Genomic DNA, 57,671 nt, shown 5'->3' on the forward strand with positions numbered 1-57,671 from the left:
CGCTTATTGAAGCAACGCTGTCTGGCTCCCATAACCTCGCCGAAGTGAAGCTGCGTGAAGAGAAAGCGCAGTCGCAGACTGAACTGCTGGAAGGGCGTTCTCAGCTCCAGATGGCAGCGCTGGGCATGATTAACCGCCAGCGAGCGTCTGCCAACGGCTTCCTCGGCCCCTACGCGCTGGATGCGCCACGATTAGGGATGGACGGCCCCTACTACACTGAAGCGACGATTGGTCTGGTCGCCGGACTGGATCTCGACCTGTGGGGCGAGCATCGTTCCGCTGTCGCGGCAGCTATTGGCGCACAAAATGCCGTGATTGCCGAAACCGCAGCAGTGGAACTCTCCCTGACGACCGGCGTCGCGCAGCTGTATTACAGTATGCAAGCCAGCTACCAGATGCTTGATTTGTTGCAGCAGACCCACGATGTTATTGATTATGCCGTGAAGGCCCACCAGAGTAAGGTCGCTCACGGGCTGGAAGCAAAAGTACCGTACCATGGCGCACGTGCGCAATTGCTGGCAGTGGACAAGCAAATCGTCGCGGTTGAAGGACAAATCAAAGAAACTCGGGAATCACTCCGGGCGCTGATCGGTGCCGGCGCAAAAGATCTGCCTGAAATCAAACCGGTCGCACTGCCAACTGTCGATACAGGAATACCCGCAACGCTCTCCTACGACCTGCTTGCCAGGCGTCCGGACTTGCAGGCTATGCGCTGGTATGTGCAGGCTTCGCTGAACCAGGTCGAGGCCGCTCGCGCCCTGTTTTATCCGAGCTTTGATATCAAAGTCTTCTTCGGTTTAGACGCTATCCATATCGATCAACTGTTCAAAAGCACCAGCAGGCAGATCAACTTCATCCCCGGCCTGCGTTTACCGCTGTTTGACGGAGGTCGTCTGAATGCCAATCTGGAAGGCGCCCGCGCAACCAGCAATATGATGATAGAGCGCTACAACCAGTCGGTGCTCAATGCAGTGCGCGATGTCGCGATTAACGGAACACGTCTGCAAACGCTCAATGAACAACGGGTAATGCAGATGGAACGCGTAGATGCCACGCATTACACGCAAGCAGCAGCAGACGCGGCTTACCAGCGAGGCCTGAGCAGTCGCCTGCTGGCAACAGAGGCCAAATTACCCGTGATCGCAGAAGATATGTCGCTCCTGGTCATAGATACCCAACGACTCATGCAGAATATTCAACTCATCAAAGCGCTTGGCGGAGGTTATCAAGCCCCTGCTAACAAGAAGTAGCGTTCTCCGACCTCGCCGCGTGATATCCGTCACGCGGCATTTTCTTTCGTCACGTCAAATATGACGACAGCCTGTTTTTCGTCAGGGTTTTGCGCAAAATTCGCCCGTAATATCGATGAATGCCCCTGATAAAAACATGGCATAAAAGATGCATAACTAAAGCGACAGCGCGTATGCGCGATTTGATTAACTGGAGCGAGACCGATGAAAAAAGTCGTCACGGTTTGCCCATATTGCGCATCAGGTTGCAAAATCAACCTGGTGGTCGATAACGGCAAAATCGTCCGGGCTGAAGCGGCGCAGGGGAAAACCAACCAGGGTACTCTGTGTCTGAAGGGCTACTATGGCTGGGATTTTATCAACGATACCCAGATCCTGACCCCTCGTCTGAAAACCCCAATGATCCGTCGCCAGCGTGGCGGCAAACTGGAATCTGTTTCCTGGGATGAAGCGCTTGATTACGTCGCCACTCGTCTGAGCGCCATCAAAGCGAAGTATGGCCCGGACGCTATTCAGACGACCGGTTCATCTCGCGGTACGGGTAACGAAACCAACTATGTAATGCAAAAATTCGCGCGCGCCGTTATTGGTACCAATAACGTTGACTGCTGCGCTCGCGTCTGACACGGCCCATCGGTTGCAGGTCTGCACCAATCGGTCGGTAACGGCGCAATGAGTAATGCTATCAATGAAATTGATAACACAGATTTAGTGTTCATCTTCGGGTATAACCCGGCGGATTCCCACCCGATCGTGGCGAATCACGTGATTAACGCTAAACGTAACGGGGCGAAAATCATCGTATGCGATCCGCGCAAAATTGAAACCGCGCGTATTGCCGACATGCACATCGCGTTGAAAAACGGCTCGAACATCGCGCTGCTCAACGCCATGGGTCATGTCATCATCGAAGAAAAACTGTACGACCAGGCGTTCGTCGCCTCCCGTACGGAAGGATTCGAAGAGTACAGCAAGATTGTCGAAGGTTACACGCCGGAGTCCGTCGAAGATATCACTGGCGTTAGCGCGCAGGATATTCGTCAGGCTGCACGTATGTATGCCACGGCAAAAAGCGCGGCTATCCTGTGGGGTATGGGTGTTACCCAGTTCTATCAGGGCGTGGAAACCGTGCGTTCACTGACCAGCCTCGCAATGCTGACCGGCAACCTCGGTAAGCCAAGCGTGGGCGTTAACCCGGTTCGTGGTCAGAACAACGTTCAGGGCGCATGCGATATGGGCGCGCTGCCGGATACCTATCCGGGCTATCAGTACGTTAAGTTCCCGGAAAACCGCGAGAAATTCGCTAAAGCCTGGGGCGTGGAAAGTCTTCCTGCACATACCGGTTATCGCATCAGCGAACTGCCGCACCGTGCTGCGCATGGCGAAGTCCGCGCGGCGTACATCATGGGTGAAGATCCATTACAGACCGATGCTGAACTCTCCGCAGTGCGCAAAGGCTTTGAGGATCTGGAACTGGTCATCGTGCAGGATATCTTCATGACCAAAACCGCCGCTGCCGCAGACGTTATTTTACCGTCTACGTCATGGGGTGAGCATGAAGGCGTATTCTCCGCGGCTGACCGTGGCTTCCAGCGCTTCTTTAAAGCCGTTGAGCCGAAGTGGGATCTGAAAACGGACTGGCAGATTATCAGTGAAATCGCCACCCGTATGGGCTATCCGATGCACTACAACAACACCCAGGAAATCTGGGACGAGTTGCGTCATCTGTGCCCGGATTTCTACGGTGCCACTTACGAGAAAATGGGCGAACTGGGTTATATCCAGTGGCCTTGCCGCGACACCTCAGAAGCCGATCAGGGGACGTCTTATCTCTTTAAAGAGAAGTTCGACACCCCGAACGGCCTGGCGCAGTTCTTCACCTGCGACTGGGTAGCGCCAATCGACAAACTCACCCCAGAGTACCCAATGGTACTGTCTACGGTGCGTGAAGTCGGCCACTACTCTTGCCGTTCGATGACCGGTAACTGTGCGGCGCTGGCCGCGCTGGCAGATGAACCGGGCTATGCCCAGATCAACACCGCCGACGCAGAACGCCTGGGCATCCAGGACGAAGAACTGGTGTGGGTTAACTCGCGTAAAGGTCGGGTCATTACCCGTGCGGCAGTCAGCGATCGTCCAAACAAAGGCGCGATTTACATGACCTACCAGTGGTGGATTGGCGCATGTAATGAGCTGGTAACCGAGAACTTAAGCCCGATTACCAAAACGCCAGAGTATAAGTACTGTGCCGTTAACGTTGAACGCATTGCCGATCAGCGCGCTGCCGAGCAGTATGTTATTGATGAGTACAACAAGCTGAAAGCCAGTCTGCGCGAAAGCGCGATGGGTTAGTCCGTTTACGTACCTGTTCTGCAACAGCCTCCGCCCGGAGGCTGTTTTTTTATCCATACGATCTCTTTATACTGTTCATTCCGTACCCTAAATAAAACTCAAAATGAAACAACTCATTGCATTGATGTTCTTTATGACATTCTTTGCCCATGCCAGTGATACTGAGCCAGGAAGCCAGTACTTACAGGCCGCTGAGGCAGGGGACCGTCGCGCACAGTACTTTCTTGCCGATACCTGGTTCAGTTCGGGCGATTTGAGCAAAGCCGAGTATTGGGCGCAAAAAGCCGCCGACAATGGCGATGCCGACGCCTGCGCGCTCCTGGCGCAAATCAAAATTACGAATCCGGTCAGTCTGGATTACCCCCAAGCCAAAACGCTGGCGGAAAAGGCAGCCAAAGCGGGCAGTAAAGCGGGAGAACTGACCCTGGCGCGGATTCTGGTCAACACCCAGGCAGGACACACAGATTACCCCAAAGCCATTACCTTGCTGCAAAACGCCTCTGAAGATCTGGAAAATGACTCCGCCGTCGACGCGCAAATGCTGCTCGGGCTGATTTACGCCAACGGCGTGGGGATCCCCGCAGACGATGAAAAAGCGACATGGTATTTCAAACGCAGCTCCGCCATCTCCCGCACCGGTTATTCCGAGTACTGGGCCGGAATGATGTTCTTAAACGGCGAGCAGGGTTTTATCGTGAAGAATAAACAGAAGGCGCTACACTGGCTGAATCTGAGCTGTATGGAAGGGTTCGATACCGGCTGTGAAGAGTTTGAAAAGTTAACAAACGGGTAATGGTTTGCATTGCCGGATGGCGGCATAAACGCCTTATCCGGCCTACAGTTCACCGTCTTCCGTAGGCCGGATAAGCGCAGCGCCATCCGGCAATCTTTCATTAATTAATGATTAGCGGTCTTATCAAATTTACCCAGCATCTCGCGCTCGTAAGCCAGCGCCTTCTTGCGGTCAAATTTGTGCTCCCACTTGGCGATAACCAGCACCGCCAGCGCATTCCCCACCACATTCAGCGCGGTACGCGCCATGTCGAGGATACGGTCAACACCGGCAATAAACGCCAGGCCTTCCAGCGGGATCCCCACGCTGCCAAGCGTAGCCAGCAGTACCACGAAGGAGACGCCCGGCACGCCCGCAATCCCTTTCGAGGTCACCATCAACGTCAACACCAGCACGATTTCCTGCCACAGCGACAGGTCGATACCATACAGCTGCGCAATAAAGATCGCGGCAATACTCTGGTACAGCGTTGAACCATCAAGGTTGAATGAGTAGCCGGTCGGCACCACAAAGCTGGTGATTGAAGCCGGTGCGCCATAGGCTTCCATCTTCTCGATAATACGCGGCAGTACGCTCTCGGAACTGGCGGTAGAGTAAGCCAGAATCAGCTCATCTTTCAAAATGCGGATCAGGATCCAGATGCTCAGACCGCAGATACGCGCCACAATCCCCAGCACCACCAGCGCGAAGAACAGGATGGCAAAATGTACCAACAGCACCAGTTTCGCCAGCGGCCACAGTGAGGCAAAACCGAAGTTCGCGACGGTCACAGCAATCAGCGCAAAAACACCGACTGGCGCATAACGCATCACCATGTGGGTCACTTTAAACATGGTTTCTGAAATCGAGCGGAACACAGTCACCAGCGGCTCGCGGTGGGTTGCTGGTAGTGAAGACAAGCCTAAACCAAACAGCACCGAGAAGAAGATAATCGGCAACATATCGCCTTTCGCCATCGACGCGACGATATTAGTCGGCACCAGCGACACAATCGTGCCCATCAGGCCATGCGCGTGGCTCTGCACTTCTGCGGTGGTATTTTGATATTTCGAAATATCCACGGTCGCCAGTTGCGACATATCAATCCCGGAACCCGGCTGGAAAACATTCGCCAGCGTGATGCCAAGAATAATCGCTACGGTGGTGATCACTTCGAAATAGAGAATGGTTTTGGCGCCAATACGGCCCAGCTGTTTTGCATCACCCACCCCGGCAATACCAACCACCAGCGTGGAGATAACAATCGGCACGACGATCATTTTGATCAGATGGATAAAGATATCGCCCGCCGGAGACAGCAGGTTGACCACCAGCCATTCGCGGCTGTCGCTATGGTAATGCAGGTAACTCCCTAGCAGAATGCCCAGCACCATGGCGATTAGAATCTGCCATGCCAGGCTGACTTTCAAATTTTTCATAACAACGGACTTCCTCGATGGAGCGCTATTCCACATGCGGTGTGTGGGAATAGTACATACTGAAAGGGTATGAATTGTGTTGCGTTCGTTTATGGAGTTTTTTAACGCTTATTATCATTATCATCTGCATGGCATTCCGCGCAACCCTCTAAGAACAGGGCTTTTGGCTGAATTTATGCATAAAAATGCAATTTTATCGCGGTATTGATGAATAACTTTTTGTTATAAAAGAATTTTAATATGTTCAAAAATGAAGAAGTCATAGCGTGAGTTTTTTTCGCCCACCTGTTCGTTTGCCTGTTTTTTAAACAGGCAAAATGATACAAATCACAAATAAAACAAATTTATTTTTGCCGATTCTGCAACAACTTCGCCATATTAATAGAGTCAACGAGCTGTGCCCGGTTCACCCTCGGCGAGTTTAAATCCATAACTTTTTGCCAAACTGAAATAGCCTGGGCGTAGTCTGCCTGCATAAACGCATCTGAGGCTAACAACATCAGCGCGGTGACCTCTGCCGGGTCCAGCGCCAAGGCCTTATCAATCATCTCGCGAGTGGGCGGCGCCATATGTTGTCCGGCCTGGTAATACAATACCGTTGCCATCGCTGAATAGATCTCAGCATTTTCACCGCCGACACGCAGCGCCTGCTCGTAGGCCAGCAGCGCATTATGATACGCGTTTTGCCAAAGATAGTACTCCCCGAGTTGCGCCCATTTCACGCCGTCCCGTGGATTGGCTCGAATCTGCGATTGCAGCAAAAGCAACTGTTTTTCCTGAATATTTTCATCAGAGAAAGCATGTAAAGGGTCCGCCAGTCGCGTCTGCTCCTGACGAACCGCCTGCCATTTTGGCGTCAACAGGTAGCCTCCAATGCAGGCCACAACCATCAGTACCACCGCAGCGGTCAACCGCTTCACGGGCATTGGGCGTAACAGCGGCTCGCACTGGCTCATTATTCACCTTCCTCCGTATGCTGACGTCTTCTCACTCGCCAGACCACTACACCTACCAGCAACAACAACAGGCACGGCAACGCCCACAGCAGCAGCGTTTGCTCATTCAGCGGCGGATTATAACGAACGAAATCACCGTAACGCTCGGTCATCCAGGTGGTTATCTCGGCTTCACTTTTCCCTTCCGCCACCATGCTGTAAACCTGATGGCGCATACTGACCGCTACCGGCGCATTGGATTCCAGCAAATTTTGGTTTTGGCACTGTGGACAACGCAGTTGGCTGGCAATAGACAGCGCTTGTTCCTGCTGCTGCGGGTTGGCAAACGTCCATGTGTCCACAACCTGGGCATGCGTAGCGAAAGTAATGAAAAACAGGACGAGCGTTAAGAGTAATAACTTTCTGCCGGATGGCGCTGCGCTTATCCGGCCTACGGTTTGCGCACCTTGTAGGCCGGATAAGGCGTTTACGCCGCCATCCGGCAACGCTGTGATTAATTTACGCATCGCGTTTCCTTCCTCGCCATCCGCTCAGCAGCGCGCCAAAGACCATTAATAGTCCCCCACCCCAAATCCAGCGCACGCCGGTCTGCACGTACAAGCGCATGGCATAACGGTCTGGTCCGGTTTTTTCACCCATTACCGCATACCAGTCATGCATCAGGTTCCAGCGGATCCCCGGCTCCATCATCTGTTGACGACGCGCGGCATAGAAGCGCCTTTCAGGTTGCAGGCTGCCAATGCGTTTCTCATTGTGCCACAGCGTGATCTGCGCTTTTTCACTGGTGTAGTTACCTTTGGCTTCCAGGTCGAGACGCTCAAAACGGAAAATGTAACCCGCCAGTTCAACCTGCTGCCCAGGGCTCAGGTTCAGGCTTATCTCCTGACGACTCCCGCTGGAAAAGACGATCCCCGCCGCAAACACCAGCACTCCGGCATGCGCCAGCAGTGCCGGAAGTTGGATGCGGAAAGACACTTTGCGGCTTCTGACCATTGCCAGCACAATAACCAGCAGCATCAGTAGGCCAAAGGGCAGCGTAGCGCGGTTAAAGTACGGTGCACCCACGGAAAGCCGCCCCCAGCCGAACAGCCCGTAAATCATCGGGTAGAGCGTGCCAATCAGCACAATCAGCAGCACCGCACTAAAGAGCAGCAGCGCAACCAGAATCAGCATCTCGCGTGACCAACCGCCAAAACGAGCATTCTGCCGGACTTGCTGGCCCCGCCAGGCGTACAGCCCGAGCGACGCCAGACTCAACACGGTAAACAGCGCAAACAGCGGCGCGGCACGAACGTTATCCAGCGCGAAAGCATGCACCGAAACGAGAATGCCGGAACGCACAATCAGCGTCCCCAGCAGCGATAAAATCAGCGTGACGATCGCCAGCAGCAGCGACCAGTGGCGGAAGATCCCGCGCTGGCGCGTGATATACAGGCTATGTAGCAGCGCGCTGGCGGAAAGCCAGGGTAATAAGGAAGCGTTTTCTACCGGGTCCCAGAACCACCAGCCGCCCCAGCCCAGCTCGCAGTAGGCCCACCAGGAGCCGAGGATAATCCCCAGTGTCAGCGCGCACCAGCCGGGCAAGGCCCAGCGCCAGCACACCCAGGCGCTCTGCGCATTAAAGTCACTACGTAGCAGCGAGGCCAGCGCCACGCCTGCCGCCACCATCAAACCACCGTAACCCAGGTACAGCAGCGGTGGATGGAGGATTAACCCGAGATGTTGCAGCATCGGGTTAAGGTCGCGCCCTTCAATGGCTGGCGGAAAGATACGCACGAACGGATCGGACCATACCACCACAAACAGCAGCAGCAGGGCCGTTATCATTGAAAGGACACTGAGCGTCAGCGGAAACAGCGCGTTGGTATTACGCCGATAGCGAAGAGCAAACAGCGCGCTCCAGGCGGAAAGAAACAGCACCCACAGCAGCAGCGATCCTTCATGACCGCCCCACACCGCCGCCAGTTTTAATCCCCACGGCAGCAGGCTGTAGCTGTGCTGGGCAACGTAGACCACCGAAAAATCGCTGGTCAAAAAGCAGAATACCAGAATGGTAAAGGCCAGTAGCAGCAGGGCAAATTGCGTCCACACGCCCACGCTTGCCAGGCGCATCACCCCCTGCCAACGCTGGCGGACACCTACAAACACGGCAAGCGGGGTCAACACGTTGACCCCGAGGCTTAATAACAGCGCCAGAAAACCGGCTTCAGGAAGGAGAACGTCCAGATATCACCTTACGCAACGGTTAGCTGACCCGCATAGAGGATAAAAAAGCGCAGCAGCAGTACGCCGGTCAGGCTGGCGCCGCACACTGCCAGCACGCCATGAAACGTCGAACTGCGGTTGGCCCAGGGTTTTAGCAGCATCGGCAGTATCAACCCAAGCCCGGCCACGCCAAGCCAGAACCACCAGGTCCAGAATCCGCCGCCCAGTGCCGCCGCCAGCGCACGCATTTTGCCGTCATCGCCCAGCGCCAGGCCGACGAAGAACGCCGCCAGCAGGAAGATCTCCAGCCATACGACCGGGACTTCCATGCGATGCACAAAGTGCGCTTCCGTACTGTGCGGGTTGCTACGATGACGTAACGCCATGGCGATCAGTGCCACCGCCGCACCGGAGGAGATCCCGGAGAACAGAAACAGCACCGGCAGGATCGGGTTATTCAGGAACGGGTAGGATTTCAGCGCCGACAGCAGGAACCCGGTATACGCCCCGAGCAGAACCGCCAGCACCAGCATCAGCGTCTCAAGCGCGCGATGGAACGGCGTGATTAGCGTCAGGAGTTTTGACACAATCGTCAGTCGCGGCACGAACCGCTGTTGCAGGGCAATCACCTCTTTTTCAAAGATTTTTGCCAGCCACAGCACTAACACCACCATGTACAACTGGAACAGCATGACCCCCATCGACATCACCGAGGTGAAGCTGTAGTGGAACATCAGTTTCCAGAAAGTCCATGGACGCGTCAGGTGGAACACCAGAATCAGCAAACCGAGGATAATTGCCCCCGGCCCTAACACCAGCGTGGTGCGCAGCAGCGTGCTGTCTGAACCGCCCGCCTCCGGATGGAAGCGACGCAGCAGAATCGCCAACGTGACCAGTCCGGCAGAGATACCTATCAGGAACAGATAGATGGCAATGGGCCAGTCCCACACCAGTGATTCAAAATGAAATGCAGAAGCGGATGTCATTGGCTCACCTCCCCAAATTTAAAGGGAACGCGGTAGACCTTCGGTTTTGTACCCAACGCCAGTTTGTAACGGTAGGTAGTTTTCTGCTGCAACAAACGGGATATATCACTGTTGGGATCGTCCAGATTACCAAACGTCAGCGCCTTCGTCGGGCATGACTCAACGCAGGCGGGCTGTTTGCCCGCTTTCAGGTTGGTTTTCCGGCAAAAATCGCATTTATCCGCCGTTTTGCTCACCGGATGGATAAACCGCACGCGATAAGGACACGCGGCGATACAGTACTGGCAGCCAACGCAAAGGTCCGGGTTCACATCCACAATACCGCTGGCGGCATCGCGATACGATGCCCCCGTCGGGCAGACGTCAACGCAGGGAGCGTGGTCGCAATGCTGGCACGAGTGACGGAAGAAGCGATACTTCACATCAGGAAATGTCCCTTGCGGCTCGCTGCGAATAATCGTCAGACGCGATACGCCTTCCGGCACGTTGTTAACTTCCCGACAAGCATCCATGCAGGCCGTACAGCCAATGCATAAAGACTCATCATGAACCATACCGTAACGCACGCCATTGATGTTCAGCGTCTTCGCCACAACGCGCCCCGCCGTCCCGCTCACTGCCACCAGCGCGCCGACGCCGGTGATAAACTGGCGACGAGAGCAACTCATGGATGCTCCTTAAGCAACGGAACCGACGCCGGATTAAAGTTCGGATTGTTACGCTGATCGCTGTGGCAATCGACGCAAATCTTGATCCGTCCTTTATCGCTCAGCGTCTGCATCGTGTCTTGCTTCGGATGCAGTGAGTGACAGCTGGCACACGCCACTTTGGTTACGTGGACATCGTGCGGCCAGAACGCTTTTTGCAACTGCTCAGGCAGGTGACAGGACATACAGACGCTGTTCTGCTGCTCCACGTTGTACATCGGCTCATTAAAGCGCATCACATCTTTCACCCCTTCGCGGTGGTTCGGTGACGGCTGGCCGTGACAATTGGTGCAGGTGACAGGCAGTTTGTTATTCGGGTTGATGGCTTCCGCATGCTTACCATGCATACCTTCGGTATCCGGCTTGTGACAGTCCAGACAGGCGGCATCCGGATTACGCTGTTGGGTAACCGTCCAGCGTTGATCCGACTCCTGCGGCGTTGGCGTGGCAGTGATTCCACTCAGGCTCCATAACAAGCCTGACGCCAGCACCCCAGCAGTTAATAACGAACGTAATACGCTCATATTCACTCCGTTGAGTTATCCGCCCCTTGCGGGGCGAAATGGGGTTATTGGCTTAACAGACCGTTTTTACGCGCCTGCTCTTCCCACTGCGGAATCACCGTTTTGATGAAGTCCTGCTTCTCAGCATTGATTTGCTGCATGTTCAGACCAATCGCCGCCTGGGCTTTCTCTTTGGTAGAGATATCCGGTAACGGGATTTCATGCGTGATGCCTTTGGTCGCCAGCAGACGGACCAGTTTGGTACGTGCGTCAGCGGCTTTATCCATTGCGCTACCCAGCATCCGCAGACCTTCTTCCGGGGCGTGCATGTGAATACCGTGTGAGGCGATAGACAGGTCCCAACGCCATTGCGCGTGACGGATATCTTCCAGAATCGGCTTCATTTCCGCTTCGGTCGCACCCGCATCCCATGCGGCTTTCGCTTCGAAGTGCGCACGAACAAGCTGGTCTTCAACTTTGATTTTCAGGTCATGAATGGCCTGTTTACGCTCGGCGACCACTTTTTGCAGGGACGCTTTGTCCTGGGTGTGGCAGTTCGCACAGGTCTGAGCGAAGTTATCGAACGGATTACCAATCTTATGGTCGGTGTAAATCTTGCCTTCCGCGTTCTGCACTTTCGGCATGTGGCAGTCGATACAGGTCACGTTGTTCTTGCCATGAATGCCTGCGCTCCAGGTTTCATACTCCGGGTGCTGCGCTTTCAGCATCGGGGTTTTAGACAGGGAGTTGGTCCAGTCAGAGAAGGCGATGGTGTCGTAGTACTTCTCCATGTTCTCGACTTTCATGCCGTCGTCCCACGGGAACTTAACGGCTTTGTTTTTACCGTCGAAGTAATATTCCACGTGGCACTGGCCGCAGACCATGGATTGCTGGTCAAAGCGACCGGCTTTCTCAAACGGTTTGCCGATTGTTTCCATCGCGCGTTCAGCATAAGGACGCGACAGCGTCAGTTCTGGCTTGCCTTTGGCAAAGTCTGGTGACGCGGTGTTATGGCAATCGCCGCAGCCAAGATTATTAACAATTTCAGGACCGCCGCGCGCCCATTTACCGTGGAAGTAGCCATCTTCACCGTCTTTCTGGATCAGACGCGCCACATCCGGGCTTTTACAGCTCCAGCAGGCCATCGGCAATGGACCATCTTCTGCCGTTTTGGGTGCGCCAGTACGTAAGGTTTCACGAACATCGGTCACTGCATACGCGTGCCCGCGCGGTTTGTTGTAATCGCGCGAGAAGGGATATCCCGCCCACAGGATCACCAGACGAGGATCTTCTGCCAGCGCATCTTCACGGGCTGATTGCTCAGACGTGGCTTTCCAGGAGAGATATTGATCGGGATGCTGAGGGGCGAAGACTTCATTCTTCGCTTCAACGGTGACGGTTTTTGCGGGTACGGGGGTTTGTTCAGCGTGAACTGCAGTGATAAATAATAAAGGTACTAACAGGCTGAAGAAACGGCGTACGCGTGATTTTATCCTTGCCATAGGGGTCTCATCCAGATGACGCCATTATCTGCAATGGCGGTTCTTTTATTGTTTTCCATAACAGCAACCACACGAATACTGTCATGACATTGCTCCACCCTATTTGTAACAAGAAACCACACTGAAAATGTTGTCTTTAATCAATTGTAAGTGTATGTAAAATACCACTTTAGAGTTAGTAACACCCTTTAATTGCTCCCTCTTTTGTCTAATTCAGATACAGATCACCTTTTCAACAATCCTTTAGATAACTACATGTTATCGCGAGATTTAGTCAATTTTGCTAGCTCCCTTCAAAATTCAGTTTGTCGCTAATTTGCACAATTCGTTTATTGCGTGATCTGCCGCGCAAATACTAAACAAAACTCTCAAAGCCCCTACATTTAACGTTTATGAGACATATTATTAACATCCTACAAGGAGAACAAAAGCCATGAGCCAAATACATAAACACGCTATTCCCGCAAACATTGCGGATCGTTGCCTGATAAATCCGGAGCAGTACGCAGAGAAATACCAGCAATCCGTTAACGAACCCGACACATTTTGGGGCGAACAGGGAAAAATTCTTGATTGGATCAAGCCGTACAGCCAGGTGAAGAACACTTCCTTCGCACCAGGCAACGTGTCGATTAAATGGTACGAAGACGGCACTCTGAATCTGGCCGCAAACTGTCTTGACCGCCACCTGCAGGCAAACGGCGATCGTACCGCCATCATCTGGGAAGGCGATGACGCAACCCAAAGCAAAAACATTACCTATCGCGAGTTGCATCGCGATGTCTGCCGTTTCGCCAATACGCTACTGGATTTAGGCATTAAAAAAGGTGACGTGGTGGCCATTTATATGCCGATGGTGCCGGAAGCTGCGGTCGCCATGCTAGCCTGTGCCCGTATTGGCGCGGTGCATTCGGTCATCTTCGGTGGTTTCTCACCGGAAGCCGTCGCCGGACGTATTATCGACTCCAATTCACGCCTGGTGATCACCGCCGACGAAGGCGTACGCGCCGGGCGCGCTATCCCACTGAAAAAGAACGTCGATGATGCGCTGAAAAATCCAAATGTGAAAACCGTTGAACATGTGATCGTTCTCAAACGTACCGGTGGAAAAACGGAATGGCAGGAAGGTCGCGACCTGTGGTGGTCCGATCTTATCGAGAAGGCCAGCTCAGAACACCAGCCGGAAGAGATGAACGCGGAAGATCCGCTGTTTATCCTGTATACCTCTGGCTCAACCGGTAAGCCGAAAGGCGTACTGCACACTACCGGCGGGTATCTGGTCTACGCCGCCACCACCTTTAAGTATGTGTTTGATTACCATCAGGGCGATATTTATTGGTGTACCGCTGACGTAGGCTGGGTAACCGGGCACAGCTATCTGCTGTACGGTCCGCTGGCCTGCGGCGCAACCACGCTGATGTTCGAAGGCGTGCCAAACTGGCCTACCCCGGCGCGTATGTCTCAGGTTGTGGACAAGCATCAGGTCAATATTCTGTATACCGCACCGACCGCCATTCGCGCCCTGATGGCGGAAGGCGATAAAGCGATTGAAGGCACTGACCGTTCGTCGCTGCGTATCCTGGGTTCAGTTGGCGAGCCGATCAACCCGGAAGCATGGGAGTGGTACTGGAAGAAGATAGGCAACGAAAAATGCCCGGTCGTCGATACCTGGTGGCAGACTGAAACCGGTGGATTCATGATTACCCCGCTGCCCGGCGCCACCGAACTGAAAGCCGGTTCTGCAACCCGTCCATTCTTTGGCGTACAGCCTGCGATTGTCGATAACGAAGGTAATCCGCTGGAAGGCGCGACCGAAGGCAATCTGGTGATTACCGACTCGTGGCCGGGCCAGGCGAGAACGCTGTTTGGCGATCACGAACGCTTTGAGCAAACCTACTTCTCTACCTTCAAGAATATGTACTTCAGCGGCGACGGCGCGCGCCGTGACGAAGATGGCTATTACTGGATCACCGGACGTGTGGACGATGTGCTGAACGTCTCCGGCCACCGTCTGGGAACGGCTGAAATCGAATCGGCGCTGGTGTCGCATCCGAAGATTGCCGAAGCCGCGGTGGTGGGGATTCCGCATAATATTAAAGGCCAGGCGATCTACGCTTACGTCACGCTGAATCACGGTGAAGAGCCGTCACCTGAGTTGTACGCCGAGGTTCGCAACTGGGTGCGTAAAGAAATTGGCCCGCTGGCAACGCCAGACGTGCTGCACTGGACCGACTCACTGCCGAAAACCCGCTCCGGCAAAATTATGCGCCGTATTCTGCGTAAAATCGCGGCGGGCGATACCAGCAATCTGGGCGATACCTCTACCCTCGCCGATCCTGGCGTCGTGGAGAAACTGCTCGAAGAGAAGCAGGCCATCGCGATGCCATCATAACCATAACTGTGAAATGCCCGATGGGCGCAGCTTATCGGGCCTACAAATCCTATCCCTACCCCTCCCCTGACCGGGAGGGAAATATAAAAACCCTCCCCCAAAGGATTTCGCGTTGCAGGAAGGCGGCAAGCGAGCACATCCCCAGGAGCATAGTTCACTATGTGACTGGGGTGGGCGAGTGCGGCCAACGCACCTGCGGCCTGAAAGACGAAGGGGGCCTCTGGAGAACTCTGTGATGAATGACCAAATTTATCAGCGGATAGAAGACAGTGCGCGTTTCAGGGAGTTAGTAGAAAAACGGCAACGGTTTGCCACCATTCTGTCCATCATCATGCTGGCAGTTTATATCAGCTTTATTTTATTGATTGCCTTTGCGCCAGGCTGGCTGGGTACTCCGCTACACGCAGGAACCAGCGTCACCCGCGGTATTCCGATTGGGGTCGGAGTGATCCTCATCTCCTTCATCCTGACCGGGATCTACATCTGGCGGGCAAACGGTGAATTCGATCGCCTGAACAATGCGGTTCTGCACGAGGTTAAAGCATCATGAAGAGAGTTCTGACGGCGCTTGCCGCCACGCTGCCCTTCGCCGCAAACGCGGCGGATGCTATTAGCGGTGCAGTCCAACGCCAACCAACCAACTGGCAGGCGATTGTCATGTTCCTGATTTTCGTCATCTTTACGCTCGGCATTACCTACTGGGCGTCTAAGCGCGTACGTTCGCGTAATGACTACTACACCGCCGGCGGTAATATCACCGGTTTCCAGAACGGGCTGGCGATTGCGGGCGACTATATGTCGGCGGCATCGTTCCTTGGAATTTCCGCGCTGGTATTTACCTCCGGTTATGACGGGCTGATTTACTCACTCGGCTTCCTGGTCGGCTGGCCAATTATCCTGTTCCTGATTGCTGAGCGTTTGCGTAACCTCGGTCGTTACACCTTTGCTGACGTTGCTTCTTATCGTCTGAAGCAGGGTCCAATCCGTATTCTGTCGGCCTGTGGTTCCCTGGTGGTGGTCGCGCTGTATCTGATCGCCCAGATGGTCGGCGCAGGTAAACTGATTGAGCTGCTGTTTGGTCTGAACTATCACATCGCCGTCGTGCTGGTTGGCGTACTGATGATGATGTACGTTCTGTTTGGCGGCATGCTGGCAACCACCTGGGTACAGATCATTAAAGCTGTTCTGCTGCTGTTCGGCGCCAGCTTTATGGCCTTCATGGTAATGAAGCACGTCGGCTTCAGCTTCAACAACCTGTTCACCGAAGCGATGGCAGTACACCCGAAAGGCTCTGCGATTATGAGCCCGGGCGGTCTGGTAAAAGATCCGATATCCGCTCTGTCGTTAGGTCTTGGATTGATGTTCGGTACAGCAGGTTTGCCGCATATTCTGATGCGTTTCTTCACGGTCAGCGATGCCCGCGAAGCGCGTAAGAGCGTATTCTATGCCACCGGTTTTATGGGTTATTTCTACATCCTGACCTTTATCATCGGCTTTGGCGCGATCATGCTGGTAGGTGCTAATCCAGAGTACAAAGATGCTGCAGGCGCACTGATCGGTGGTAACAACATGGCGGCGGTTCACCTGGCGAATGCGGTGGGCGGTAACCTGTTCCTCGGCTTCATCTCTGCAGTGGCGTTTGCCACCATCCTGGCGGTGGTTGCCGGGCTGACGCTGGCTGGCGCTTCGGCAGTTTCTCACGACCTGTACGCCAACGTATTCCGCAAAGGCGCAACCGAACGTGAAGAGCTGAAGGTGTCAAAAATCACCGTACTGGTACTGGGTGTGATAGCCATCCTGCTCGGCGTGCTGTTTGAGAACCAGAACATCGCCTTCATGGTGGGTCTGGCGTTCGCCATCGCGGCCAGCTGCAACTTCCCGATCATCCTGCTTTCCATGTACTGGTCGCGTCTGACCACCCGTGGCGCAATGCTGGGTGGCTGGTTAGGTCTGTTAACAGCGGTAGTATTGATGATTCTCGGCCCAACCATTTGGGTCCAGATCCTCGGTCACGAAAAAGCCATTTTCCCGTATGAATATCCAGCGCTGTTCTCCATCAGCATAGCGTTCCTCGGGATCTGGTTCTTCTCTGCTACCGACAACTCAGAAGAAGGCAACCGCGAACGCGAGCAGTTCCGTGCTCAATTCATCCGCTCCCAGACCGGGTACGGCGTAGAACAAGGTCGCGCGCACTAACCTCCCCTCTCCTCCGGCTTTCAGGCCGGAGGATTACATCCTTTCTTAGAACATCAGCCTCGCGACCAGCGGCGCCACCAATACCATCACCACACCGGAAAGCATCATCACCAGGCTGGCAACTACGCCCTCTTGCTGACCAAGCTCATAAGAGCGCGCCGTGCCTGCCCCGTGCGATGCGGCGCCAAATCCTGCGCCTTTCGCCATTCCTTCACGAATGGAAAGGCGTAAAAACAGCACATCGCCGACCGCCATGCCGAATACGCCGGTCACCACCACGAACAAGGCCACCAGGTCCGGCTGCCCGCCCAATGGCTCTGCCGCTGCCAGCGCAAATGGCGTGGTGACGGAACGCACCGCCAGACTGCGTTGGATCTCATCAGGCAACATAAACAGACGCGCCAGCCACACGGAACTGGTGACGGCCACCAGCGTTGCCGTTACCACGCCCGCCGTCAGCGACATCCAGTGACGCTTAATCACCGCAAGGTTGTCATACACCGGAACGGCAAAGGCGATGGTCGCCGGTCCTAACAACCACAGCAACCAGTGCGATTCACCAATATAGTTTTGCCAGGAGATATGGCCGAAGACTAGCATCAGCACCAGCAGGGCTGGGGTGAGAACTAATGGCATCAGCGGTAATTTACGAAAACGGCGATACAAACGCTTATTAGCAAAGTAGATACCCAGCGTAATCACCAGACACAACACGCTTAGCTGGAAATTACTCACGGTTTAACCTGCTCATTTCATAGCGATACACTTTATCCACCACCCACGCCGTGGCGCCGAGCACCATCAGCGTACTGATCGCAATGACGGCAAATATACGCCAGCCATCAACCAGCAACAGCTGCGTGTAGTTCACAACGGCGACCACCGCCGGGACAAAAAACAGCAGCATTTCAGCCAGTAACCAGCGAGCACCTGCGCGAATCCAGTTCAGCGGGATAACCCGGCAGACAATTAACGCCAGCATCAGCACCATCCCTACCAGGTTGGCAGGAAGCGGCAGATGCAGCCAGGAGACAAGATATTGAGCTAATACAAAGAGACCTGCGTACAACAGAACCTGAACGGGGATCTGGAGTCGATGAATAACAGCAGGCGTCACGCGGCTTATCGCCACAGCCATGAGGGTATGTCCTTAAAAAATAGAGAGCGCCAGTATAGAGAGCCCCCGTCCAGGACTGAAATGAATTAAACTCATTGCAGGCATAGTCTTAAGGAATAATCATGGATATCAGAACGCTGCGATATTTTGTTGAGGTGGTTCGTCAGCAGAGCTTTACTCGCGCAGCGGAGAAGCTTTTTGTCACCCAGCCCACCATCAGCAAGATGTTGAAGAACCTTGAAGACGAGCTTAATTGCACGTTGCTCATCCGCGACGGGCGGCGGTTGTTGTTAACCGACACCGGGCAGGTCGTTTTCGAACGCGGCCTGGCGATCCTCGCTGAGTTTCGCCAGCTTGAAGCCGAACTTAGCGACATTAATCACCTCAACAGGGGTGTGCTGCGCCTCGGTATCCCGCCGATGGTCGGTATGTTGATGGCCGGGCCTATCAGCCTGTTTCGCCAGCGCTATCCCGGCGTTGAGCTGAAGGTCTCTGAATTTGGCGGCTTAACCGTCCAGCAGGCGGTGATGAACGGCGATCTGGATGTCGCGATGACCGCGCTGCCGGTTGAAGAAGAGAGTGGTCTGGCGACCTTACCGCTTTTCAGTCATCCGCTCTGTGTGCTGGTCCCCCGCTCCGGTCAGTGGACAACATGCGAATCCATTTCCCCCGAGGCACTGGCGGAACATCCGCTACTGATCTACAACGAAGATTTCGCGTTGAGCCGCCAATTGCTTGAGCTGTTTAGCCAACACAACGTCAAGCCCCGCATCGCGGTGCGCAGCGGGCAGTGGGATTTTCTGGCTGCGATGGTACAAGCCGGAGTCGGGATTGCCATTTTACCGGAGCCGATCTGCCAGCGCCTGGATAAGCAAACATTGCGCTGGATCCCTCTGGAGAGTGATTTACGCTGGCAATTGGGCATGATTTGGCGCGAAGGCGTGTATCTGTCGCACAGCGCCCAGGCGTGGCTCAAATGCTGTGAAGGGTTTTGGCTACCGCAAGCGTCGTAAAATGCCGGATGCGGCGCAAACGCCTTATCCGGCCTACATCGGTTTTGTAGGCCTGATAAGCGTAGCGCATCAGGCACTCTCGTTTATTGATTCTCGATCAACAGCGCTTCCAGCAAGTCCAGATCGTGCAGCAGCTTTTGCAGCGTTTCATTGCTGATTTCCCGCGTCGCGCGCAGATGATAAAGCTCTGCGCGTTCTGAACGCAACGCTGCCAGGCGGAAACGTCGCTCGAGGTTTTCTTCCTGCATCGAGCTTTCCACATCGTTGCGTCCGTCGGCGCGACGACGCAGGTTACCAATCACGCGGGAACTCACCTCGGTGAGTAACTGGTTATCGATGTTCTCTTCGGTGTCCGCGGCCAGTCGCTCCTCCATTTTCTGGATCGCGACAATCGCCACTTCTGCCGTAGCAGCGCGAGCAATACGTTCCTCTTTCTGCTGCTGCGAGTGGTCTGCCACTTCCAGATGTTGTAGCAGAATCGGCAACATCACCACGCCAACAAACAGCGAGAACAGAATCACGCCTGCGGCAAGGAAGATCAGCTCATATCGCGCCGGAAATCCGCTACCATCCGGTAACAACAGTGGAATGGAGAGCACACCGGCGAGGGTAATTGCTCCGCGTACACCGGCAAAGGAGGCGATCAGGATTTCACGCGTTGTCCAGGATCCGAATTCCATCGGTTTTTTCTTCAGGAAGCGCAGACTGAATTTTTTCATCGTCCACAGCCAGCCAAAACGTACCAGCATCAGCGCCACGTAAATCAGCACGATATCGGTAAACAGCATCCAGATTTCAACGTTCGGATCGACCTCTGCCGCCGCTAAGGAAGACTCCAGAATCCCCGGTAACTGTAGCCCTAACAGCAAGAAGACCATGCCGTTAAACACAAACTCCAGCATTGCCCAGGTACTGTTAGCACGTAAACGCATCGCCAGCGGTGCGCGGCGCATCACCCCGGAACGGGTGATCGTCATCCCGGCAGCGACCGCCGCGAGGATACCAGAAACGCCGATGTGTTCCGCAATCAGGTAAGACGCAAACGGCAGCAGGAACAGCAGGACGATTTGCGTTGCCGGCTCGTCACCGCCCCAGCGGCTGAGGAAGCGCAGGGAGCGCCCGTACAGCCAACTGACGACAAAACCAGCCAGGATGCCGCCAATCGCCACTTTGAAGAACTCAAGCGTTGCGCCACCAACGGTAAATACCATCGTCCCCATCGCCACGGCGACGGCAAACTTCAGAGAGACCAGACCGGAGGCGTCGTTCATCAACGCTTCGCCCTGCAGGATGCCCATGATTTTCTTCGGTATGCGCCCCTCCCCCACAATGCCGGAAAGGGCAACAGCATCGGTTGGCGAAAGGACGGCGGCCAGCGCAAAAGCTGGGATAAGCGGTATCCCCGGCACCAGCCAGTAAATCATAAATCCAATGCCGACCACCGTGACCAGCACCAGCGCCAGCGCAAGGCCGAAGATCTCTCGCCCATGCTCGAGAAACTCACGCGTTGGCGTCTTCCAGCCATCGGCAAAGAGCAGCGGCGGGATGAACAGCACCAAAAACAGCTCAGGATCGAATTCCACATGCAAACCAAACGTCGGCCACGCCAGCAAGGCGCCGATGGCGATCTGCATTAGGGGTAAAGGGAGTTGAAAGGGCAATACGCGAGTAAATACCCCCGACAGCGAGACCACAAGGGTCATGATGAGTATGGTGAAAAAGATTTCCATGCGTTCCCTGTTTGCGATGTTTCTTATGATTGGTGATGAGAGGCGTCGTGCCTCAATTCTATCTAATTGAGAGTAACGCAAAAGACAACGAGTGTGTTCTGAAAATAAAAACGGGCGGCCAAAGCCACCCGTTTTGAGGATCTTTATCGAATAAAAATCAGATAGCCCAGCCGCCCGCGTAGAAGGCCACCAGCGCGATAGCGATAACCACCGTGCCGATGTTCAGCTTGCGCCATTCGCCAGAGACAAGACGGCCAATCACCAGGGTAGCAAAGCCAATCATAATGCCGGTAACGATGTTACAGGTCAGCACGATAAATACGGCCGTTACCAGACCCGCCATTGCGTCGACAAAGTCAGCAAAGTCGATTTTCGCAACGTTGCTCAGCATCAACAGGCCCACATACATCAGTGCAGGCGCCGTTGCGTATACCGGTACAAGATACGAGAGCGGAGAGAGGAACAGGATCAGCAGGAACAGGACGCCAACGGTGATCGCCGTCAGGCCAGTTTTACCGCCTGCCGCCGTACCCGCTGCGGACTCAATGTATACCGCCGCAGGAGCAGCGCCCACCAGACCAGAGAACACGCTGCTCAGGGAGTCGGTGGTCAGCGCTTTGCCGCCGTCGATAATCTGTCCGTCTTTATCCAGCAAATTCGCCTGTCCGGCTACGGCACGAATGGTGCCGGTCGCATCGAAGACGGCGGTCATAACAAGCGCCAGCACGCTCGGCAGAACGATAGGATTCAGTGCGCCCATAATATCCAGGCTGCCGATCAGCGAGTTGCCGTTTTCGTCGCTCAGAGACGGCATGGCAAAAATACCGGAGAAATGCACGGCCGGGTCGAAAATCAGGCCAACAATGGAAATACCGATAATAGTCAGCAGGATGCCGCCCGGTACTTTCAGTTTTTCGAGGCCAATAATCACCGCCAGACCAACCAGCGACATAATCACCGGGAAGGTATCGAAGTCGCCCAGCGCAACCGGCAAACCGTCCAGCGGATTCTTAATCACCAGACCAACGCCGTTTGCCGCAATCAGCAGCAGGAACAGGCCGATACCAATTCCCGTACCGTGCGCAACGCCCTGCGGCAGATTGCGCAGGATCCAGCTACGAATACCCGTCGCGGAAATGATGGTAAACAGGACCCCCATCAGGAACACCGCGCCCAGCGCAACGGGCACGCTGATATGTTGCCCCAATACCAGGCTGAATGCGGTAAACGCCGTCAGAGAAATGGCGCAACCAATCGCCAGCGGCAGATTTGCCCACAGGCCCATGACAATAGAACCGACGCCCGCGACCAGGCAGGTTGCCACAAATACAGCGGCAGGCGGGAATCCGGCTTTACCCAGCATCCCTGGAACCACAATAACGGAGTAAACCATGGCGAGGAACGTCGTTAATCCGGCAACGACTTCCTGACGAACGGTACTGCCGCGAAGCGAAATTTTAAACCAGGCGTCGAGTGAACCGCCGGTACGCGCTGAAGGCGTAGACATAGAAAACATCCCCTGAGAGTTTATTTTTTCGTCATTATGCGTGCTGGACAATCCACTGCCTGCTAAACGTTTTCTCCATGTGCCAGGTTTGCGTCATTAGGGGTGTCGCAAAAAAGCAAACGTTTAGCTCCGCGCATAAAAAACGGGTGGTAAAAAAAAGCAAACGATTATCCAGCGATCATACGCCGGTTTTCAACTGAACTTTGCCGCTTTTTACTCATTTCTTCTTATAACGCACAATAAACAACCAGTCGATGCGCAAACGTTATCGTCAATGCGCAATCTGGTAACAAATTTCGCCAGATTGTCGCAACAATCGTTCTTATTTTTCGCGCAAACTCGCGCAAGAAAACCGGTGAAGATGCGGTAAATTTTTTGGCTAAAAAATCATCGTTTCACTGGCAAATGGAGGGAGGTAGCTTACACTTACATTATCAACACAGACCGGAACCTCCCCTAATGTGCTCGACTGAGGGGTGTTGATGTCGGGGGAAACCCTCCCGTGAACCAGCGGGATAGAGTGAAAGACGAAGACCGGAACCAAACTAAAGCGCCCTCTGTGGCGCTTTAGTTTTATACCCGTCATACTTCACGTTGCAGGTGTGTTGGCTGCGTTTACTCACCCGAATCACTTAGTTTACTAAGCTCATCGGGATTCGTGCTCTTGCCGCCTTCCCACAACGCGAATTATTTAGGGTATATATCCGTCATATATTTAAACCAATCAATCATCCTCCAGCAGACGCGCCCCGGTTCCTTGCTCGCCCAGTTGATCGCCTGGGTTACGCAACGGGCAATCGCTGCGCGACAAGCAGCCGCAACCAATACATCCATCCAGCTCATCGCGTAGCGACACCAAAGTATGAATGCGTCGGTCCAGCTCTTCACGCCATTGCGAAGAGAGCTGTTTCCACTCTTTAGCGCTAAGTGAATGTCCTTCAGGTAATACGCCCAGCGCGTCGCCAATCGTTGCCAGCGGGATCCCAATACGTTGAGCAATCTTGATAATCGCCACGTAACGCAACACATCACGTTTGTAGCGACGCTGATTACCGCTGTTGCGCATGCTGCTGATTAACCCTTTGCTTTCATAGAAATGCAGGGTCGAAACTGCCACGCCGCTACGCTTTGCAACTTCACCTGGCGTGAGCAGCGCTTTTATCCGGGGTAATTTCTTTTCCATAAATCGCTTTACCTCAAGTTAACTTGAGGAATTATACTCGCCCACAGACAAAACGACGAATCGAATACTGAGAAAGAGGCAGCCCTATGTCCCATCAGCAGATTATTCAGACCCTTATTGAATGGATTGATGAACATATCGATCAGCCGCTGAACATTGAGGCGGTTGCGAAAAAATCAGGTTACTCGAAGTGGTATTTACAGAGAATGTTCCGCACAGTGACGCGCCAGACGCTGGGTGACTACATCCGCCAGCGACGACTTCTGCTGGCGGCGGTTGAACTGAGGACGACTGAGCGACCTATTTTCGATATCGCGATGGATCTTGGTTATGTATCGCAACAAACCTTCTCGCGCGTGTTTCGCCGCGAGTTTGATCGTACCCCCAGCGATTACCGCCACCGCCTGTAAGCTTATTGCCCGCTCTGCGTCAGTATGGCGGGCGACCGTTGTATCCAGTGCATGAACTCCTGCGACGGCAGCGCCTTCGCAAAATACCAGCCCTGACAATACTGTACGCCGCGTTCAAGCAGCCATTCGATTTGTTCCTTCGTTTCCACCCCTTCCGCAATCGTCTTCAGGTGTAAGCTTTGCGCCATCTCAATAATATGTTCGGCAATCAAGTGACTGGTGCTGTTAGTGGACAACGTGCTAATAAACGATTTGTCGATCTTCAGGATATCGACATTCAGCGCTGATAAATTATGCAGATTGGAATATCCCGTGCCAAAATCATCAAACGCCACTTCATAACCCGCCTTGCGGAACGCCTGGATTACTGGGGTCATTTTATGTACATCTATGAACCCCCGCTCCGTCACTTCGACTTTAATTTGCTGGGCCGCCACGGAGTACTCACGATTTTTGTCGTTAATCAGAGCAATCAATCGGGATGAATGAAAGTCAGAAGCGGAAAGGTTAATCGAGATATAAAGCTGAGGATGCGCCGAAAGAAAATACCCCAAATCGTTGAATACCTCTTCAACGACATAATCCGTGATCCGCTCAATCATTCCCTCTTTTTCAGCCAACGGAATAAACTCCGTCGGGCTCATCACCTCACCTTTACAACCCGGCCAGCGCAGCAGAGCTTCAGCACCAACACATTGTCCATTCTTAATATCAATGATCGGCTGGTAATGCAGGCAAAGCTGACGTTTTTTGATCGCGCGTTTTAGTAAGCGCCGGGGAGATAAGTATTCCTGGCGCGTGCGCCACCACATTAGCAGTATCAGGATGCTGCAGATAATCCCGAAGGGAATGGTTAACGCCGCCTCGTGATAAAAAATCTGACTTACGCGGTTGTCTGAGGTCGACACAATGATCGCAATTGGGCGTTTTTCTGAATGCACGATGGTGTAAAAGCGATCGTCTTGTTGAAAGGTCGAGGCTTCACCGCGTACGAGAGGCGCGAATTGCGCAATATTTGCCGCTTCGCTGGCGGAGAAAAACGTATCTGTTACTGTGTCATATACGCCCCAGGACAGATCCGGATCATCTGACATGACTTCGCTGTAGGATAATGGATTTATGACTGCGACGTAGTTCCCACGTTGCATGTACGTCATTCTGTAGCCAGCGAAAAAAGGGGTATCGCGGTAGTAATAGATGGCGATATCCGGCGTACGTTTATAGTCTGCGGTCGGCATAATATAGGTAACGGGTGGCACCATCGACGTAGAGCACAAAAAATGATCGCCCTGCGCATAAATTAGCTCGCTGATATATAAACGACCGCGAATAATATTCAGCATACTTTTCTGATGTGCCGGGGTACACATCTTACCCTGATACAACTGGGCCATATCACGCGCCAAATCGGCTTGCAGGATTACCAATTCTGTTTTATTTAACACCAGTTGAGCAAATGAGCGGAGTTGATTACGGGTTTCGGACATAGCCCGAATTTGAGCAAACCATAATGCCAGCACCACGGGGAGCAATACCACCATGAATGTTCCCAGCAACTTCAGCAGCTTGCGTCGCGCACTGTGATTCATGTCAGCCTTATGTCCCTGTTTTGTCTATGCCAGTACCTGTCACGGCAGGATGCTATAAACACCAGCTAGTTAACTTGCATGAATCTATCAGTATTAGCAACAGACGTCTCTATGTAAAAGTCTGATAATAGTTGATGATGATATTATTTTTCCGTAAGGCAAACTTAAAGTTACGCTTATTTCACAACGTTATTATCCCTAAAACGTAAATTTTTTATGAGCACTATCCTGGTTGCATTTAAGAAATTCATTAAATTTTTTTAACACAAAATTTAGGATAAATTAAACCGGTGGTCTAAATGCACCTTTAAGATTGATTATTTAGTGTCAAAAACCTTTTTGAATATAACCACACATTTAGAGTGGTTATGATCCTGTAAAAATAACGTCCAGCACTGGTGAACAAACGAGCACTTGTGATATAGTTCACAAAAATCATGTAACAGAAACAATGTTTCATTCATGTTATTGCCCGTCGATAGCCAGAGTACTACACCCTCGGTGAACACCCCCGCGCTGTCCTGGGCATCCAGACTTTCTGAGGACGTTTTTCATGGCAACGATAACAACTGGCGTGGTTCTTCTGCGGTGGCAATTACTCAGTGCAGTGCTGATGTTTTTAGCCAGTACGCTCAATATCCGTTTTCGTAAATCAGATTATATTGGCCTGGCCGTCATTAGCAGCGGTTTGGGGCTGGTTTTTGCCTGCTGGTTTGCGACTGGATTGCTCGGCATAACCCTGGTGGATATGTCTACTATCTGGAAGAACATTGAAACCGTGATGGTCGAAGTGATGAGCCACACACCGCCAGAATGGCCGATGGTGTTGAACTGATAACAACAGTGTGTCCGACCAGAATATACCCGGTCGGACACGGTTTTAAGCAATAACGATTCTACTGACGTTCCGGTAACCGTTTACCACTCCATACGGAACCCTGCGTTCACCTGCCAGTTCATATCAATGTCGCCTCCAGCCGATCTTTCCAGGTCAACATACAGTCGGGAGTTATTGTTCTGAGTGAGGTGGATATTGGTACCAATACCGTAGTTAATCCACGAGTCACTTCCTCCCTCGCGAACCGTCATGGACGCGTCTTTACCCCACACAGTGACATCACGATCGCCGGCAAACTCATGCAGCAGATCCAGCTTCACATAAATGTCGCTGTCCGGGCGTTCTTCAAATCGATAACCTCCTCGCAATCCGACACGACCGATCACGCTATCGATATCATTCTGACGAACCCGTAGTCCGCTGCTGGTGGTATAACGAGCCTCATCCAACCGGGTATACACGAGCTGCGCTTGCGGTTCGATGAAAGAGGATTCTCCCAGACTAAACTCACGACCGTATTCTGCGCTGGCGCTAATTGACCACGTACTGCTATCCGCCACCCCCATATTGCCGTACACATTTCGGTAGTTAAAATCACTCTCATGGCGGCTATATTTCAGCACCAGATCCAGGTAGTCCTGTTTCTCCGGACGGTTCCATGCAGCATAAAGTGAACCACCGTAGCTCTTGTTATCACCCGTGCCATAAGTAAAGTCAGCGTTACCTCTCATGTAATGCGCCGCAATGCCTCGCGTCCAGACTGATTGTTCACCTTCTTCTTTATTGTCATAACCAAGTTGCCAGAAGCTGTACAGGTTTTTGAAGTAGCTGCCATTATCGCTTTCCATTTCGCCGCCTTTATAGCGTATCCACAGACCATTTTGCTGTTGGTTCTGGCGTAATTCCCCTAAACGCTTATTCAGGCTGTCGATTTCGAGACGGGCGGTGGCCGCAGCGTAGTTTAACCCAGCATTGGCAATTGCGGTGTTGCTACCCGCACTGGCTTTCGTTGAAACCCCCGTGATATACCAGTTTGTGCCATACTGGCTTACCGGATCGCCTTCCCGAATATCAGAACGCAGTAGCGGTTTATAGTCGTATACATACTCGTTAGTGATATCGATTTTATCGTACGCTGCGAACGTCACATTGCTGGCGGCATCGGCAACCCAGATATCTTCTTGCAGATTGCTGAGCTTATTAATATTTAACGCCTCAATGGCATGAGTTCCCCCCGTGCTACTCTTAACGACCTCGATAAAGTCGCTCCCATTACGCCGCTGCTCATCGGTTTTATTTGTATTTACATCAATCAGGAAAATACCGTTGTTGCCTTTCAGATCGTGAATCTTCACGGTTTCGTTGATACTCTGATTGGTATGCAGGTTAAAACCATGCAGGTTTATCGTCCCGCCGTCTTGCAAGGTAATGGCGCTGATCTGAGCGTCTTTGCCATCCGGGATCCAGTAAGCATTATTCATCAGCGTCAGATTCAAATCTCCCGCCCATTTACCGCTGGCAGTTTCCAGGAAGTTCGCTTCATGCCCATGCCAGAATGACTCTGCACCATTGAGAGTAATATTCATCTGGCTGGTATTAGCATATATTTTATCGCCGAAGTCGATATTTCCTAACAAATTAACCTTGTGCTCACCTGACTGATTAATATTTACGACACCACCATCTTTAGCACTAACTGCATCACTTTTTGATGAGCCATCAGGATAACCACTATTGTTCTCCAGCAGTTCTTTGAAATTACTGGCGTATGTATTAATGTAAACATCGCCACCGTTAGCTGTAATAGTTGAACCTGCACCGCGCGCATAGACTCCATTATTTGCCAGCGTGGCGTCTTTCCCCTCGTTGCTGTGTTCAACCTCTGAACGAATGTACACATTACCGTTTACAGTGATATCCGCACCGCTTCCCGCATACAACGCAGTATTGTTATGTGTATACTTAGAGCCAATTAAGAAAGTGTTTTTCAGGCTAAAGTTATCGACGGTGACGTTGGTGTCCTGACCTTCGGCGGATAAGCCAAAAAAGGCCAGACCGGCGCGGTGTTCCTGTTGCGTAGTTCCGCTAATATTCACGTTGTAATTGCCAATTTGATAATCTCCCGCCTGGGCTTTGGTGATACTGCCAATCTTCACCTCAAGGCCATTACCTTCACCTCGCACAGGGTTATCAATATTTACCGTGATATCATAGCTTTTATCATCTGCAATCGTATCCTGAATGATGATCCCTTCCTGACCACCATTAACATCTATATAATTTAGTTCATAGTTTTTTGCACTCGCAAATCCGGCGCAAACCAACTGCGCTGCGGTAAATGATAGTGTAAAAGGTATTATTGCTTTCGGGTTTATCTTCCTGTGATACATAGTAAGCTCCATAACAAATAGTTTACCAACGCACTTATTAACACCCCACCAATAAAAAGCAGCCAATAATAAATATATTTTCATTGATGAAGAATTGATAAGCTAAAAGCATTATTTAAAGCCATGCATTAATTTGTCAATATTTACCACGCAGCAAATTACATTTTTTTCTTTAAATTAATTTAATATTGCTCTCCAAAAACTATCTCAAACTAAAAAAATCAAAAGTGCAATATAAATCCATTAGTTATTATCGTCATTTTTAATGTTATCATTCGGTAATACCTACATTGATTTTCATTCCCTGTAACAATCAATAAATATTATCGAATATTAGCGTAAATCAGTTCGTATTAAATGAATAATAAAGCTGCGATGATAAACCAGAAAATACCGAATAATTAATTCTGAATAAGAGATGTAAAAAAACCCCGTCGCAACGGGGTTTTTTTACATTAGAACGTTAATGCGTTCAGCTATCTTAGAACGGAATATCGTCGTCGAAATCCATCGGCGGTTCGTTAGACGGCGCTGCCGGAGCGGACTGCTGCGGACGAGACTGCGCGCCGCCGCTGAACTGATTGCCGCCCTGCGGCTGCTGAGGCTGACCCCAACCACCCTGCTGCTGGCCGCCACCTGCCGGAGCACCACCGCCCTGACGACCGCCCAGCATTTGCATGGTGCCGCCAACGTTAACAACAACCTCAGTGGTGTACTTTTCTACGCCGGACTGATCGGTCCATTTGCGGGTACGCAGCTGACCTTCGATATAGACCTGGGAACCTTTACGCAGATATTCACTGGCCACTTCCGCCAGTTTGCCAAACAGCACAACGCGGTGCCATTCAGTCTGCTCTTTCATTTCACCGGTCGCTTTATCACGCCAGGATTCGGAAGTAGCCAGCGTAATGTTGGCAACTGCGCCACCATTCGGCATATAGCGTACTTCCGGGTCCTGGCCCAGATTACCGACGAGAATCACCTTGTTTACGCCTCTGCTGGCCATGATCGTGTCTCCTGAAAAACGTTACTGAATAAGTGTAAGCGCGGGATTGTAGCATTTCCAATAGCGCTTTTACTACGTTGCGAAGTTGATTCCAGTAAACAACCCCCGCCAGACATTGTTGCACAGGAACATGCGTTTTGCATTCCAATACTGTATATCCATTCAGGTCAGGTTGTGTCATAATTAACCGTTTGTGATCGCCGGTAGCACCATGCAGCCAGGCAAAAAAGCGTTTAATCCGGGAAAGATGAATGGATAAGATCGAAGTTCGGGGCGCCCGCACCCATAATCTCAAAAACATCAACCTCGTCATCCCGCGCGACAAGCTGATTGTCGTCACCGGGCTTTCGGGCTCAGGCAAATCTTCGCTCGCTTTCGACACCTTATATGCCGAAGGGCAGCGTCGTTACGTTGAATCCCTTTCCGCGTACGCGCGTCAATTTCTGTCGCTGATGGAAAAACCGGACGTCGACCACATTGAGGGGCTCTCTCCTGCCATCTCAATTGAACAAAAATCGACGTCCCATAACCCGCGATCCACGGTAGGTACAATTACCGAAATTCACGACTATCTGCGTCTGCTGTTTGCCCGCGTTGGCGAGCCGCGCTGTCCGGATCACGACGTTCCCCTGGCAGCCCAGACCGTTAGCCAGATGGTGGACAACGTCCTGTCCCAGCCGGAAGGCAAACGTCTGATGCTGCTGGCACCGGTAATTAAGGAGCGTAAAGGCGAGCACACCAAAACGCTGGAAAACCTGGCGGGCCAGGGCTATATCCGCGCCCGTATCGACGGCGAAGTGTGTGACCTTTCCGATCCGCCCAAGCTTGAGCTGCAAAAGAAACACACTATTGAAGTGGTGATTGACCGCTTTAAGGTACGCGACGACCTCACTCAGCGACTGGCTGAATCCTTTGAAACCGCGCTGGAACTGTCCGGTGGTACGGCGGTGGTCGCCGATATGGACGACCCGAAAGCGGAAGAGCTTCTGTTCTCCGCCAACTTCGCCTGCCCTATCTGCGGCTATAGCATGCGCGAACTGGAACCCCGCCTGTTCTCGTTTAACAACCCAGCGGGCGCGTGTCCAACCTGTGACGGTCTCGGCGTGCAGCAGTATTTCGATCCTGACCGGGTGATTCAAAACCCGGAACTGTCGCTGGCCGGTGGTGCTATTCGTGGTTGGGATCGCCGTAACTTCTATTATTTCCAGATGCTTAAGTCTCTGGCTGAACACTATAAATTCGACGTTGAAGCCCCATGGGCCAGCCTGAGCCCTACCGTGCATAAAGTGGTGCTGTACGGTTCGGGTAAAGAAAATATCGAATTCAAATACATGAACGATCGCGGCGATACGTCCGTACGTCGTCACCCGTTTGAAGGTGTGCTGCACAATATGGAGCGCCGTTATAAAGAGACGGAATCCAGTGCAGTACGCGAAGAATTAGCCAAATTCATCAGTAACCGACCGTGCGCCAGCTGTGAAGGGACGCGTTTACGTCGCGAGGCCCGCCACGTATTTGTTGAAAATACGCCGCTGCCCGCGATTTCCGACATGAGCATCGGTCATGCAATGGATTTCTTCAACAATCTGAAGCTTGCGGGTCAGCGGGCGAAGATTGCTGAGAAAATTCTTAAAGAGATTGGCGATCGTCTGAAGTTCCTGGTCAACGTCGGCCTCAACTACCTGACGCTATCGCGGTCGGCGGAAACGCTATCCGGCGGTGAGGCCCAGCGTATTCGTCTGGCAAGCCAGATCGGCGCGGGTCTGGTCGGTGTAATGTACGTGCTGGATGAACCGTCTATCGGTTTGCATCAGCGCGATAACGAGCGTCTGCTGGGTACGCTTATCCACCTGCGTAATCTGGGTAATACCGTCATTGTAGTCGAGCACGATGAAGATGCGATTCGCGCCGCTGACCACGTTATCGATATCGGCCCCGGCGCGGGTGTTCACGGTGGTCAGGTCGTCGCCGAAGGGACGCTCGACGACATCATGGCAGTGCCTGAGTCGCTGACCGGCCAGTACATGAGCGGTAAGCGCAAGATTGAAGTGCCTAAACAGCGCGTTGCGGCTGACCCAGAGAAAGTGCTGAAGCTCACCGGCGCACGCGGCAACAACCTGAAAGATGTCACCCTGACGCTGCCGGTAGGTTTATTTACCTGCATTACCGGGGTTTCCGGTTCGGGTAAATCGACGCTGATTAACGATACTCTGTTCCCAATTGCGCAGACGGCGCTGAACGGTGCGACGCTGGCGGAACCTGCGCCGTATCGCGATGTTCAGGGTCTGGAACATTTCGACAAAGTCATCGATATTGACCAAAGCCCGATTGGCCGTACGCCGCGTTCTAACCCTGCGACCTACACCGGGGTATTTACGCCGGTGCGCGAACTGTTTGCCGGCGTGCCGGAGTCACGTGCACGCGGTTACACCCCAGGGCGTTTCAGCTTTAACGTCCGCGGCGGACGCTGTGAAGCCTGTCAGGGCGACGGCGTGATCAAAGTCGAAATGCACTTCCTGCCGGATATCTACGTGCCGTGCGATCAATGTAAAGGCAAGCGCTATAACCGCGAAACGCTGGAAATTAAGTACAAAGGCAAGACTATCCACGAAGTGTTGGATATGACGATTGAAGAAGCACGCGAGTTCTTCGATGCCGTTCCGGCGCTGGCGCGTAAGCTGCAAACACTAATGGACGTTGGCCTGACGTACATCCGACTGGGTCAGTCCGCTACCACACTCTCGGGCGGCGAGGCGCAGCGCGTGAAGCTGGCGCGCGAACTGTCAAAACGCGGTACTGGGCAAACGCTGTATATTCTCGATGAGCCGACCACCGGTCTGCATTTTGCGGATATTCAGCAACTGTTGGACGTGCTGCATCAGCTCCGGGATCAGGGCAACACCATCGTGGTGATTGAGCACAATCTGGACGTGATTAAGACCGCTGACTGGATTGTCGATCTCGGTCCGGAAGGCGGCAGCGGCGGCGGCGAAATTCTTGTCTCCGGCACACCAGAAACAGTCGCTGAGTGTGAAGCCTCACACACGGCACGTTTCCTCAAACCACTGTTGTAATTACGCAACACTTATCAGGCCCACAGAACAGGCGTAAAGCTTGTAGGCCTGATAAGGCGCTTGCGCCGCATCAGGCAACGGTTGTACCTGATGGCACTACGCTTAACAAGACCGTTCAGGGCTGCGTCAGTATCCGCCGTTTATCAGCAGGCAGCGTGTTCACAGCCTGCTGATAAGAGGCGTCAACCAGATAATAAATCTGTGAATCCGGTAGCGAGCCGTCCAGATACACCGTACTCCAGTGCGCCTTATTGAGATGCCTGCTTGGCCGAACATCGCTATGCTGCTGGCGCAACAACTCTGCCAGTTCTGGGCTGGTTTTCAGAGACACCGCCGGGCGTTCTTCCACCTCTTTTACCATGGCAAAAAGCACATCTTCGACTTTGATTTGCGTGGCCTTCCAGTCACTGTGAACGCTCTGCTCCGCGCCCATTTTTGCCATGCAGTATTGCAGCAACTCCGAATTAGTCATCTTTATTCCCCTTACCAGCATATTGCCTAATGAGAACATCATTTATTCAGTGTGCAGCAAGTCCGCAAAAGGTAAAAGCCAGCAATGTAAATTTGTTTAAAAAAACAGCAACCCGCAGCCAGTGTCCTCAATATTCCGAGTTGACGATCACCTCTTCACCAAACGTACCGGCCTGTGGCAGCGGCTTATAAGTGGAGTTAGAGGCGCGCAAAATGCGAATACCACGAATGCCCACGTCGCGAGCGGCAGTGATGTCATTATCGGAGTCACCGTAGAACATGCGGATATTTTTATCCTGTAACCACTGCGTTTTGGTGTTCTGGCCCGGCTTATCGCCGGCAAAAATGACCGGATTCATATTGCCTGCCGGGATGTGAAAGTTATCAGACAACGTTTTCGACACCGTTTCAGTCTTCGTCTGGCTACGCCCGGTCACGAAAAAGATGCTGTCACCACGACGCACATGCATATCAATTAGCTGGCGCGCCACTTCTTTTGGAATACTGAACTCGTCCCAGCCGTTATTCATTTTTTCCCAGAAGGCCGGATTCTTCAGGTAATCCTCACTGTCCGGAGAATACGTTTTTTTACCGCGCCAGAAGCCTGGGCTGGAAAAGAGGACAGTGTCATCGATATCAAACCCGACCGCCATCGGCGGACGTCCGGTCAGGCTGTTTTCAATTTGTGCCACGGAGACCCAGTGAATGGGAGCCTGCTCAGCGAGCTTTGCAACATTGGTGCCTGGATTGAGCTGAGAGGGAGAAGACACGAGTGCCTGGGCTGGCTGATTTAGCGTGAACAATAAACAAACGGCACTCAGTGCCAACGTAAACTTGCGCATATTTTTCCCTAAGTAGTCAGTTAGTTATCATTTTTTTATTAACAACTGGTCAAAAAACTATCTGACCTTACCCCTTAGGGGGAGGGAAAGGAAGGATTTTCTCTGGTTTTGCTCTGGAAAAGGAGCACGATCACACAGGAAAACGTGCCTGATGGCACGACGCTTATCAGGCCTCCAAACGAAAATCTATATACCTTTGTAGGCCGGATAAGGCATTTCGCCGCCATCCGGCAACATTCAAAGCCGGTTACATGACGGCGGCAAATGCCTTTGCCACGCGCTGCACGTTACCGTGATTCAACCCAGCTACGCACATGCGACCGCTGGCGATCAGGTACACACCGAACTCATCGCGCAGGCGATCAACCTGGGCTGCGCTAAGCCCGGTATAGCTGAACATACCGCGCTGTTGCAACAGGTAGTCAAAGTTACGGCCCGGGATCTCTGCATTCAATACGTTAACCAGCTCCTGACGCATCGCCAGAATGCGGGTACGCATCTCTTCGACTTCTGCCAGCCAGCTGGCTTTCAGCGCGTCATCACCCAGTACCGCGGCAACTACCTGCGCACCAAAGTTTGGCGGGCTGGAGTAGTTACGACGCACCGTCGCTTTTAGCTGCCCCAGAACGCGGCTGGCAGTATCACCATCTTCACATACTACAGACAGTCCGCCGACACGCTCGCCGTACAAGGAGAAAATCTTCGAGAATGAGTTACTGACCAGAGCGGGCAATCCGGCGCTGGCAATGGCGCGAATCGCATAGGCGTCGTCTTCTATTCCACCACCGAAGCCCTGGTAAGCAATGTCCAGGAACGGAATCAAATCGCGTGCTTTCAGGATCTCAATAACGCTATCCCACTGCGCAGGAGTTAAATCCGCACCCGTCGGGTTATGGCAGCACGGATGCAGCAGCACGATGCTGCGCGCCGGTAAAGTATTCAGCGTTGCCAGCAGGTCGTTGAAACGCACGCCGTTAGTCGTGTCGTCATACCATGGGTAAGTGCTTACTTCGAATCCAGCCCCCTCAAAAATCGCGATATGGTTTTCCCAGGTCGGATCGCTGACCCATACGCCAGAATCAGGGAAATAGCGTTTCAGGAAGTCTGCGCCAACCTTTAACGCACCGGAGCCGCCCAGCGTCTGAATAGTTGCGACGCGCTGCTGCTGGAGAACCGGATGATCTGCGCCAAACAGCAGCGGCGCAATAGTATGACGATACGTGTTCAGACCTTCCATCGGCAGATACAGCGAAGCACCATGCGGTTTGGCATTAAGTCGAGCTTCCGCTTTCGCCACCGCTTTAAGCTGAGGAATAATTCCGTCTTCGTTGTAATACAGGCCGATGCTGAGGTTCACTTTGTCGCTACGTGAATCTTCTTTGAAGCGCTCCATGAGCGATAAAATCGGGTCGCCGGCGTAGGCGTCAACTTTTTGAAACACGTGTGGTTCTCCAGGTTTACAGACAAGGGTTAAGAACACAATAAACCGGAAGCGGGAGAAGATCGAGAGGATGTTGAGGGTAATATTGCCGGAAGGCGGCGTAACCGCCTGTCCAGCACATCATTCTGCTAATCGATATACTTCATCGCCACCCTTGAGGTCAGGCGCGTAATAAGTTCGTAAGCACTTACTTTCGTCATTTCAGCAATGCGTTCAACGGGCAGTCCCTCACCCCACAGAATCACCGAATCGCCGGCTTTATCCTGCGCTTCGGGGCCTAAATCGACGCAGATCATATCCATCGCAACGCGACCGACGATCGGCACTTCACGGCCATTGACCAGTACCGGCGTCCCAGACGGCGCCGCGCGCGGATAACCATCACCATAGCCCATTGCCACCACGCCCAGACGCGTGTCGCGCTCGCTCAACCAGGTACCACCATAACCAACCGGCTCGCCCGCTTTGTGCTCACGCACCGCAATCAGGCTGGAGGTCAGCGACATCACCGGCTGGCAGCCAAAATCAGCACCGATGGAGTGATTTTCCAGTGGCGACACACCATACAGAATCAGTCCCGGACGCGCCCAGTCGAAGTGAGACTGTGGCCACAGCAGAATACCGCCCGATGCGGCAATCGAACGCTGCCCAGGTTTGCCCTCGCAAAAGCTGTTGAAGATATCGAGCTGTTTTTCGGTCGCGCCGCATTCAGGTTCGTCTGCGCGCGCAAAATGGCTGACGATATTGACCGGCTGGCGCACATTTTCACATTGAGTTAGGCGCTGATAAAACGCCTCGGCCTGCTCAGGGCGTACGCCCAGGCGGTGCATACCGGTGTCGAGCTTCATCCAGACGGTAACGGGTTCAACCAGATTAGCGGCTTCCAGGGCTTCGAGCTGCTCCTGGTTATGGACGGCTGTATGCAGACGCTGCGCGGAAATAGTCGGCAGATCGGAGGCATCAAAAAATCCCTCCAGCAGCAGGATGGGCTGCGTGATCCCTCCCGCTCGCAACCGCAGGGCTTCTTCAAGACGAGCGACACCAAAAGCGTCCGCATCGGGGAGCGTTCGCGCGGTCTCTAACAGACCATGGCCGTAGGCGTTCGCTTTCACGACCGCAACCAGTTTACTGGCAGGAGCCAGTTCACGCAGACGTTGCAGGTTGTGTCGCAGAGCGCGGCGGTTAATGACTACAGTTGCCGCTTGCATTTGTATTCCTTAGAAATTACTCATCATCATATTGAGGACCGGCATAGTTGTCGAAGCGGGACCACTGTCCGTTAAACGTCAGGCGCACCGTACCGATCGGACCGTTACGCTGCTTACCAATAATAATTTCGGCGATGCCTTTTAAGTCACTGTTTTCGTGATAAACCTCATCACGATAGATAAACATGATTAAGTCGGCATCCTGTTCGATGGAGCCGGATTCACGCAGATCCGAGTTAACCGGACGCTTGTCGGCGCGTTGTTCCAGAGAGCGGTTAAGCTGCGACAGCGCCACCACCGGCACATGCAATTCTTTCGCTAACGCTTTCAGCGAGCGGGAGATTTCTGCAATTTCCAGCGTACGGTTGTCGGAGAGCGACGGCACGCGCATCAGCTGCAGGTAGTCGATCATGATAAGTCCGATACCGCCATGTTCACGGGCGATACGACGGGCACGCGAGCGCACTTCCGTTGGCGTCAGGCCGGAGGAGTCATCAATATAGATGTTTCGTTTCTCCAGCAAAATACCCATTGTTCCGGAAATTCGTGCCCAGTCCTCATCATCCAGTTGACCGGTACGGATTTTGGTTTGGTCTACGCGTGAGAGCGAGGCCAGGGAACGCATCATGATCTGTTCCGAGGGCATTTCAAGACTAAAGATAAGAACCGGCTTATCCTGCAACATCGCTGCATTTTCGACGAGGTTCATCGCAAATGTTGTTTTACCCATCGACGGACGCGCGGCGACGATAATTAAGTCTGACGGCTGCAAACCAGCCGTCTTTTTATTGAGGTCGTCATAACCGGTGTTCACCCCGGTGACGCCGTCGTGCGGCTGCTGGAACAGCTGCTCGATACGCGCGACGGTGGCGTCGAGCACATCAGTAATATTTTTCGGCCCTTCGTCTTTATTTGCGCGGCTTTCCGCGATTTTAAAGACACGGGATTCAGCAAGGTCCAACAGATCTTCACTGGAACGGCCTTGCGGATCAAACCCGGCTTCCGCGATTTCGTTCGCAACCGAAATCATGTCACGAACAACGGCACGTTCGCGGACGATATCAGCATAAGCGCTAATATTCGCCGCACTTGGCGTATTTTTAGATAACTCAGCCAGGTAAGCAAAACCGCCGACGCTATCCAGTTGTCCCTGAACCTCCAGCGACTCTGCCAGCGTGATCAGATCGATGGGTTTCCCCATCTCCTGCAGGCGATGCATTTCCGTGAAGATATGCCGGTGCGGCCGGGTATAAAAATCTTCCGCCACCACACGCTCGGCGACATCGTCCCAGCGTTCGTTATCCAGCATTAAACCGCCCAACACCGACTGTTCCGCTTCAATCGAGTGCGGCGGTACTTTCAGCCCGGCGACCTGGGGATCGCGCTCACGAGCATCAGTCTGTTGTTTGTTGAAGGGTTTATTTCCTGCCATAGTGAATGGAGTTACCGAGATAATGATTGGGTCGAAAGATTACCACATTTCTTTTGGAGGAAGCATGGCAACACGTATTGAATTTCACAAGCATGGTGGCCCTGATGTACTCAAGGCGGTGGAGTTTACACCCGTAGACCCGGCGGAAAACGAAATCCAGGTCGAGAACAAAGCTATTGGGATCAACTATATCGACACCTACATCCGCAGTGGTCTTTATCCGCCGCCATCTCTGCCCAGCGGCCTGGGTACCGAAGCTGCCGGCGTAGTCAGCAAAGTCGGCAGCAAAGTGACACACATTAAAGCTGGCGATCGCGTGGTGTACGCCCAGTCTGCCCTTGGTGCCTACAGCTCAGTGCATAACGTTCCGGCCGATAAAGCCGCCATCCTACCCAACGCTATCTCATTTGAACAAGCCGCAGCCTCATTCCTGAAAGGGTTAACCGTTTTTTATCTGCTGCGTAAAACCTATGAAATTCAGCCTGATGAGCCGTTTTTGTTCCATGCGGCTGCGGGCGGAGTCGGGATGATTGCCTGCCAGTGGGCAAAAGCATTGGGCGCGAAGCTGATTGGTACCGTCGGCAGTGCGCAAAAAGCGCAAATTGCGCTGCAGGCCGGCGCATGGCAGGTCATTAACTATCGTGAAGAAAGCATAGTTGAGCGAGTGAAAGAGATAACCGGTGGAAAAAAAGTACGGGTGGTGTATGACTCGGTGGGGAAAGATACCTGGGAAGCCTCGCTGGATTGTTTACAGCGCCGGGGACTAATGGTCAGCTTTGGTAATGCTTCCGGGCCGGTGACTGGCGTGAACTTAGGTATTCTGAACCAGAAAGGTTCGCTGTACGTGACCCGTCCTTCACTCCAGGGGTATATCACCAATCACCGCGAATTAACCGAAGCCAGCAATGAGCTATTCTCGCTAATTGCCAGCGGAGTAATCAAAGTGGATGTCGCGCCTGGTCAGACGTTCGCACTGCACGATGCACAGCGTGCTCATGAAGTACTGGAAAGCCGGGCAACGCAGGGATCGAGTTTGCTAATCCCATAATGCTTCGACTTCCCCTAAATAATTCAAATTGCAGGAAGGCGGCAATTGAATGAATCCCCAGGAGCTTACTGGAGTAAGTGACTGGGGTGAATGAAAGCAGCCAACACACCTGCGGTTTGAATTATGACGGGGAAGTAAAGAATTAGGGCTTCCCGTGGGAAGCCCTTTCTTTTTTTAGTTCGGCTGTATGTAGGGTACAGCTCGATGAATTCGTTAACTTGGCAATAGTGACAGATTTGATAATCAATTCCTATTTGGTTCTAAAGGCAATGTTGCAGGTTGTGACGCACCGCTCAATACCTTAGTAAAATCGACGGTTATTGCGCTGATACTGTGGGACTTTTGGCGCTTTTATCGCCTTGATAACCCACACCACGGCAACAGCCAGTAGCAGCCAGGGCAACAGTTTAATCATCAAGGCAAATAGTCCGCCCAGAAACATCACTGCGGTGGCTACGACCAATGCAGCCAGAACGCCCAGCAAAGATACGCCGGTGACCATCAGCATGATAAAAAATCCAATCACAAAAAGTAGTTCCAGCATGGCTCTCTCCCGAAATGAAATTCTCTCCATTGTTTTACAAGAAACATGCCAAAAATAATGTATTGATTTATAAAGAAAACGCCCCGCGACAAAGCGCAGGGCGTGGTGAAATTAACTAACTTTTGGCGAAAACTTAACGCTTGTCAGCGACCAGCTTCAGCGCATGCTCCAGTACGTTAATATCTGCCCCGGCTTTATGCGCATTTTCGCTCAGATAGCGACGCCACTGACGAGCCCCAGGGATCCCCTGAAACAGCCCCAACATATGGCGCGTCACATGTCCCAAATAGGTCCCCTTACTCAGTTCACGCTCAATGTACGGGTACATGGCGCGCACCACGGCAACTGGATCGGCATCTTCGGTGGCAGCAGCAAAAATCTCACGGTCAACGGACGCCAGAATACTTGGGTTTTGGTAAGCTTCACGCCCCACCATCACGCCATCCATATGTTGCAGATGAATTTTTGCTTCTTCCAGCGATTTAATGCCGCCGTTGATCGACATCGTCAGATGCGGGAAATCACGCTTTAGCTGATAAACACGGTCATAATCCAGCGGTGGGATCTCGCGGTTTTCTTTCGGGCTTAACCCGAATAGCCAGGCCTTGCGGGCGTGAATAATAAACATCTCACATTCGCCGTTGCCAGATACCGTGTTGATGAAATCGCACAGGAATTCGTAGCTGTCCTGATCATCAATGCCGATACGCGTTTTCACCGTTACCGGAATCGACACCACGTCGCGCATTGCTTTGACACAATCGGCGACCAGTTGCGCATTCCCCATCAGGCAGGCGCCAAACATGCCATTCTGCACGCGGTCGGAAGGACAACCCACGTTGAGATTGATTTCGTCATAACCCCGCTGTTCAGCGAGCTTTGCGCACTGCGCCAGCGCCGCAGGATCGCTCCCGCCCAGTTGCAATGCGACCGGATGCTCTTCTTCGCTATACGCCAGATAATCGCCTTTACCATGAATGATCGCGCCGGTGGTTACCATCTCCGTATAGAGCAACGTCTGGCTGGACAGTAAGCGCAAAAAGTAGCGGCAGTGTCTGTCCGTCCAGTCGAGCATCGGCGCGATAGAAAAACGATGAGCGGGAAAAGCGGTAGACTGAGATTCAGGCAGCATGGCGAATATTCAAGCATCCGGTTAAAAAAGGGGCGCTACTATAGCATAGACCGTTACGATAGTGAGCCACATCCTCGCGGCTCACTCCCCCTGCCCCTCAACGAACGCTATTTACGCCCCGGTTTTCCGTCGTGTGATCCGAAAAACTGCGGCGGATGGTCGACCCAGCGATCCTCACGTGTAGCGGCATAGACCGGGTTAAGCGGATAATAAATGCGGTTATATTTTTTGTTCGCCTCACCCACGACTAACAGACGCACCTCTTCACTGGTGTTATTGATAAAGGTATGGCACACGCCTGTACCTGCCGGGAAACCGACGCTGTCGCCCGGCTCTAGCTTCCATAAATACCCGTTAATCCAGGCCTCAGGATAACCTTCCAGCACATAGATAAACTCTTCCTCATCGCTTTCAGCGTGCGGGTACGACGTGCGCCGACCCGGCGGCAGGCGTTCATGATGAATGCCGAGTCGTCCTAACCCCAATTTGCGGGCAAGCGGCGCGCCAATAGCAAATAGCTCATCGCTGTCGGGATAAGTGGAGTCATCAGCCCCCTCAACCTCACGCCAGTGGCGAATACAATCGGGTCTTTTCATGGTTATTTTCCAGTATTGCGATGCGTCAGGTATAGCACACCGCGGTGGATCTCGGCGTTTTAAGCAGAACATGTTAAAGTAAGGGATTAACCTTCCACGCAAATCGAGGCGCCAAATGGACAAAACCACTACGCAAGAGTTATTGGCTCAAGCTGAAAAACTCTGTGCGCAACGCAACGTGCGGCTTACGCCACAGCGTCTCGAAGTGTTGCGCCTGATGAGCCTGCAGGAAGGGGCTATCAGCGCCTATGACCTGCTCGACCTGTTGCGGGAAACTGAGCCGCAGGCCAAGCCGCCAACCGTGTATCGTGCGCTCGATTTTCTGCTGGAACAAGGGTTTGTGCATAAGGTGGAATCCACCAACAGCTATGTCCTTTGCCATCTGTTCGATCAGCCAACGCACAGTTCCGCGATGTTCATTTGTGACCGCTGTGGTGTGGTAAAAGAAGAGTGCGCAGAAGGTGTGGAAGACATCATGCATACGCTGGCGGCCAAAATGGGCTTTGCTCTGCGACATAATGTTATTGAAGCACACGGGCTGTGTCCGGCCTGTGTAGAAGTTGAGTCATGCCGCCATCCTGGCGAGTGCCAGCATGACCATACGATTCAGGTGAAGAAGAAAGTGGGGCGCTAGGTAAGCGGGAGAGCGTACATCCTTGTACTCTCAGGAGGGAGGGGTTAATTACCAGCGGTAATCATTACGTTTTTCCCAATCGTTAACTTCTTTCTCCGCCTGATCTTTCGCGTAACCGTAACGCTCCTGGACTTTACCGACCAGTTGGTCACGTTTACCTTCAATGACCGTCATATCATCATCGGTCAGTTTGCCCCATTGCTCTTTCACTTTACCTTTAAACTGCTTCCAGTTGCCGCCGACTTCGTCTTTATTCATCATCAAGTCCTCATCGTTAGGTTGTGAATAGCGAGAGTGCCATGTCCAGACACATGCTGTTTTTGCTGGACGTGAGAATAAGTGTAGTCAGTGATTCTGGGTTTTATTTACTATTCGGAATTTTTAACCATCCAGATTAGGCAAACCAGGTTCCATTACGCCAGTGACGCCGCCAGATAAAGGCCAGCGACAGCCCGCGCAACGCGAGGAAAACGGTTAACGCCAGCCACAAACCATGATTTCCCAGCCACGGCAACGTCAGGAGCGTTAAGGCGAATCCCACTGCGGCAACGGCCATACTGTTGCGCATTTCTGCAGCCCGCGTCGCGCCAATAAACATTCCGTCGAGCAGATAACACCAGACACCCACCAGCGGTAACACCACCTGCCAGAAGAGATAGCGATCGGCCAGTAGTTGGATTTGCGGCAGCGAGGTCAGTAGCGCAACAATCTGCTCGCCAAACAGGGCATAAACCAGCGAAAACAGAATAGCCACAATACCGGACTGCCGACAGGCCGCCCGCCAGACGTCCAGTAACTGGCTACCATCTCGCGCCCCATAGGCCTGGCCCGAATGCGCTTCCACGGCATAGGCAAATCCATCCAGCGCGTAGGCGGTAAAGGTTAGCAGGGTCATCAGAACGGCATTAACCGCAATAATATCGCCTCCCAGACGCGCACCCAGCACCGTGATAGCGCCAAAACAGAGCTGCAGCAGCAGCGAGCGCAACATGATGTCACGATTAAGCGTCAGCAAACGACGGAAGTTGCCACGCCACGCCTGCTTCAGCATTGCCAGCGATATTCCGCGCATATGCAGGACTTTGCGCACCATCATCAGGCCGATCAGTAAGGTGGCATATTCAGCAATCACCGTCGCCAGTGCCGCACCTTGCACGTTCATATGCAGGCCCATCACCAGCCATAAATCGAGCACAATGTTAAGAATATTGCCAACAATCAACAGGATAACCGGCGCACGCGCATACTGAACGCCAAGCAGCCAGCCGAGCAGCACCAGATTAGCCAGCGAGGCGGGTGCGCTGAGCCAGCGGATTTCAAGGAAACGCCGGGCTTGTTCCAGTACCGCTTCACTTCCCCCGACAATATGCAGCGCGACATCGATAATCGGCGTACGAAACAGTGCGATAAGCAACCCCGCGCCCAGCGCCAGCATTAGCGGCTGCACCAGTGCGCGCGCCAGCGCCTGTGGATTTTTCGCACCAAATGCCTGGGCAGTAAGACCCGTGGTGCTCATGCGCAGGAAAAGCAGCAGCATAAAGAGAAAACTGGTTGCCGTAGCACCAACCGCAACACCGCCAAGATAGACCGGACTATCCAGATGACCAATCACCGCGGTGTCCACCAGTCCCAGCAGGGGAACGGTGATATTGGAGAAGATCATCGGTAAGGCGAGGTGCCAGAGTGCTTTATCAGAAGAGGTAAAGAAAGGCATACAGGAAAGCCTGATGAAAAGAAGTGAAAACTAACTGTGGCGCAGAATGCGCCACAGTATTAATACATGATTACAGCCATTCACCGTTACGAATGACACCTACCGCCAGCCCTTCAATGGTGAAGCTTTGCTCACGCAGGTCGACAACGATAGGTTTAAATTCGCTATTTTCTGGCAGAAGTTCAACCTTGTTTCCCTGCTTTTTCAGGCGTTTAACCGTAACTTCGTCATCAATACGGGCAACAACAACCTGACCGTTACGCACGTCCTGAGTTTTATGCACAGCGAGTAAATCACCGTCCATAATACCAATATCTTTCATAGACATACCGCTGACGCGCAGCAGAAAATCGGCGTTCGGTTTGAACAGTGAAGGATCGACCTGATAATGGCCTTCGATGTGCTGCTGCGCCAGAAGTGGCTCGCCTGCCGCCACACGACCGACAAGCGGTAATCCCTCTTCTTCTTCCTGCAGCAGTCTAATACCGCGCGATGCGCCGGAGACAATTTCCAGCACACCTTTACGCGCCAGCGCTTTCAGATGTTCTTCAGCGGCATTTGGGGAACGGAACCCCAAACGCTGCGCGATCTCCGCACGCGTCGGTGGCATACCTGTCTGGCTGATGTGATCTCTAATGAGATCAAACACCTCTTGCTGCCTGGCCGTTAACGCTTTCATTCCGCCCCCTGGGTGTATATACAGTTATGCTGTGAGTATATACAGCTAAAGGTGATTTTGGAACCGCAAACTGCACAAAAAGCAGGAGATTTATGAAGATGTGGAATCCTTATCGCAAATGCGACCACAACAGGATGCCCCAGGTAATCAGAGCGACAAAAATAGACAACAATACCGCCGCCGACCCCATATCTTTCGCCCGGCCGGAAAGTTCGTGATACTCAGAGCCTATACGATCAACTACCGCCTCAATCGCACTGTTGAGGATTTCAACGATCATCACCAGCATCACGGAACCAATCAACAGCACGCGAGTAATCGCATCGACGTCCAGCCAGCAGGCGATAGCTACGCCCAGCAGTACGGCAACGCTTTCCTGGCGGAATGCCGCCTCATTGATCCATGCGGCGCGAAAACCTTTCCAGGAATAGCCTGCAGCTTTGATAATTCGGGTGAATCCAGTGGTATTATTGGCCATCAAAAAGAACCTTTTTACATTATTAGCGTCAATGTCATTGTAACGTTACCCCGTTTGTTTCAGGGTGTGGCAAAGCAGCGCGAAGTATGACGGGATACCACAGAAATTCACTAAACTTTCTGATATCCTTGCAGCGCATTTGCATTATTAACCAGAGGCTTTACATCGTTTATGTCCGGCTGGCCACGAATTTACTACAAATTACTGAATTTACCATTAAGCGTCCTGGTAAAAAGCAAGTCTATTCCGGCAGAACCTGCCCCGGAATTGGGGCTCGATACGTCTCGTCCCATTATGTACGTCCTACCGTACAATTCAAAAGCAGACTTGCTGACGCTGCGTGCCCAATGTCTGGTGCACGATCTCCCCGATCCCCTGGAACCGCTGGAGATAGACGGGACTTTACTGCCGCGCTACGTGTTTATTCACGGCGGCCCGCGTGTGTTCACCTATTACACGCCAAAAGAAGAGTCCATCAAGCTGTTCCATAACTATCTCGACTTACATCGCAGCAATCCAGACCTGGATGTGCAGATGGTGCCGGTTTCGGTGATGTTTGGCCGTGCGCCAGGGCGTGAAAAAGGTGAAGTTAATCCGCCGTTACGTATGCTAAACGGCGTACAGAAATTCTTTGCGGTTTCATGGCTGGGTCGCGACAGTTTTGTCCGCTTCTCCCCGTCGGTCTCTCTGCGTCGTATGGCGGATGAACACGGTACGGATAAGATCATTGCCCAGAAGCTGGCACGCGTGGCGCGTATGCACTTTGCTCGCCAGCGTCTGGCCGCTGTCGGCCCGCGCCTCCCTGCCCGCCAGGATCTGTTTAATAAACTGTTAGCTTCAAAAGCGATCGCTCGCGCGGTAGAAGATGAAGCGCGCAGTAAAAAAATCTCCCACGAAAAAGCGCAGCAAAATGCCATTGCGCTGATGGAAGAGATTGCCGCCAACTTCTCCTACGAAATGATCCGTTTGACGGACCGTATCCTGGGCTTTACCTGGAACCGTCTGTATCAGGGGATTAACGTTCATAATGCGGAGCGTGTACGCCAGTTGGCGCACGATGGGCATGAAATCGTGTACGTTCCGTGCCACCGCAGCCATATGGACTATATGCTGCTGTCGTACGTTCTGTACCACCAGGGTCTGGTTCCGCCGCACATCGCAGCCGGTATCAACCTGAATTTCTGGCCAGCGGGTCCGATTTTCCGTCGTCTGGGCGCATTCTTTATTCGTCGTACCTTCAAGGGCAACAAGCTCTACTCCACCGTATTCCGCGAATACCTGGGCGAGTTGTTCAGCCGCGGCTACTCGGTTGAGTACTTTGTCGAGGGTGGACGTTCACGTACTGGTCGTTTGCTCGACCCGAAAACCGGCACCCTGTCGATGACTATTCAGGCGATGCTGCGCGGCGGTACGCGTCCTATTACTCTCGTACCGATCTACATCGGCTACGAGCACGTAATGGAAGTGGGCACCTACGCAAAAGAGCTGCGTGGCGCGACGAAAGAGAAAGAAAGTCTGCCACAAATGCTGCGTGGCTTAAGCAAGCTGCGCAACCTGGGTCAGGGCTACGTCAACTTTGGTGAACCAATGCCATTGATGACTTACCTCAACCAGCATGTGCCAGAATGGCGTGAATCTATCGATCCTATCGAGTCTATCCGTCCGGCCTGGCTAACGCCGACGGTGAATAACATTGCCGCCGATCTGATGGTGCGCATTAACAACGCTGGCGCGGCCAACGCCATGAACCTGTGTTGTACCGCGCTGTTGGCTTCCCGCCAGCGCTCTCTGACCCGTGAACAGTTAACCGAGCAGCTCGACTGCTACCTGAGCCTGCTGCGCAACGTGCCGTACGCGGCGGACTCAACCGTTCCTGCGCAAAGTGCCAGTGAACTGATCGACCACGCCTTGCAGATGAACAAGTTTGAGGTCGAGAAAGACACCATCGGTGACATCATTATTCTGCCGCGCGAGCAGGCGGTCTTGATGACGTACTACCGCAATAACATTGCGCATATGCTGGTTCTGCCTTCGTTGATGGCAGCCATTGTGACTCAGCATCGTCGTATTTCACGCGTCGCGCTACAGCAGCATATTGATGCGTTGTACCCGATGCTGAAAGCCGAGTTGTTCCTGCGCTGGGAGCGCGATGAGCTTGCCGGGGTGATTGACGAACTGGCCAGCGAAATGCAGCGCCAGGGGCTGATTACTCTACAGGATGGCGAGCTGCATATTAACCCTGCCCGCTCCCGTACGCTGCAGCTGTTGGCTGCGGGTGCTCGCGAGACGTTGCAACGCTACGCTATCACCTTCTGGCTACTGAGCGCCAACCCGTCGATCAACCGTGGCACGCTGGAGAAAGAGAGCCGCACCGTGGCACAACGCCTCTCAGTGCTGCACGGCATTAACGCGCCGGAATTCTTCGATAAAGCGGTGTTCAGCTCTCTGGTGCTGACGCTGCGTGACGAGGGATTCATCAGCGACACCGGGGATGCCGAGCCGGAAGAGACGATGAAGATCTATCAGATGCTGGCCGAACTGGTGACGTCGGATGTCCGTCTGACCATCGAGAGTGCCACACAGGGCGAGTAAGCATAAAAAAACCGGTCGAAATGACCGGTTTTTATTTTGCAGGCTAAGCCAAACTCAAAAGTGCCAGTAGCTCATCGCCAGTCCTAAGAACAGTACCAGGCCTACATAGTTATTGTTCATAAACGCTTTAAAACAGGCATCACGCTCACGATTAACGATCAGCTTCTGCTGATACACAAACAGCGCCCCCGCCACCAGCAGAGACCAGTAATAGCCCGGTCCCAGCCCGTTCAGCCACCCAACCAGCGCCATCAGCACCAGTACACCGACCTGCAGAATACCAATGATCAGCTTGTCGTTTTGACCGAACAAAATCGCGGTCGATTTAATGCCAATCTTCAGGTCATCATCCCGATCAACCATCGCATACTGTGTGTCATAGGCCACCGCCCAGAGAATGTTGGCGAGGAACATCAGCCAGCAGCTCAGTGGTACAGACTCGCTCACGGCGGCAAACGCCATCGGTATAGACCAGCCAAACGCCGCGCCCAGCACCACCTGCGGCAGATGCGTGTAGCGTTTCATGAAGGGATAGACCCACGCCAGCGCTAGCGCCGCAACGGACAACAAAATGGTCATCGTGTTGAGTGTCAAAACCAGCAGGAAGGCCAGCAACACCAATACGACGAACAGCGTTCGGGCTTCTTTTTCGGTGACGGCACCGCTCGGCAGCGGTCGATTCGCGGTGCGTTTAACGTGTCCGTCAAACTTCCTGTCGGCATAATCATTTACCACACATCCAGCGGCGCGCATTAACCAAACGCCGGCGACAAATACCGCCAGGATCCACAGTTGCGGCATGCCTGGGGTCGCCACCCACAATGCCCATAGCGTTGGCCAGAGCAGCAGTAAGGCGCCGATCGGCTTATCCGTACGCATCAAGCGGTGAAACGCCAGCAGCTTATTCTGCGTCAGACTCCACTCCATCTTTATCTTCCTCTTAGTACAACGGCGATGCAGGCAGAAAAAGCTCGGTAAGCATCAGCGGCTTACCGCTCAGCCGTAGGCGGGAACGACGCCCCCATAGCGCTGCATCGCGGCCAATCTCAATAAAATCTCGGGTCAATGTCGATGACGTAAACAGGTAGCGTCCGAGCGGGGTTTTCCCCAGGTTCTGTAAGGCCAGTTCTGGGCCGCACAAGGTTGATTCAGGCACCACGGTCCGTCCGGCAAGCCAGGGTTCACCATCAGCACATAACAGGATTTCACGTAACCAATAGCGAGACTCTTTAGGCAGCAGCATCAGTTCTTCAGCCACCTCATTTTGCCCAACAAATCCTTCGCGAAGTAACGTGACGGTAACCTTTTTCCCCTGCAGCTCAAAACGTTTGGTCATGGAATCTTCCAGTAACAACCAGTCGAGCAGTTGGGGGTCCAGCGCCGGGATCGCATCAAAATAACGCAGCGCACGCAGTTGCGTTAACGCAGGGTGTGGCATGCCTTACTCTCCGATTTATAACCTGAAGGCATTGTATCGCAGAAAATGCATTACGGGGTGAGCAAACACAATTAAGTGATCGTCAGAGCAACATAAGTGTAACAATCAGCATAGAAAGCTAAAAATTACGGGGAACCCTGCCCTCTAGTTAAAAACAGAGTAATTTTCTGTTGTGCTCGACTCTGCCGGCACATCGCAGGTTCTGATTTGCAAAAAATTTAGCTAACCAGTGACCAGTATTACTTGACCGCTATAAACCGACAACGGCAGTGTCAATCACCATGCCCCCTCCACTTCCAGTGTTAAGCGCTGTCCATTTTAGTGATATAACTTTTTCCCTTTTATATCAGCGTATATCAACCGATGTTGACTGTACCGCTGCCGATAACCACGCCGCCGCAGTCAATGGCGTCACCGGTTCTGGCGGCAGGGAGGCCGTCAATAAACACAGTGCCTGAACCACTGGCTATCTTACGTGGGTGAGGCGGATGTTTGGGTTTATCGTGGGGTGTCAGTGGGTCACCCATACGGGCTGCAGGTAGTCCGTCGACAGAAACCGTTGGAGAACCCGCAGTAATAACGGTTTCGTGATAACCATCGTGCTGGGTGCCTTTGTCGTTAAGTCGGGCTGCTGTGGGCATGGGGATTCTCCATCGATCATATGAACGTCTGACAGCAGAGCAAGATCACGGATCTTTTATCTGAGAAAATTCTATTTATGTATAAAAATAAACTTTTCATGCTCTTTCTCTGCCTGGATGTTGTGTCCGTCGGATATACTCAATAATATTTTCTCAATTTCATTCAATAATTACCTTTCCTTTTCATCAAATTAAAGTGTTTCATAAGAAAAATAAAAAATGGGAAATAACACCATCCAATTAACATCACCCATGACATCATGAAAAGTACGCGCCATCGGATGATTACCCCCTCCCCTAATATTATATCAGTGATGAGCAACGAACAAAATGACACAAACCATCCACAGATACAACCGATAAACAAAGTCCATACAGGTTTCATTGTATAGAAAATGTCAAATACTACCAATAAGAAAATTGAAGATAAAAAATATATAACAAAATAAATAAAAAAATAAAAATCATGAACCTGATGTTTTTCTACAGCTTTATACAAAAAATGAAAATGAATAACCATAAAAATAAAAAGCACTAAAAAAATGAAAGCCGTTTTAAACATTTTCATCTGGCAGTATCCTTTTCTTCCAGTCTACGCTTTCTTATCTCAACCACAGCTGCCCATAACGAATTTGGTAGCGTATACGTATCCATATCAGGCTCTATATGTTGTAGCAATTTTGAAGACCATTCAGCACAACTAAATGCTCCGGGCTCCTCATCACCATCATCTAAAGCAATAGCGGCGTTTTTTAGCACCACTATCTCTTCATCCGTAACAGGTAAAGATACCATTTTAACTTTATATGGAAACCATTCACTTTCAAGTTTATCTTTCGATTCGCCCTCAGGATTTTCCTGATAAGCAATGAAATCATTCAAATTTGCAAATTCACCACTAAATAAAAAACCTGATCCACGTTGTCCATGTCCATTTTCTAGTTTCTTATATGGATTATAACTTCCATTAGGATCAAAAAGATACGGCCCCAAAGAATCATTTTTGATGTTAAAATACACAGCAGAATGATCTCCACCGATTTCATATGTTGAATGCTTTTCTATTATAGTTGATGTTATAAGTATGACTTCCGATGTATAATTTTTTTCTTTCCCGTTTATGGCGAACTCTGATTTACTATTAACCACCTTGCGTGCTGTCTGTCCGTATTGTTCTGGTTCGCCCTGATCTGTTATTTCTTCTTTTGTACCATCAGGAAAATAAGCAATATGTCTTCCTGACTCATCATCACCTAACGCCGCCAGTACACTCGGTTGTAACGTCCCTACTGGTGTTCCCGGACTCCCCCCGCTGTTGAGATTGATTTTCGGCCCCATAATGTCCACGCCGCCCGGGTGGATGACCACAAACGAACCGCCCACCTTCAGGCTTATCCGGCTGCTGCTTTCCAGCACAATATCGTCCTGTACCTTGAGCCCCAGCGCGCCGCTTATCTTCTGCGCCAGGTCTCCCTTCACCTCCAGGCTCTTCATCCCTTTCACCAGGCTGACATGGTCGCCGGTGGTGGTCTGCTCCTGTTTTCCCTTCACCGACATCTTCCGGTCATTGCCCACAACCAGCGTCTCGTCATTCCCCACCTGCTCACGCCGGTCGTGCATCACTTCTGTCTTCCGGTCGTTCTTTATCGTCACCGTGTCATCATGACCCACCGCCACCTGACGGTCATTCTCTGTCGTGTTGCGCTGGTCATGCGCGACCGTGACTGTCCGGTCGTGTCCGGATGCGTTTTCTTTACCCACCGTGATGGTCTGCCCGAGTCCCACAGTGATGCTCTGGTTATTGCCGATGGTCTCCGTATGGTCCACCTTCACATCAGTGGTTCGGTTGTTCAGCACCTCTGTATCCATGTTCTTCTGCGCATGGATATAGACCTGCTCATTGCCCGTCGCATCATCGAATTTAAGTTCGTTAAATCCGCCACCTTTGTAGGTCTTCGAGCGGATGGTCATCTGCGTTTTCGTGCCCGGCAGGCTGCCCGGCGAGCGGTTGTCCTGGTGGTAGGTGCGGCCCATAATAATGGGCTGGTCCGGGTCGCCGTTCAGGAAATCCACTATCACTTCCTGACCCACGCGCGGAATGGCGAGGTTGCCAAATCCGGCACCGGCCCACGCCTGTGACACCCGCACCCAGCAGGAGCTGTCTTCGTTTCCCGGGCAGTAGCGGTCCCAGTGGAAACGCACCCGCACCCGGCCATGCTCGTCGCAGAAGATTTCCTCGCCGGCAGGACCGGTGACAATGGCGCTCTGCGGGCCGTCCACGGCGGGTTTGGGCCGCGGGGAGGCACGCCATGTCCGGTCGGCCGGGATGACGTCCAGGTGGTTACTGAGTGTGGTGCCTTCGCCGGAGCTGCCGTGCTGCGCCTGTGGCTGCCTTCCTTCCAGTACAGAGCCGGTGACCTGCCATTCGCGGTTCAGCGTTTCTGACGGGTGACCGGTCAGGGTAAAACGTTTGCCGGGCCACAGTTTCGGGGAGTTGCTCACGCAGGCTGCCGTTTCAGCATCCTGCCGGTGGCCCTCCGCCTGGTAGCGGGCAAAGTCCTGGCCATGCTGTACGTCTTTGAAGCGTCCCGGATAATCAAAGATTTCATACTGTGTGCGCTGGCCGTTGAGGTTTTTGGCGTGGTGGCTGAAGTAACCGGGCCATCCGGGGACTTTAAAGGTGTAATCCTGGTTTTCAACTGAGGAAGGGCGAATCTGCGCCCGGTAGCGGAACGCACTGATGCATGCGGTGGTGGCTTCCCGGGTGTTCGGGTTAAAGGGCATTTCGCCGAATGTGGAGACCCCGGCGACGTCATCGCAGAGCACCAGTTTCTGGTCGGGACCGGTCGGGAGGAACCAGTCAAAGAAGAAAATACCCTCTTCGGCCCACAGGCGGCTCAGAAAATTGAGGTCAGTTTCGCCGTACTGCACGCAGAATTCGCGGGCGGGATGGGGCTCATAAAAGGAAGGCACCCAGTCAGTGACGTCGTTTTCAGCAAGCAGGGTGGCGGAAATAGTCTGGATATCCTGCTGCTGAAAGATGCGGAAGTTCTGGCGCAGTCCGGCCCGCCAGAGCGGGGGCGAAACAGTCAGCTGGTAATTCATCTGCCAGTGGTTGTTCTCCCTGAGCTCCACGCCGGTGATGATGCCGTGAAGATAACGCAGTGCAACAGCCCCCTGCCAGACAGTGAGGGTGGCGTTTTTCTCGAGAAAATCTGTGGCGGTGAGGTCAGGCAGGCCGCTGGCGATATCAACGCAGAGCAAAAAGGGGGTGGAGAGATTCTGGCTGAGGGTGAAGCTGACGACGGCGGTGCTCATCGCCACTAACCCGTCCACGTCGAGCGTAAAGCGCAGTCCCTGCTGTGACATGAGTTACTCCGTGACGTATTCATACTTTTGCAGAGAACCATACGTCCCGAACAATGCAGGGAAAAGTACGTTGTATAAAAAGCAGCTTAAATTCAGAAAACGTTTAGATTACTTTCCATTTCAGAGTGGAATTTATCAAATTATATACACATGCCTAATCATTACAGATAAAAAAAGGTGCGCCAGGAGACGCACCAGTTGTTGCAAAATCAGCACTGCGGGGAGACGTTTACCCCTTGCCTTTTACACTGCTGATAAAGGTGGATCGGGCAGATTTGGATCCCAGACGTTCAGCTTCATCAAGCAGCTTCAGCGCTTTATCGACATCGCCTTTCGCCACGGCATCCTTAATGCCCTGGTTAAAATAACTTTCCGTGTCATTTAACATCGGCTCACTTTTCTTCACCGGTTGTGGCGCTGGAGCAGCAACGGCTGCCGCCGGAGCCGCATAAGTAACTGCAGGCGCTGCGGTATTACCCACCGTGACAGGGCCAGGGCCGGATGAGCCAAACAGCGGCCCTACCAGCACGCTGGAGGAGGAACTGGTTTTGACTTTCAGCTTCAGCAGACCGTCGGTGGTATGACGGGCGATCGGGTCAGGAATATCCGGAACAGCGTTACCTACACCCTTGGCATAGGCTTTTGCCGGGTCAAGCAGGGTCGTGGTCTGCTGGAGATCTTTATCTGTGGTAAAGACCAGAACATAGAGCTTTTGCTGGCCCAGCGCTGGCGTCAGACGCATTACGCCTTCCAGACGATCGGCACTCATCACGCCGGGTTCCTGGTAGGTGAAATAGCTGCTGGGGAAGAACGCAGATGGCGTCATGTTCTGATCAAGAATTAAAACGTTTGGTGCAAATACACTGGTTTGTTTGTTGACTTCACTGGTCAGCGTCAGGGTTAACTCACCAATATTCGCGGGGACGCTGTACGCGGCGACTGGGCCAGTAATACCAGCAACATCCAGACGCTGACCCGCTGCCGCGAGTTGTGTCGCCTGGGTTTTGGATTGATCAACCGGCGTCCAGGTTAACTGTTGTAGCGCAGCAGTGGGGATAGTTGGAGCCGCGGTGGTGTTCTGCGGAACAATATTTACATCGGCCAGGCTGATGCCAGGCGCGCTGGCAAATAACCCTGCAGATAAACAAAGGGCAACGAGACTTTTCTTCATTTTCATTGTTATCACCTCAGATAGCATGGGTTCAGCGGTGGCCAGGCAATAGCGCGCTAAACCGTAATCAAGAGGGGCTGGCGCCCCTCTTTCGGTCTTTACGTCAGGTTAGTGCTGAATTACCACCAGATTTCCATCTGGGCACCGAAGGACCACTCATCGCTGTCGCCACGGCTGGTTGTGCTGATACCAGAGTTGGTTGCAGCAGCGTATTTGGTTACGTCGTTACCATTTTTAACGTAGCCCCACTCTTCATCCCATTTGGCATAGGTTGCAAAGACACGAATTGCCGGGCGGGACCAGATGCTGTCGCCAGCCTGCCACTGTTGCGCCAGGGTGATTTTGTACTGGCTGTTGCGATCGCCAGTTTGCTGAGATTTGACGTTGTCGTAACCGACTTCCAGCAGGGTGCTCATGATCGGTGTCCATTTGTACATCGGACGAATACCGACGGTGTACCATTCGGTCCCCAGGTCGTTATCCATATCGAGGTTCTGGTACATACCGACGTACATCAGATCCCATTTGTCGCCCAGGGAGATTGCACCGTGGTCAAGTACGCGGAACAGGCTACCGTTGTTATTAATAACGTTATTGGCGTAATTCGTTTTACTACCGTCTGGGTTAGTAACGGTGAAGGAGGATGAACCGTAAGACCCTTGGTTCAGACCTTTACCCTGAGTGGTCATAGAATCTGTCGCGTACTGAACAACAAACTTGTTGTAGCCCTTCAGCATGCTCTGGGTATGTTCAGCGGTGAACATCCAACCATCTTTAGATGCGCCGTCTGCCAGGTGGTAATCATCGGTGGTATTCGCACGGCCATAGTCAACGCCCAATTCCAACATCCCATCCGGGTTAGTTGCCAACTGTGCTAAACGAACGTCAAATACGTCGTTGGCGGTGTCTTTGGTACGATCATAGATATTCTGGCTGCTGAAAGCATATGAACCACCCGCTTCCTGTGAACGGCTCGCGGCCAGAGACAGTTTACCGAAGCCCAGATCGATGTTTTCAATACCAGCACCAGGACCTGAAATATCCCAGTAGTAGAAGTCGATCATGTGAACATCATGACGCTGATAGAAGCGCTTACCTGCCCAGATAGTGGAGCCTGGCAGCCATTCAATCAGGTTTTTACCCTGCACGTTGGCTTCACGGAAGGCCGGGTCAGTCCCTTCCCAGTCATTCTGCTGTGCGACGGAATAGGCAACGTTAGTGTCGAAGTAGAAGCTCTTATCGCCCTCTTTCCACACTTCCTGACCTAATTTAATTTCCGCATAGGTTTCACATTCGTTACCCAGACGGTATTTACTTTGGGCGCCGGTTGCCTGGAAACACTGTTGTTCACCGCCGCTACCCGTCCAGCCAATGCCGGAACGTGCATAGCCATGGAAATCCACAGCCATTGCCTGAACAGACATAATGCCTGCCGCCACAGCAACCGCCAGAGGGAGTTTGCGCAGAGTAATCATCGTTCTATCTCCTGAGATCATTGCTTTTCTTTAAACGCTTCACCTTGACGGTTTTGCGCTTTTTTTTAATGGGATACCTTAAACACCCGGCTCTTGATGCAACCGACGACATGCACTGCCATCCTCACGGAACAGATGGCAACGCTCTGGCGGCAGGCCGATAGCGAATGTGGCACCCTCTTCTACCAACACCACGTCGTTCTGGCGGTAAACCAGGTTTTGACGGATGGCGGGGATCTGGATATGAATTTGTGTTTCGTGACCAAGCTGCTCGACCACCTGCACTTCACCTTCGAGAGTGACATCGGCGATATCGCTGGGCAGCAGATGTTCCGGGCGGATACCTAAAGACATGTTGGCGCCAACCTGCACCGCATGGCTGTCTACCGGGAGCCATATTTGCTGGCGGTTAGGCAGTTCAACCTGCACCTGATCGATGGCCGTCCCGGTGACTTTCACCGGCAGGAAGTTCATCTTCGGCGAGCCAATAAACCCGGCAACAAAGCGGTCAGCCGGGTAGTGGTATAGCTCCAGCGGTTTACCGACCTGCGCTACGCGACCGGCATCCAGCACCACAATTTTGTCAGCCAGGGTCATCGCTTCGACCTGATCGTGGGTGACGTAAATCATCGTGCGACCAAGACGTTTATGCAGGCGGGAGATTTCAATACGCATCTGCACGCGCAGCGCGGCGTCGAGGTTTGACAGCGGTTCGTCCAGCAGGAATACACGCGGTTCGGCGACCAGCGTACGGCCAATCGCCACACGCTGACGTTGTCCGCCGGAAAGCGCTTTTGGTTTACGCTCCAGCAGGTGTGCCAGTTGCAGAACTTCCGCAACCTGGTTCACACGCTGGTTCATCACTTCTTTTTTCGCCCCGGCCAGTTTGAGGCCGAATGACATGTTTTCCGCGACAGATAAATGGGGGTATAACGCGTAGGACTGAAAGACCATGCCCACACCGCGTTCGGCGGGCGGAATGTCGTTCATCCGGGTCTCCCCGATAAACAAGTCACCACTGGTGATGGTTTCAAGCCCGGCGATCATACGCAGCAAGGTCGACTTACCACAGCCTGACGGTCCGACAAACACCACGAATTCCCCTTCGTGAATGTCGAGATTGATATCTTTCGATACCACCACGTCACCCCAGGCTTTTGTTACATTTCGCAGCTGTACGCTCGCCATGCCCTTCTCCCTTCGTTACAACCTGTCATCGACAGCAACATTCATGATGGGCTGACTATGCGCGATCACTTGCCTGCGTGAATCCTCCACCCCCCGGCTTTTTTATGGGGGAGGAGGCGGGAGGATGAGAGAGCAGCGTCTGAGACCCGGGCTACCCGCCTCAGAGGAATTTCGTGATGCAGCCTGCAAAAATCGGTGGGTTTTTATGTGCGCCAGTACGCAATACTCACATTTATGTAACACAGATCACATAAAGAGCGGGTGGGGCGTAGGGGTAAGGAGGATGGAAAGAGGTTGTCGTATAAAGAAACTAGTAACCGTTAAGCCACCTCTGCAAAATCACCAAACAGGATGGGAACTATGAAAATCAAAACTGGCGCACGCATCCTCGCATTGTCTGCATTAACGACGATGATGTTTTCCGCCTCGGCTCTCGCCAAGATTGAAGAAGGTAAGCTGGT

The 57,671-nt window shown here is 52.7% G+C and carries 46 protein-coding genes and 2 pseudogenes (2 of these 48 running past the window's edge); 14 read left to right on the top strand and 34 right to left on the bottom strand.

Annotation, left to right across the window (positions count from 1 at the left end; all coding sequences use genetic code 11):
- From SK34_RS21340 to yjcO, 3 genes are all read left to right on the top strand, one after another.
- Positions 1–1,250, top strand: partial view of an MdtP family multidrug efflux transporter outer membrane subunit gene (locus SK34_RS21340; RefSeq protein ID WP_048234144.1) — the 3' portion only. The gene continues 211 nt to the left of window position 1, outside the view; only the last 1,250 of its 1,461 coding nucleotides appear in the window; its start codon lies off the left edge, out of view; its stop codon occupies positions 1,248–1,250.
- A gap of 204 nt (positions 1,251–1,454) precedes the next feature.
- Positions 1,455–3,602 carry a formate dehydrogenase subunit alpha gene (gene fdhF / locus SK34_RS21350; RefSeq protein ID WP_080602221.1) on the top strand — a complete coding sequence of 716 codons (2,148 nt, stop codon included), beginning with the start codon at positions 1,455–1,457 and terminating at the stop codon, positions 3,600–3,602.
- Between the two features lie 103 nt (positions 3,603–3,705).
- Positions 3,706–4,395 carry a Sel1 family TPR-like repeat protein YjcO gene (yjcO, locus tag SK34_RS21355; protein ID WP_003031775.1) on the top strand — a complete coding sequence of 230 codons (690 nt, stop codon included), beginning with the start codon at positions 3,706–3,708 and terminating at the stop codon, positions 4,393–4,395.
- A gap of 104 nt (positions 4,396–4,499) precedes the next feature.
- Here the strand turns inward: yjcO and gltP are convergent, their stop codons facing one another.
- The 7 genes and pseudogenes from gltP to nrfA form a co-directional block, all read right to left on the bottom strand.
- A complete protein-coding gene (gltP, locus tag SK34_RS21360) occupies positions 4,500–5,813 on the bottom strand; it encodes a glutamate/aspartate:proton symporter GltP (RefSeq protein ID WP_003031773.1) in 1,314 nt (437 codons plus the stop codon).
- A gap of 344 nt (positions 5,814–6,157) precedes the next feature.
- Entirely contained in the window at positions 6,158–6,769 is a 612-nt protein-coding gene (nrfG, locus tag SK34_RS21365; protein ID WP_048234145.1) for a heme lyase NrfEFG subunit NrfG, read from the bottom strand.
- Positions 6,769–8,995 (bottom strand): annotated as a pseudogene (gene nrfF, locus SK34_RS21375) (heme lyase NrfEFG subunit NrfF). The gene nrfG and the pseudogene nrfF overlap by 1 nt, the downstream one beginning before the upstream one ends.
- Before the next feature lie 8 nt (positions 8,996–9,003).
- Positions 9,004–9,960, bottom strand: a complete 957-nt coding sequence (nrfD, locus tag SK34_RS21380) for a cytochrome c nitrite reductase subunit NrfD (RefSeq protein ID WP_003031764.1) — start codon at positions 9,958–9,960, stop codon at positions 9,004–9,006.
- Positions 9,957–10,628 carry a cytochrome c nitrite reductase Fe-S protein gene (nrfC, locus tag SK34_RS21385; RefSeq protein ID WP_003031761.1) on the bottom strand — a complete coding sequence of 224 codons (672 nt, stop codon included), beginning with the start codon at positions 10,626–10,628 and terminating at the stop codon, positions 9,957–9,959. Before nrfC ends, nrfD begins: the two co-directional genes overlap by 4 nt.
- Positions 10,625–11,191 (bottom strand): cytochrome c nitrite reductase pentaheme subunit, encoded by a 567-nt coding sequence (nrfB, locus tag SK34_RS21390; RefSeq protein WP_003031758.1) that lies wholly within the window; start codon positions 11,189–11,191, stop codon positions 10,625–10,627. Before nrfB ends, nrfC begins: the two co-directional genes overlap by 4 nt.
- Before the next feature lie 44 nt (positions 11,192–11,235).
- The gene (gene nrfA, locus SK34_RS21395) at positions 11,236–12,672 is read right to left on the bottom strand and encodes an ammonia-forming nitrite reductase cytochrome c552 subunit (RefSeq protein ID WP_032938171.1); all 1,437 of its coding nucleotides are present in this window, start codon (positions 12,670–12,672) and stop codon (positions 11,236–11,238) included.
- Positions 12,673–13,105: 433 nt separating this feature from the next.
- Between nrfA and acs the strand changes: the two genes are divergently transcribed.
- The 3 genes from acs to actP all read left to right on the top strand — a co-directional run bounded on the left by acs (position 13,106) and on the right by actP (position 17,260).
- On the top strand, positions 13,106–15,064 hold the full coding sequence (acs, locus tag SK34_RS21400) for an acetate--CoA ligase (protein WP_003841063.1): 1,959 nt from the start codon (positions 13,106–13,108) through the stop codon (positions 15,062–15,064).
- 235 nt (positions 15,065–15,299) lie between these two features.
- Complete coding sequence (locus tag SK34_RS21405) at positions 15,300–15,614, top strand: DUF485 domain-containing protein (protein WP_003031750.1); 315 nt, start codon at positions 15,300–15,302, stop codon at positions 15,612–15,614.
- A complete protein-coding gene (actP, locus tag SK34_RS21410) occupies positions 15,611–17,260 on the top strand; it encodes a cation/acetate symporter ActP (RefSeq protein WP_003031747.1) in 1,650 nt (549 codons plus the stop codon). Before SK34_RS21405 ends, actP begins: the two co-directional genes overlap by 4 nt.
- Before the next feature lie 45 nt (positions 17,261–17,305).
- On the opposite strand, the gene SK34_RS21415 is transcribed toward actP, so the two are convergent.
- Both SK34_RS21415 and SK34_RS21420 read right to left on the bottom strand, forming a co-directional pair.
- Complete coding sequence (locus tag SK34_RS21415) at positions 17,306–17,995, bottom strand: LrgB family protein (protein ID WP_003031745.1); 690 nt, start codon at positions 17,993–17,995, stop codon at positions 17,306–17,308.
- Positions 17,988–18,398 (bottom strand): CidA/LrgA family protein, encoded by a 411-nt coding sequence (locus SK34_RS21420; RefSeq protein ID WP_044715240.1) that lies wholly within the window; start codon positions 18,396–18,398, stop codon positions 17,988–17,990. The genes SK34_RS21415 and SK34_RS21420 overlap by 8 nt, the downstream gene beginning before the upstream one ends.
- Positions 18,399–18,499: 101 nt before the next feature.
- Between SK34_RS21420 and SK34_RS21425 the strand changes: the two genes are divergently transcribed.
- Complete coding sequence (locus SK34_RS21425; protein WP_003844732.1) at positions 18,500–19,390, top strand: LysR family transcriptional regulator; 891 nt, start codon at positions 18,500–18,502, stop codon at positions 19,388–19,390.
- Positions 19,391–19,473: 83 nt separating this feature from the next.
- Here SK34_RS21425 and SK34_RS21430 read toward each other — a convergent pair whose 3' ends face one another.
- From SK34_RS21430 to soxR, 3 genes are all read right to left on the bottom strand, one after another.
- Positions 19,474–21,120: a Na+/H+ antiporter gene (locus SK34_RS21430; RefSeq protein WP_003031737.1), complete on the bottom strand. Its 1,647-nt coding sequence runs from the start codon at positions 21,118–21,120 to the stop codon at positions 19,474–19,476.
- Between the two features lie 157 nt (positions 21,121–21,277).
- Entirely contained in the window at positions 21,278–22,627 is a 1,350-nt protein-coding gene (ghxP, locus tag SK34_RS21435) for a guanine/hypoxanthine transporter GhxP (protein ID WP_003031735.1), read from the bottom strand.
- A 724-nt stretch (positions 22,628–23,351) separates the two neighbouring features.
- Positions 23,352–23,810: a redox-sensitive transcriptional activator SoxR gene (soxR, locus tag SK34_RS21440; RefSeq protein WP_003031733.1), complete on the bottom strand. Its 459-nt coding sequence runs from the start codon at positions 23,808–23,810 to the stop codon at positions 23,352–23,354.
- An 86-nt stretch (positions 23,811–23,896) separates the two neighbouring features.
- Here soxR and soxS point away from each other — a divergent pair, with 86 nt between their 5' ends.
- Positions 23,897–24,220, top strand: coding sequence for a superoxide response transcriptional regulator SoxS (gene soxS, locus SK34_RS21445; protein ID WP_003031731.1), 324 nt, complete (start codon positions 23,897–23,899; stop codon positions 24,218–24,220).
- Positions 24,221–24,222: 2 nt separating this feature from the next.
- On the opposite strand, the gene SK34_RS21450 is transcribed toward soxS, so the two are convergent.
- The gene (locus SK34_RS21450) at positions 24,223–25,809 is read right to left on the bottom strand and encodes an EAL domain-containing protein (protein WP_003841054.1); all 1,587 of its coding nucleotides are present in this window, start codon (positions 25,807–25,809) and stop codon (positions 24,223–24,225) included.
- A gap of 553 nt (positions 25,810–26,362) precedes the next feature.
- Here SK34_RS21450 and SK34_RS21455 point away from each other — a divergent pair.
- A complete protein-coding gene (locus tag SK34_RS21455; RefSeq protein ID WP_003844730.1) occupies positions 26,363–26,644 on the top strand; it encodes a YjcB family protein in 282 nt (93 codons plus the stop codon).
- An 83-nt stretch (positions 26,645–26,727) separates the two neighbouring features.
- On the opposite strand, the gene SK34_RS21460 is transcribed toward SK34_RS21455, so the two are convergent.
- A complete protein-coding gene (locus SK34_RS21460; RefSeq protein WP_016149407.1) occupies positions 26,728–29,037 on the bottom strand; it encodes an autotransporter family protein in 2,310 nt (769 codons plus the stop codon).
- A gap of 481 nt (positions 29,038–29,518) precedes the next feature.
- Positions 29,519–30,043, bottom strand: coding sequence for a single-stranded DNA-binding protein SSB1 (gene ssb1 / locus SK34_RS21465; protein WP_003826621.1), 525 nt, complete (start codon positions 30,041–30,043; stop codon positions 29,519–29,521).
- A gap of 251 nt (positions 30,044–30,294) precedes the next feature.
- On the opposite strand from ssb1, the gene uvrA reads away from it, so the two are divergent.
- Positions 30,295–33,117, top strand: coding sequence for an excinuclease ABC subunit UvrA (gene uvrA / locus SK34_RS21470; RefSeq protein WP_003031720.1), 2,823 nt, complete (start codon positions 30,295–30,297; stop codon positions 33,115–33,117).
- Positions 33,118–33,232: 115 nt separating this feature from the next.
- On the opposite strand, the gene SK34_RS21475 is transcribed toward uvrA, so the two are convergent.
- The 5 genes from SK34_RS21475 to dnaB all read right to left on the bottom strand — a co-directional run bounded on the left by SK34_RS21475 (position 33,233) and on the right by dnaB (position 38,511).
- On the bottom strand, positions 33,233–33,589 hold the full coding sequence (locus SK34_RS21475) for an MmcQ/YjbR family DNA-binding protein (RefSeq protein ID WP_003031719.1): 357 nt from the start codon (positions 33,587–33,589) through the stop codon (positions 33,233–33,235).
- 127 nt (positions 33,590–33,716) lie between these two features.
- Complete coding sequence (gene aphA / locus SK34_RS21480; protein WP_048234148.1) at positions 33,717–34,430, bottom strand: acid phosphatase AphA; 714 nt, start codon at positions 34,428–34,430, stop codon at positions 33,717–33,719.
- A 247-nt stretch (positions 34,431–34,677) separates the two neighbouring features.
- Positions 34,678–35,871 carry an aromatic amino acid transaminase gene (gene tyrB / locus SK34_RS21485; RefSeq protein WP_048234149.1) on the bottom strand — a complete coding sequence of 398 codons (1,194 nt, stop codon included), beginning with the start codon at positions 35,869–35,871 and terminating at the stop codon, positions 34,678–34,680.
- Between the two features lie 128 nt (positions 35,872–35,999).
- Positions 36,000–37,079, bottom strand: a complete 1,080-nt coding sequence (gene alr, locus SK34_RS21490) for an alanine racemase (RefSeq protein WP_003844721.1) — start codon at positions 37,077–37,079, stop codon at positions 36,000–36,002.
- Positions 37,080–37,095: 16 nt separating this feature from the next.
- Positions 37,096–38,511: a replicative DNA helicase gene (gene dnaB / locus SK34_RS21495; protein WP_003826610.1), complete on the bottom strand. Its 1,416-nt coding sequence runs from the start codon at positions 38,509–38,511 to the stop codon at positions 37,096–37,098.
- Positions 38,512–38,575: 64 nt separating this feature from the next.
- Here dnaB and SK34_RS21500 point away from each other — a divergent pair, with 64 nt between their 5' ends.
- A complete protein-coding gene (locus tag SK34_RS21500) occupies positions 38,576–39,559 on the top strand; it encodes a quinone oxidoreductase (protein ID WP_003841359.1) in 984 nt (327 codons plus the stop codon).
- A gap of 301 nt (positions 39,560–39,860) precedes the next feature.
- Here SK34_RS21500 and pspG read toward each other — a convergent pair whose 3' ends face one another.
- The 3 genes from pspG to SK34_RS21515 all read right to left on the bottom strand — a co-directional run bounded on the left by pspG (position 39,861) and on the right by SK34_RS21515 (position 41,831).
- The gene (gene pspG / locus SK34_RS21505) at positions 39,861–40,103 is read right to left on the bottom strand and encodes an envelope stress response protein PspG (protein ID WP_003031713.1); all 243 of its coding nucleotides are present in this window, start codon (positions 40,101–40,103) and stop codon (positions 39,861–39,863) included.
- 133 nt (positions 40,104–40,236) lie between these two features.
- A complete protein-coding gene (dusA, locus tag SK34_RS21510) occupies positions 40,237–41,235 on the bottom strand; it encodes a tRNA dihydrouridine(20/20a) synthase DusA (protein ID WP_048234150.1) in 999 nt (332 codons plus the stop codon).
- 107 nt (positions 41,236–41,342) lie between these two features.
- Positions 41,343–41,831, bottom strand: coding sequence for a cupin domain-containing protein (locus tag SK34_RS21515; RefSeq protein WP_003031710.1), 489 nt, complete (start codon positions 41,829–41,831; stop codon positions 41,343–41,345).
- 115 nt (positions 41,832–41,946) lie between these two features.
- On the opposite strand from SK34_RS21515, the gene zur reads away from it, so the two are divergent.
- Positions 41,947–42,465: a zinc uptake transcriptional repressor Zur gene (gene zur / locus SK34_RS21520; protein ID WP_003031709.1), complete on the top strand. Its 519-nt coding sequence runs from the start codon at positions 41,947–41,949 to the stop codon at positions 42,463–42,465.
- A gap of 48 nt (positions 42,466–42,513) precedes the next feature.
- On the opposite strand, the gene SK34_RS21525 is transcribed toward zur, so the two are convergent.
- The 4 genes from SK34_RS21525 to SK34_RS21540 all read right to left on the bottom strand — a co-directional run bounded on the left by SK34_RS21525 (position 42,514) and on the right by SK34_RS21540 (position 45,336).
- On the bottom strand, positions 42,514–42,723 hold the full coding sequence (locus SK34_RS21525; RefSeq protein ID WP_003031706.1) for a CsbD family protein: 210 nt from the start codon (positions 42,721–42,723) through the stop codon (positions 42,514–42,516).
- 136 nt (positions 42,724–42,859) lie between these two features.
- Entirely contained in the window at positions 42,860–44,179 is a 1,320-nt protein-coding gene (gene dinF / locus SK34_RS21530; RefSeq protein ID WP_048234152.1) for an MATE family efflux transporter DinF, read from the bottom strand.
- 70 nt (positions 44,180–44,249) lie between these two features.
- Positions 44,250–44,858: a transcriptional repressor LexA gene (gene lexA, locus SK34_RS21535; protein WP_003031703.1), complete on the bottom strand. Its 609-nt coding sequence runs from the start codon at positions 44,856–44,858 to the stop codon at positions 44,250–44,252.
- Between the two features lie 109 nt (positions 44,859–44,967).
- Positions 44,968–45,336 carry a diacylglycerol kinase gene (locus SK34_RS21540; RefSeq protein ID WP_003826594.1) on the bottom strand — a complete coding sequence of 123 codons (369 nt, stop codon included), beginning with the start codon at positions 45,334–45,336 and terminating at the stop codon, positions 44,968–44,970.
- Between the two features lie 171 nt (positions 45,337–45,507).
- Between SK34_RS21540 and plsB the strand changes: the two genes are divergently transcribed.
- Positions 45,508–47,928: a glycerol-3-phosphate 1-O-acyltransferase PlsB gene (plsB, locus tag SK34_RS21545; protein ID WP_003841366.1), complete on the top strand. Its 2,421-nt coding sequence runs from the start codon at positions 45,508–45,510 to the stop codon at positions 47,926–47,928.
- 54 nt (positions 47,929–47,982) lie between these two features.
- Here the strand turns inward: plsB and ubiA are convergent, their stop codons facing one another.
- The 7 genes and pseudogenes from ubiA to malK all read right to left on the bottom strand — a co-directional run bounded on the left by ubiA (position 47,983) and on the right by malK (position 57,210).
- Positions 47,983–48,855 (bottom strand): 4-hydroxybenzoate octaprenyltransferase, encoded by an 873-nt coding sequence (ubiA, locus tag SK34_RS21550; protein ID WP_016149402.1) that lies wholly within the window; start codon positions 48,853–48,855, stop codon positions 47,983–47,985.
- Between the two features lie 13 nt (positions 48,856–48,868).
- Complete coding sequence (gene ubiC / locus SK34_RS21555) at positions 48,869–49,366, bottom strand: chorismate lyase (RefSeq protein ID WP_003841370.1); 498 nt, start codon at positions 49,364–49,366, stop codon at positions 48,869–48,871.
- Between the two features lie 356 nt (positions 49,367–49,722).
- Positions 49,723–50,007 (bottom strand): type VI secretion system PAAR protein, encoded by a 285-nt coding sequence (locus tag SK34_RS21560; RefSeq protein ID WP_044715431.1) that lies wholly within the window; start codon positions 50,005–50,007, stop codon positions 49,723–49,725.
- A gap of 1,119 nt (positions 50,008–51,126) precedes the next feature.
- Positions 51,127–53,376 (bottom strand): annotated as a pseudogene (locus SK34_RS21570) (type VI secretion system Vgr family protein); the annotation flags it as partial.
- A 229-nt stretch (positions 53,377–53,605) separates the two neighbouring features.
- A complete protein-coding gene (gene malM, locus SK34_RS21575) occupies positions 53,606–54,553 on the bottom strand; it encodes a maltose operon protein MalM (RefSeq protein ID WP_032948312.1) in 948 nt (315 codons plus the stop codon).
- Positions 54,554–54,666: 113 nt separating this feature from the next.
- The gene (locus tag SK34_RS21580; RefSeq protein WP_003031683.1) at positions 54,667–56,022 is read right to left on the bottom strand and encodes a maltoporin; all 1,356 of its coding nucleotides are present in this window, start codon (positions 56,020–56,022) and stop codon (positions 54,667–54,669) included.
- A 78-nt stretch (positions 56,023–56,100) separates the two neighbouring features.
- The gene (gene malK / locus SK34_RS21585) at positions 56,101–57,210 is read right to left on the bottom strand and encodes a maltose/maltodextrin ABC transporter ATP-binding protein MalK (RefSeq protein ID WP_003031682.1); all 1,110 of its coding nucleotides are present in this window, start codon (positions 57,208–57,210) and stop codon (positions 56,101–56,103) included.
- Positions 57,211–57,570: 360 nt separating this feature from the next.
- Between malK and malE the strand changes: the two genes are divergently transcribed.
- Positions 57,571–57,671, top strand: partial view of a maltose/maltodextrin ABC transporter substrate-binding protein MalE gene (malE, locus tag SK34_RS21590; protein ID WP_003031680.1) — the 5' end (the start) only. Its footprint extends 1,090 nt past the window's final position; the window shows 101 of its 1,191 coding nt (coding positions 1–101); the start codon lies at positions 57,571–57,573; the stop codon falls past the right edge of the window.

The organism is Citrobacter sp. MGH104 (assembly GCF_001034485.1).
Taxonomy (GTDB): Bacteria; Pseudomonadota; Gammaproteobacteria; order Enterobacterales; family Enterobacteriaceae; genus Citrobacter; species Citrobacter freundii.

What these genes read in the sequence shown, in the direction of transcription:
- zur (WP_003031709.1), top strand. Translation starts at nt 41,947, where the DNA reads ATGGACAAAACCACTACGCAAGAGTTATTGGCTCAAGCTGAAAAACTC.
- alr (WP_003844721.1), bottom strand. Translation starts at nt 37,079, where the DNA reads ATGCAAGCGGCAACTGTAGTCATTAACCGCCGCGCTCTGCGACACAAC.
- ssb1 (WP_003826621.1), bottom strand. Translation starts at nt 30,043, where the DNA reads ATGGCCAGCAGAGGCGTAAACAAGGTGATTCTCGTCGGTAATCTGGGC.
- acs (WP_003841063.1), top strand. Translation starts at nt 13,106, where the DNA reads ATGAGCCAAATACATAAACACGCTATTCCCGCAAACATTGCGGATCGT.
- gltP (WP_003031773.1), bottom strand. Translation starts at nt 5,813, where the DNA reads ATGAAAAATTTGAAAGTCAGCCTGGCATGGCAGATTCTAATCGCCATG.
- nrfA (WP_032938171.1), bottom strand. Translation starts at nt 12,672, where the DNA reads ATGGCAAGGATAAAATCACGCGTACGCCGTTTCTTCAGCCTGTTAGTA.
- SK34_RS21450 (WP_003841054.1), bottom strand. Translation starts at nt 25,809, where the DNA reads ATGAATCACAGTGCGCGACGCAAGCTGCTGAAGTTGCTGGGAACATTC.
- soxR (WP_003031733.1), bottom strand. Translation starts at nt 23,810, where the DNA reads ATGGAAAAGAAATTACCCCGGATAAAAGCGCTGCTCACGCCAGGTGAA.
- nrfD (WP_003031764.1), bottom strand. Translation starts at nt 9,960, where the DNA reads ATGACATCCGCTTCTGCATTTCATTTTGAATCACTGGTGTGGGACTGG.
- pspG (WP_003031713.1), bottom strand. Translation starts at nt 40,103, where the DNA reads ATGCTGGAACTACTTTTTGTGATTGGATTTTTTATCATGCTGATGGTC.
- dinF (WP_048234152.1), bottom strand. Translation starts at nt 44,179, where the DNA reads ATGCCTTTCTTTACCTCTTCTGATAAAGCACTCTGGCACCTCGCCTTA.
- SK34_RS21405 (WP_003031750.1), top strand. Translation starts at nt 15,300, where the DNA reads ATGAATGACCAAATTTATCAGCGGATAGAAGACAGTGCGCGTTTCAGG.
- yjcO (WP_003031775.1), top strand. Translation starts at nt 3,706, where the DNA reads ATGAAACAACTCATTGCATTGATGTTCTTTATGACATTCTTTGCCCAT.
- SK34_RS21430 (WP_003031737.1), bottom strand. Translation starts at nt 21,120, where the DNA reads ATGGAAATCTTTTTCACCATACTCATCATGACCCTTGTGGTCTCGCTG.
- actP (WP_003031747.1), top strand. Translation starts at nt 15,611, where the DNA reads ATGAAGAGAGTTCTGACGGCGCTTGCCGCCACGCTGCCCTTCGCCGCA.
- nrfC (WP_003031761.1), bottom strand. Translation starts at nt 10,628, where the DNA reads ATGAGTTGCTCTCGTCGCCAGTTTATCACCGGCGTCGGCGCGCTGGTG.
- SK34_RS21515 (WP_003031710.1), bottom strand. Translation starts at nt 41,831, where the DNA reads ATGAAAAGACCCGATTGTATTCGCCACTGGCGTGAGGTTGAGGGGGCT.
- ubiC (WP_003841370.1), bottom strand. Translation starts at nt 49,366, where the DNA reads ATGCCACACCCTGCGTTAACGCAACTGCGTGCGCTGCGTTATTTTGAT.
- aphA (WP_048234148.1), bottom strand. Translation starts at nt 34,430, where the DNA reads ATGCGCAAGTTTACGTTGGCACTGAGTGCCGTTTGTTTATTGTTCACG.
- ghxP (WP_003031735.1), bottom strand. Translation starts at nt 22,627, where the DNA reads ATGTCTACGCCTTCAGCGCGTACCGGCGGTTCACTCGACGCCTGGTTT.
- soxS (WP_003031731.1), top strand. Translation starts at nt 23,897, where the DNA reads ATGTCCCATCAGCAGATTATTCAGACCCTTATTGAATGGATTGATGAA.
- SK34_RS21420 (WP_044715240.1), bottom strand. Translation starts at nt 18,398, where the DNA reads ATGGCTGTGGCGATAAGCCGCGTGACGCCTGCTGTTATTCATCGACTC.
- nrfB (WP_003031758.1), bottom strand. Translation starts at nt 11,191, where the DNA reads ATGAGCGTATTACGTTCGTTATTAACTGCTGGGGTGCTGGCGTCAGGC.
- SK34_RS21580 (WP_003031683.1), bottom strand. Translation starts at nt 56,022, where the DNA reads ATGATTACTCTGCGCAAACTCCCTCTGGCGGTTGCTGTGGCGGCAGGC.
- malK (WP_003031682.1), bottom strand. Translation starts at nt 57,210, where the DNA reads ATGGCGAGCGTACAGCTGCGAAATGTAACAAAAGCCTGGGGTGACGTG.
- ubiA (WP_016149402.1), bottom strand. Translation starts at nt 48,855, where the DNA reads ATGGAGTGGAGTCTGACGCAGAATAAGCTGCTGGCGTTTCACCGCTTG.
- SK34_RS21455 (WP_003844730.1), top strand. Translation starts at nt 26,363, where the DNA reads ATGGCAACGATAACAACTGGCGTGGTTCTTCTGCGGTGGCAATTACTC.
- nrfG (WP_048234145.1), bottom strand. Translation starts at nt 6,769, where the DNA reads ATGAGCCAGTGCGAGCCGCTGTTACGCCCAATGCCCGTGAAGCGGTTG.
- SK34_RS21560 (WP_044715431.1), bottom strand. Translation starts at nt 50,007, where the DNA reads ATGCCCACAGCAGCCCGACTTAACGACAAAGGCACCCAGCACGATGGT.
- SK34_RS21525 (WP_003031706.1), bottom strand. Translation starts at nt 42,723, where the DNA reads ATGAATAAAGACGAAGTCGGCGGCAACTGGAAGCAGTTTAAAGGTAAA.
- malM (WP_032948312.1), bottom strand. Translation starts at nt 54,553, where the DNA reads ATGAAAATGAAGAAAAGTCTCGTTGCCCTTTGTTTATCTGCAGGGTTA.
- uvrA (WP_003031720.1), top strand. Translation starts at nt 30,295, where the DNA reads ATGGATAAGATCGAAGTTCGGGGCGCCCGCACCCATAATCTCAAAAAC.
- SK34_RS21500 (WP_003841359.1), top strand. Translation starts at nt 38,576, where the DNA reads ATGGCAACACGTATTGAATTTCACAAGCATGGTGGCCCTGATGTACTC.
- dnaB (WP_003826610.1), bottom strand. Translation starts at nt 38,511, where the DNA reads ATGGCAGGAAATAAACCCTTCAACAAACAACAGACTGATGCTCGTGAG.
- plsB (WP_003841366.1), top strand. Translation starts at nt 45,508, where the DNA reads ATGTCCGGCTGGCCACGAATTTACTACAAATTACTGAATTTACCATTA.
- lexA (WP_003031703.1), bottom strand. Translation starts at nt 44,858, where the DNA reads ATGAAAGCGTTAACGGCCAGGCAGCAAGAGGTGTTTGATCTCATTAGA.
- SK34_RS21475 (WP_003031719.1), bottom strand. Translation starts at nt 33,589, where the DNA reads ATGACTAATTCGGAGTTGCTGCAATACTGCATGGCAAAAATGGGCGCG.
- dusA (WP_048234150.1), bottom strand. Translation starts at nt 41,235, where the DNA reads ATGCTGCCTGAATCTCAGTCTACCGCTTTTCCCGCTCATCGTTTTTCT.
- SK34_RS21425 (WP_003844732.1), top strand. Translation starts at nt 18,500, where the DNA reads ATGGATATCAGAACGCTGCGATATTTTGTTGAGGTGGTTCGTCAGCAG.
- SK34_RS21540 (WP_003826594.1), bottom strand. Translation starts at nt 45,336, where the DNA reads ATGGCCAATAATACCACTGGATTCACCCGAATTATCAAAGCTGCAGGC.
- SK34_RS21460 (WP_016149407.1), bottom strand. Translation starts at nt 29,037, where the DNA reads ATGTATCACAGGAAGATAAACCCGAAAGCAATAATACCTTTTACACTA.